Annotated in this window: 35 protein-coding genes; 30 read left to right on the top strand and 5 right to left on the bottom strand. The window is 65.2% G+C overall.

Going from position 1 to position 40,609, the window contains the following annotated elements:
* Positions 1-237 precede the first annotated feature (237 nt).
* The 8 genes from pyrR to AS26_RS06030 all read left to right on the top strand — a co-directional run bounded on the left by pyrR (position 238) and on the right by AS26_RS06030 (position 10,127).
* Positions 238-771, top strand: a complete 534-nt coding sequence (gene pyrR / locus AS26_RS06065) for a bifunctional pyr operon transcriptional regulator/uracil phosphoribosyltransferase PyrR (protein ID WP_062307227.1) — start codon at positions 238-240, stop codon at positions 769-771.
* A 16-nt stretch (positions 772-787) separates the two neighbouring features.
* Positions 788-1,720, top strand: a complete 933-nt coding sequence (gene pyrB / locus AS26_RS06060; protein WP_062307234.1) for an aspartate carbamoyltransferase — start codon at positions 788-790, stop codon at positions 1,718-1,720.
* Positions 1,717-3,012, top strand: coding sequence for a dihydroorotase (locus AS26_RS06055; RefSeq protein ID WP_062307224.1), 1,296 nt, complete (start codon positions 1,717-1,719; stop codon positions 3,010-3,012). Before pyrB ends, AS26_RS06055 begins: the two co-directional genes overlap by 4 nt.
* On the top strand, positions 3,009-4,115 hold the full coding sequence (carA, locus tag AS26_RS06050) for a glutamine-hydrolyzing carbamoyl-phosphate synthase small subunit (protein ID WP_062307223.1): 1,107 nt from the start codon (positions 3,009-3,011) through the stop codon (positions 4,113-4,115). Before AS26_RS06055 ends, carA begins: the two co-directional genes overlap by 4 nt.
* Positions 4,108-7,356, top strand: a complete 3,249-nt coding sequence (gene carB / locus AS26_RS06045; protein ID WP_062307220.1) for a carbamoyl-phosphate synthase large subunit — start codon at positions 4,108-4,110, stop codon at positions 7,354-7,356. The genes carA and carB overlap by 8 nt, the downstream gene beginning before the upstream one ends.
* Positions 7,340-8,104, top strand: coding sequence for an orotidine-5'-phosphate decarboxylase (gene pyrF, locus AS26_RS06040; RefSeq protein WP_245629642.1), 765 nt, complete (start codon positions 7,340-7,342; stop codon positions 8,102-8,104). Before carB ends, pyrF begins: the two co-directional genes overlap by 17 nt.
* Positions 8,097-8,756, top strand: a complete 660-nt coding sequence (gene pyrE / locus AS26_RS06035; protein ID WP_062307218.1) for an orotate phosphoribosyltransferase — start codon at positions 8,097-8,099, stop codon at positions 8,754-8,756. Before pyrF ends, pyrE begins: the two co-directional genes overlap by 8 nt.
* 108 nt (positions 8,757-8,864) lie before the next feature.
* Entirely contained in the window at positions 8,865-10,127 is a 1,263-nt protein-coding gene (locus AS26_RS06030; protein WP_062307215.1) for an NAD(P)/FAD-dependent oxidoreductase, read from the top strand.
* A gap of 1 nt (position 10,128) precedes the next feature.
* Here AS26_RS06030 and AS26_RS06025 read toward each other — a convergent pair whose 3' ends face one another.
* The 3 genes from AS26_RS06025 to AS26_RS06015 form a co-directional block, all read right to left on the bottom strand.
* Entirely contained in the window at positions 10,129-11,385 is a 1,257-nt protein-coding gene (locus AS26_RS06025; RefSeq protein ID WP_062307213.1) for an MFS transporter, read from the bottom strand.
* An 89-nt stretch (positions 11,386-11,474) separates the two neighbouring features.
* A complete protein-coding gene (locus AS26_RS06020; protein WP_062307210.1) occupies positions 11,475-12,767 on the bottom strand; it encodes a Glu/Leu/Phe/Val family dehydrogenase in 1,293 nt (430 codons plus the stop codon).
* Positions 12,768-12,780: 13 nt separating this feature from the next.
* Positions 12,781-14,568 carry an Rqc2 family fibronectin-binding protein gene (locus AS26_RS06015; protein ID WP_062307208.1) on the bottom strand — a complete coding sequence of 596 codons (1,788 nt, stop codon included), beginning with the start codon at positions 14,566-14,568 and terminating at the stop codon, positions 12,781-12,783.
* A 163-nt stretch (positions 14,569-14,731) separates the two neighbouring features.
* Here AS26_RS06015 and AS26_RS06010 point away from each other — a divergent pair, with 163 nt between their 5' ends.
* From AS26_RS06010 to spoVM, 14 genes are all read left to right on the top strand, one after another.
* The gene (locus AS26_RS06010; RefSeq protein ID WP_062307205.1) at positions 14,732-17,452 is read left to right on the top strand and encodes a calcium-translocating P-type ATPase, SERCA-type; all 2,721 of its coding nucleotides are present in this window, start codon (positions 14,732-14,734) and stop codon (positions 17,450-17,452) included.
* A gap of 64 nt (positions 17,453-17,516) precedes the next feature.
* Positions 17,517-18,395: a YicC/YloC family endoribonuclease gene (locus AS26_RS06005; RefSeq protein WP_062307203.1), complete on the top strand. Its 879-nt coding sequence runs from the start codon at positions 17,517-17,519 to the stop codon at positions 18,393-18,395.
* 124 nt (positions 18,396-18,519) lie between these two features.
* Positions 18,520-18,720, top strand: a complete 201-nt coding sequence (gene rpoZ / locus AS26_RS06000) for a DNA-directed RNA polymerase subunit omega (protein WP_062307201.1) — start codon at positions 18,520-18,522, stop codon at positions 18,718-18,720.
* An 89-nt stretch (positions 18,721-18,809) separates the two neighbouring features.
* Complete coding sequence (gene coaBC, locus AS26_RS05995) at positions 18,810-20,027, top strand: bifunctional phosphopantothenoylcysteine decarboxylase/phosphopantothenate--cysteine ligase CoaBC (RefSeq protein ID WP_062307198.1); 1,218 nt, start codon at positions 18,810-18,812, stop codon at positions 20,025-20,027.
* Positions 20,024-22,441, top strand: a complete 2,418-nt coding sequence (gene priA / locus AS26_RS05990) for a replication restart helicase PriA (protein WP_062307196.1) — start codon at positions 20,024-20,026, stop codon at positions 22,439-22,441. Before coaBC ends, priA begins: the two co-directional genes overlap by 4 nt.
* A gap of 20 nt (positions 22,442-22,461) precedes the next feature.
* Positions 22,462-22,965: a peptide deformylase gene (def, locus tag AS26_RS05985; protein ID WP_062307192.1), complete on the top strand. Its 504-nt coding sequence runs from the start codon at positions 22,462-22,464 to the stop codon at positions 22,963-22,965.
* The gene (fmt, locus tag AS26_RS05980; RefSeq protein WP_062307191.1) at positions 22,962-23,906 is read left to right on the top strand and encodes a methionyl-tRNA formyltransferase; all 945 of its coding nucleotides are present in this window, start codon (positions 22,962-22,964) and stop codon (positions 23,904-23,906) included. The genes def and fmt overlap by 4 nt, the downstream gene beginning before the upstream one ends.
* A complete protein-coding gene (gene rsmB / locus AS26_RS05975) occupies positions 23,896-25,251 on the top strand; it encodes a 16S rRNA (cytosine(967)-C(5))-methyltransferase RsmB (RefSeq protein WP_062307188.1) in 1,356 nt (451 codons plus the stop codon). The genes fmt and rsmB overlap by 11 nt, the downstream gene beginning before the upstream one ends.
* A gap of 33 nt (positions 25,252-25,284) precedes the next feature.
* The gene (rlmN, locus tag AS26_RS05970) at positions 25,285-26,331 is read left to right on the top strand and encodes a dual-specificity RNA methyltransferase RlmN (protein ID WP_062307186.1); all 1,047 of its coding nucleotides are present in this window, start codon (positions 25,285-25,287) and stop codon (positions 26,329-26,331) included.
* 49 nt (positions 26,332-26,380) lie between these two features.
* Positions 26,381-27,142 (top strand): Stp1/IreP family PP2C-type Ser/Thr phosphatase, encoded by a 762-nt coding sequence (locus tag AS26_RS05965; protein WP_062307185.1) that lies wholly within the window; start codon positions 26,381-26,383, stop codon positions 27,140-27,142.
* The gene (pknB, locus tag AS26_RS05960; RefSeq protein ID WP_062307182.1) at positions 27,139-29,091 is read left to right on the top strand and encodes a Stk1 family PASTA domain-containing Ser/Thr kinase; all 1,953 of its coding nucleotides are present in this window, start codon (positions 27,139-27,141) and stop codon (positions 29,089-29,091) included. The genes AS26_RS05965 and pknB overlap by 4 nt, the downstream gene beginning before the upstream one ends.
* 11 nt (positions 29,092-29,102) lie before the next feature.
* Positions 29,103-29,978: a ribosome small subunit-dependent GTPase A gene (gene rsgA / locus AS26_RS05955; RefSeq protein ID WP_062307178.1), complete on the top strand. Its 876-nt coding sequence runs from the start codon at positions 29,103-29,105 to the stop codon at positions 29,976-29,978.
* Positions 29,978-30,643 carry a ribulose-phosphate 3-epimerase gene (rpe, locus tag AS26_RS05950; RefSeq protein WP_062307176.1) on the top strand — a complete coding sequence of 222 codons (666 nt, stop codon included), beginning with the start codon at positions 29,978-29,980 and terminating at the stop codon, positions 30,641-30,643. Before rsgA ends, rpe begins: the two co-directional genes overlap by 1 nt.
* Positions 30,644-30,796: 153 nt before the next feature.
* The gene (gene spoVM, locus AS26_RS14195; protein ID WP_035469379.1) at positions 30,797-30,880 is read left to right on the top strand and encodes a stage V sporulation protein SpoVM; all 84 of its coding nucleotides are present in this window, start codon (positions 30,797-30,799) and stop codon (positions 30,878-30,880) included.
* An 83-nt stretch (positions 30,881-30,963) separates the two neighbouring features.
* Here spoVM and rpmB read toward each other — a convergent pair whose 3' ends face one another.
* Entirely contained in the window at positions 30,964-31,155 is a 192-nt protein-coding gene (gene rpmB, locus AS26_RS05940; RefSeq protein ID WP_008340512.1) for a 50S ribosomal protein L28, read from the bottom strand.
* Between the two features lie 188 nt (positions 31,156-31,343).
* Between rpmB and recG the strand changes: the two genes are divergently transcribed.
* The 5 genes from recG (at position 31,344) to AS26_RS05915 (ending at position 36,983) form a co-directional block, all read left to right on the top strand.
* Complete coding sequence (recG, locus tag AS26_RS05935; RefSeq protein WP_062307229.1) at positions 31,344-33,377, top strand: ATP-dependent DNA helicase RecG; 2,034 nt, start codon at positions 31,344-31,346, stop codon at positions 33,375-33,377.
* A gap of 85 nt (positions 33,378-33,462) precedes the next feature.
* Positions 33,463-33,660 carry an alpha/beta-type small acid-soluble spore protein gene (locus AS26_RS05930; protein WP_062307173.1) on the top strand — a complete coding sequence of 66 codons (198 nt, stop codon included), beginning with the start codon at positions 33,463-33,465 and terminating at the stop codon, positions 33,658-33,660.
* Positions 33,661-33,794: 134 nt separating this feature from the next.
* Positions 33,795-34,583: an archaetidylserine decarboxylase gene (gene asd, locus AS26_RS05925; protein ID WP_062307171.1), complete on the top strand. Its 789-nt coding sequence runs from the start codon at positions 33,795-33,797 to the stop codon at positions 34,581-34,583.
* 91 nt (positions 34,584-34,674) lie between these two features.
* On the top strand, positions 34,675-35,823 hold the full coding sequence (locus AS26_RS05920; protein ID WP_062307170.1) for an NAD-dependent epimerase/dehydratase family protein: 1,149 nt from the start codon (positions 34,675-34,677) through the stop codon (positions 35,821-35,823).
* 8 nt (positions 35,824-35,831) lie between these two features.
* Positions 35,832-36,983: a glycosyltransferase family 4 protein gene (locus AS26_RS05915; RefSeq protein WP_174519921.1), complete on the top strand. Its 1,152-nt coding sequence runs from the start codon at positions 35,832-35,834 to the stop codon at positions 36,981-36,983.
* 16 nt (positions 36,984-36,999) lie between these two features.
* On the opposite strand, the gene AS26_RS05910 is transcribed toward AS26_RS05915, so the two are convergent.
* A complete protein-coding gene (locus AS26_RS05910; RefSeq protein ID WP_062307165.1) occupies positions 37,000-38,364 on the bottom strand; it encodes an amidase in 1,365 nt (454 codons plus the stop codon).
* Between the two features lie 349 nt (positions 38,365-38,713).
* Here AS26_RS05910 and rsmD point away from each other — a divergent pair, with 349 nt between their 5' ends.
* Genes rsmD through AS26_RS05895 form a run of 3 tightly spaced genes read left to right on the top strand, consistent with a single transcriptional unit; the run spans position 38,714 to position 40,579 of the window.
* Positions 38,714-39,268: a 16S rRNA (guanine(966)-N(2))-methyltransferase RsmD gene (gene rsmD, locus AS26_RS05905; RefSeq protein WP_062307161.1), complete on the top strand. Its 555-nt coding sequence runs from the start codon at positions 38,714-38,716 to the stop codon at positions 39,266-39,268.
* Between the two features lie 11 nt (positions 39,269-39,279).
* Positions 39,280-39,777, top strand: a complete 498-nt coding sequence (coaD, locus tag AS26_RS05900) for a pantetheine-phosphate adenylyltransferase (RefSeq protein ID WP_062307160.1) — start codon at positions 39,280-39,282, stop codon at positions 39,775-39,777.
* Positions 39,770-40,579 (top strand): patatin-like phospholipase family protein, encoded by an 810-nt coding sequence (locus AS26_RS05895; protein ID WP_062307157.1) that lies wholly within the window; start codon positions 39,770-39,772, stop codon positions 40,577-40,579. The genes coaD and AS26_RS05895 overlap by 8 nt, the downstream gene beginning before the upstream one ends.
* The last annotated feature ends 30 nt before the right edge of the window (positions 40,580-40,609 follow it).

Here is a 40,609-nt window from a genome sequence, read left to right as displayed (position 1 = left end):
GACACGGACCAGGGGCGGATGGGAACTTGACACTTGTCGTCCGAACTGATAGTCTACTTTCGATTGAAGCAAATTGAAGATGGACACTGCCTTTAAACCAATCCCGTGAGGTTGGTAAGGAGTCGGACGTTTTGGGGGCGCTGTGCATGCGTGGCGCGCCTTCCGGGCTAAGGCCACCTCTCGCGGAGAGGCGGCCTTTTTTCGTGCCGACGAGAGCGGTGCCGAGGAGGGAAGGCTGTGGCTCAAAAGACGCAGATTATGGACGAAGCGGCGATGCGCAGATCGCTCACTCGCATGGCGCACGAGATCCTGGAGCGCAACAAGGGGCTCGAGGACCTCGTGCTCGTCGGGATCGTCACGCGCGGCGCCGTGCTCGCCGAGCGGCTCGGCCGGAAGCTGTTCGAGATTGAGGGACAAAGGGTGCCGTGTCATCGCCTGGATCCCCGGCCGTACCGAGACGATCGCGACCGGACCGTCTTACCCGAGGCGCCCGCGCCCGACATCGACGTGGCGGATCGCAAGGTCATTCTCGTCGACGACGTCCTGTACACGGGGCGGACGGTGCGGGCGGCGCTCGATGCCATGATGCGCGCGGGCCGCGCGCGGTGTGTGCAGCTCGCGGCGCTCGTGGATCGCGGCCATCGGGAGCTCCCCATACGGCCGGACTTCGTGGGGAAAAACGTGCCGACGGCGCGAGACGAGCAGGTCATCGTCCGCCTCGCGGAAGTGGACGGGGTGGACGGCGTCTGGATTGCGGAAGGAAGGGCGTGAGGGCGTGGCGGTGAACATGCGAAGTGCGGTGTTTCACGCGTTGACCGTGAATCAGTTCGACGTGCCCTTGGTGTGGGAATTGATGGAGCGCGCCGATTGGCTCCGCGGTTTGGACCGGGACGAGGCTCGCGCGCGGCTCCAGGGCAAGATTGTCGCGACGCTGTTCTACGAGCCGTCGACGCGCACGAGGCTGTCGTTCGAATCCGCGGTTCTGCGCCTCGGCGGCAGCGTGGTGGGGGCCGAGAACGCGCGCGAGTCGTCCTCGTCCAAGAAGGGCGAGACGCTTGAGGACGTGTTTCGCGTCGTGGGTTGCTACGCCGACGCCATCGTCATCCGCCATCACGATCAGCACGAGCTCGATCGGGCCGCGCGCTTCTCGCCCGTGCCCATCGTGAACGCCGGTGCCGGATCGGGCGAACATCCGACGCAGGCGCTGCTCGACGCGTACACCATCTGGCGCGAACTCGGCCGGATCGAACAGCTCACCGTCGCGGTGATGGGCGATCTCAAGTACGGCCGCACCGTTCACTCCCTGCTTCGGCTGCTGGCCAAGTTCCCCGGCGTGCGGGTGCGCCTGTTCCATCCCGCGCCGCTCGGCTTGCCGGACGATCTCGTCGGCGAACTCGCCAGCTCGGGCCTCGCGATGGAGGAGGCGCCGGATCTGGCGTCGGCCATCCGCGGCGCGGACGTGGTCTACCAGACGCGCATTCAGTTCGAGCGGCTCGCGGGCGAGGTGGATCCCAACGCCGCCAGCCTGTACGCCCTCACCAAGGAGCATCTGGCGCTCCTGCCCGATCACGCCCGGATCCTGCATCCGCTCCCTCGCGTCGGGGAAATTGCGCCCGAGGTGGACGACGACGCCCGCGCGGCGTACTTCCGACAGGTGGAAAACGGGCTCTACATGCGCATGGCGCTTCTCGACGCCATGCTGGGAGGAGAATGGCGATGAGGGTGCGATTGGACGGAGGACGCGTGTGGGATACGGGCCTCGGCGATTTTGTCGAGGCGAGCGTGGCGTTCGACACCGAGACGGGTGAGATTGTGGCCATCGGGCATCCGTCCGCCATCCGCGCGGAGGAGGTGCGCTCCATCCGCGGACTGTCGGTGTTGCCCGGTTTCGTCGACGTGCACGTCCATCTGCGCGATCCCGGCCTCACGCACAAGGAGACGCTGGCGAGCGGCCTGCAGGCCGCCGCAGCCGGCGGGTTCACGCAGGTGGCCTGCATGCCTAACACCAAGCCTCCCATTTCGCGGGCCGAGATCGCAGAGGACATCATCCGCCGCGGAGCGGCCATCGGGAAGGCGCAGGTGCATCCCATCGCCTGTCTGACGATGGATCAGGAAGGCGAGGCGCTCGTGGACTTCGAGGCGCTCGCCAAAGCGGGGGCTTTGGGGTTTTCCGACGACGGCCGCGGCGTGCAGGACGGGGGGCTCATGCGGGACGCGTTGACCAGGCTCGCCCAGCTTGGCAAACCCGCCATGATCCACGCGGAGGACGAGTCCATCTCGCGCGGGGGTGCGCTACACGAGCGGGCGGCCGCGCGACTTAGCACGACGGCCCAGCCGGGGAGCGCGGAGGCGGCGATGATCGCGCGCGACATCCTGCTCGCGGAAGAGACGGGCGCGCACCTGCACGTCTGCCACGTGAGCCGAGAATCTTCGGCGGCCTTGGTTCGGTTTGGAAAGTCCCGAGGCATCCGCGTCACGGCAGAAGTGACGCCGCACCATCTGCTGCTGTCGGAGCGGGACATTCCTCGCGCGGACGCCAACTGGAAGGTGAATCCGCCCCTGGCGGCCGAAGAAGACCGGCTGGCGTGTGTCGCCGCGTTCGCCGATGGCACGCTGGACGTGATAGCGACCGATCACGCGCCGCACCACCCGGACGAAAAGGCGAGGGGCATGGACGAAGCGCCGTTTGGCATGGTGGGCCTGGAGACGGCGTTTGCCCTCTTGTACACGAGGCTGGTGCGCGAGGGGCTCGTGCCGATGCGCCGGCTCATCGAGGCCATGAGCGAGCGGCCCTGCCGACTGTTTGGGCTTGAAGGCGGTCAGATTCGCCCCGGCGCGCGCGCGGATTTGGTGCTGGTCGATCTCGACAGGCGCTTGACTATCGATCCGAGCGCCTTTTACAGCAAGGGCCGGAACACGCCGTTTGCCGGGCAGTCGGTTGTCGGCAAGGTGGTAGAGACGATTCGCGCAGGGCGCGTGATTTTTCGCGAGGGAGAGGAGCGGTTGGCATGATGGTGAACGGGCGGAGAAAGGCTCGGCTGGTGCTCCAAAACGGCCTCGTGTTTGAAGGTGTGCACTTCGGCGCCGCCGGCACCCGGTTCGGCGAGGTCGTGTTCAACACGGGCATGACGGGCTATCAGGAGATTTTGACGGATCCGTCGTATTACGGGCAGATCGTCACGATGACGTACCCGCTCATCGGCAATTACGGCGTGAACGTGGACGACGTCGAGAGCCGGCATCCCCACGTGCGGGGATTTGCGGTGCGGACGTTCTGCGAATGGCCGTCTCACCACAAGCTGGTGGATCAACTCGAATCGTACTTGGTCCAGCACGACATCGTCGGGATCGCCGGGATCGACACGCGCGAACTGACGAAGGCCATCCGGACGGTCGGAGCGATGCCGGGCGTCATCACCACGGAGGACTTGCCGGTCGAATCGCTTCTCGCGCGCATGGATGAGGCGCTGGTGCCGGATGCGGTCAAACGCGTGACCACGCAGACCGTGTACCGCGCGCCGGGCGCGGGGCACCGCGTGGTGCTCATCGATTACGGCATGAAGGCTGGGATCCTGCGCGCTTTGCTCGAGCGCGGGTGCGACGTGATTGTGGTGCCAGCCACGTCGACGGCAGAGGACGTGCTCCGCTGGAAACCACACGGCGTCATGCTGTCGAACGGCCCAGGCAACCCGGAGGACGCGCCCTACGCCGTGGAGGCGCTTCGCGGCCTCATCGGCAAGGTGCCCATCTTCGGCATCTGCCTGGGGCATCAGCTCATTGCGCTCGCTTGCGGCGCGAAGACGCGCAAGTTGAAGTTCGGCCACCGCGGCGCGAATCACCCGGTCAAAGACCTGCGGACGGGCCGCGTGGACATCACGTCGCAGAATCACGGCTACGTCGTCGACGCGGATTCGCTGCAGGGAACGCCGCTCGAACTCACCCACATCAATTTGAATGACGGCACGGTCGAGGGACTCGTGCACCGGCACGAACCGGTCTTTTGCGTGCAGTACCATCCGGAGTCGAGGCCGGGGCCGAGCGACGCCCGCTACTTGTTCGACGAGTTCATCGACCTCATGACGCGCGTGAGAGAGGGGCGGTTTGCGCATGCCTAAGCGGACGGATATTCGCAAGATCATGGTCATCGGCTCGGGGCCGATTGTCATTGGCCAGGCGGCCGAGTTCGACTACGCGGGCACGCAGGCTTGCCAAGCGCTCAAGGAAGAGGGCTACGAAGTCGTGCTCGTCAATTCGAACCCGGCTACCATCATGACCGACGAGCACATGGCGGATCGCGTATACATCGAGCCCATCACGCTGGATTTCGTGACGCAGATCATCCGGAAAGAGCGGCCGGACGGCCTTCTCGCCACGCTCGGCGGCCAGACGGGCTTGAATATGGCGGTGCAGCTCGCGGAGGCCGGCGTCCTCGAGGCGGAGGGCGTCGAGCTCCTCGGCACGCCGCTCGAGGCCATCGAAAAGGCGGAAGACCGCGAGAAATTTCGCCAGCTGATGCAGGAGATTGGCCAGCCCGTGCCGCGAAGCGCCATCGTGAGAAACCAGGCGGAGGCGGACGCGTTTGCGGAGGAGGTGGGCTTCCCCATCATCATCCGCCCGGCGTACACGCTCGGCGGAACGGGCGGCGGCATCGCGTCGAACTGGCGCGAGTACCACGAGATTGTCGAGCGCGGCCTGACGCTCTCGCCGATTCACCAGGTGCTCGTGGAGCAGAGCATCGCGGGTTTCAAGGAGATCGAGTACGAGGTCATGCGCGACGCGGACGGCACCGCCATCGTGGTGTGCAACATGGAAAACATGGACCCCGTGGGCGTGCACACGGGCGACTCCATCGTCGTGGCGCCGAGCCAGACACTTTCCGACGAGGAGTACCAGATGCTTCGCGACGCGAGCCTGCAGATCATTCACGCGCTCGGCATTCAGGGTGGCTGCAACGTCCAGCTGGCGCTCGATCCCCACTCTTCGCGCTACTATGTGATTGAGGTCAATCCCCGCGTCAGCCGGTCGAGCGCGCTCGCGTCCAAGGCCACGGGCTATCCCATCGCGCGGATTGCGACGAAGATTGCGGTGGGGTATCGCCTCGCGGAGCTGAAGAACCCGGTCACGCAGGACTCGTACGCCGCGTTTGAGCCGGCCTTGGACTACATCGTCACGAAAATTCCGCGCTGGCCGTTCGACAAGTTTCGCAGCGCCAACCGCTCGCTCGGCACACAGATGAAGGCGACGGGAGAGGTCATGGCCATCGGCCGCACGTTCGGCGAGTCGCTGCTCAAGGCGGTGCGCAGCCTGGAAATCGGCGCGTATAGCCTGTGGACGAAGCAATCGGACAAGTGGTCGAATGTCGAGCTTGAGAAGAAAATCCGCGTGGCCGACGACGACCGCCTGTTTGCCATCGCCGAGGCGCTGCGGCGCGGTGTGACCGTCGAGCAAATCCACGACTGGTCGAAGATCGACCGCTGGTTCCTGTGGCATTTGGAGGCCCTGGTGGATCTGGAGCAGCGCATTGCCGCGGTGGCGAACCCGCGCCTGCCGATTGAACAGGTGTTGGACGAGCACCGCGAACTCATCCACGAGGCCAAGCGGAACGGCTTCCCGGACCGGGAACTCGCGCGCTTGCTCAAGGCGGATGCGATGGCCATCCGAGCGTGGCGCAAGCGCCGGGGCATCGTGCCCGTCTACAAGATGGTCGATACGTGCGCCGGCGAGTTTGCGGCATCGACCCCGTATTATTACAGCACCTACGAGCGGGAGGACGAGGTAGAGACGAGCGCGCGCAAGAAGATGGTGGTGCTCGGCTCCGGCCCCATCCGCATCGGCCAGGGCATCGAATTTGACTACTGCACGGTGCACGCCGTCTGGGCGCTGCAGCGCGAAGGATATGAGGCGGTCGTCATCAACAACAACCCCGAGACCGTCTCGACGGACTTCAGCACGTCCGACCGCCTGTACTTTGAACCGCTCGACGTGGAAGATGTGCTGAACGTGATCGACCGAGAACAGCCGGAGGGCGTCATTGTCCAGTTCGGCGGGCAGACGGCCATCAACCTGGCGGGGCCCTTGGCGGATGCGGGCGTGCGGATCTTCGGCACGTCGCGCGAGAGCATCGATGCGGCGGAGGATCGCGAGAAGTTTGACGCGCTGCTCACGGAGCTCGGCATCCAGCGCCCGGAGGGGCGGACCGTCACGACCGTGGAGGGGGCGGTGGAGGCGGCGGAGTCGCTCGGCTATCCGGTGCTCGTGCGGCCTTCGTACGTCCTCGGCGGCCGCGCTATGCAGATCATCACCAACACCAATGAGCTTCTTCAGTACATGGAGGAAGCGGTCGAGGTGTCGCAACAGCATCCGGTGCTCGTGGATCGGTACGTGAACGGCATTGAGGCGGAGGTCGACGCCATCTCGGACGGCGAGACGGTCATCATACCGGGCATCATGGAGCACATCGAGCGCGCGGGCGTGCACTCGGGCGATTCCATTGCCGTGTACCCGCCGCAAAACCTGAGCGAGGACGTGAAGCGGATCATCGAGGACCACACGATTCGCATTGCGCAAAGCCTCCAGGTGAAAGGGCTCATGAACGTCCAGTTCATCGTGCACGACGGCGAGGTGGAGGTCATCGAGGTGAACCCGAGATCGTCGCGCACCGTGCCCTTCCTCTCGAAGGTGACCGGCGTGCCCATGGTGCAACTCGCCATGCACGCGGTCTGCGGCGGCAAGTTAGCGGATCTCGGTTACCAAAGCGGGCGCGTGCCGGAGTCGCCGGCAGTGGCCGTCAAGGTGCCCGTGTTCTCGTTCGCGAAGCTGCACCAGGTCGACATCAGCCTCGGGCCGGAGATGAAGTCGACGGGCGAGGTCATGGGGCGCGATCTCGTCTACGAAAAGGCGCTCTACAAGGGGCTTCTCGCCTCTGGGATAGCCATCCCGGCGCACGGGACCGTGCTCGCCACCATCGCGGACAAGGACAAGCCGGAGGCGTATCCCTTGTTGCGCGAGTTCGCGCGCCTCGGCTATCGTCTCGCGGCGACGGAGGGGACGGCGAAATACCTGCGCGAGCGCGGCCTTGAAGTGCGCGTCGTGAACAAGCTGGCGCAGGGCACGCCGAATCTCGCCGACGACATCCGCCAAGGCAAGATTCAACTCGTCATCAATACGCTGACGAAGGGCCTGAAGCCCGAGCGGGACGGCTTCCGCATTCGCCGCACGGCCGTCGAGCACGGTGTGCCGTGCCTGACCTCGCTCGACACCGTTCGGTCCGTCTTGGACATCATGAAGCTCATCCACTTCCAGACCATGGCGCTCGGCGATCCCGTCCCGGGAGAGGCAGGTGGCGAAGGTGAATGAGCAACTCATGCAGGAGCTCGCTTCACCCGCCTACGACGAGGCGCGCAGGCGCATCTACGTGGCGCTCGACGTCGATTCCGAAAGCCGCGCCTTGGCGCTCGTGGATCGCCTGGCGCCCGTGGTGGACGGGTACAAGGTCGGTTTGGAGCTGTTTCACCAGGCGGGCATGCGCCTCGTCGAGTCTCTGTTGAAGCTCAACTTGCGGGTGTTCTTGGACGTCAAGCTGCACGACATCCCCAACACCGTCGCCGGCGCACTTCGCGCCATCGCGCAGTATCCCGTCGAGATGGTGAACGTCCATGCCTCGGGCGGCCTCAAGATGCTCGCCGCGGCGCGCGAGGCCGTGGACGGATCGCCCCACCGCCCGCTCCTCGTGGGCGTCACCGTCCTCACGAGCCTGACGGACGCCGATCTCGAGTCGATGGGCGTCGGGACGACCGCGTCCGCTTGGGTGCGCCGCCTGGCCCAGATGGCCCAGCAGACGGGGCTCGACGGCGTGGTCTGCTCGGCGCACGAGCTGGACATCGTGCGCGAGGTCACAACCCCCGCCTTCGAGCGCGTGGTGCCGGGCATCCGGCTCGCGGGCGATGCGGTTCACGACCAGGCCCGCGTGATGCAGCCCGACGAGGCCATCCGCCGCGGCGCGACGCGCCTCGTGCTGGGCAGAGCGGTGACAAAAGCGGACGATCCCGTCGGCAGCTTGGCGCGCTACCTTCGTTCCGTGAGGGAGGGCTTGTCCCATGAGTGAACCGACGTTTACGGTCGAATACGACGACCTGTCCTATACCATTGCCAAGGGGCTTTTGCAGATTGGCGCGGTGGAACTGAGGCCGCATCAGCCGTTCACCTGGTCGAGCGGCTGGCGCTCTCCCATCTACTGCGACAACCGGCTGATCCTGGGTTACCCACTACTTCGCAGCCAGGTGGTCTCTGGTTTCGAGTCGATCATCGACTACGAGTTGCCCGCCGTCGAACTCATCGCGGGCGCGGCGACGGGCGGCATTCCGCACGCCGCCATGCTGGCGGATCGGCTGGGCCTGCCGTGCGCGTATGTGCGCGCGGAGGCCAAGGCCCACGGCCGGGGAAAGCAGATCGAAGGCTACGCGCGCCCGGGCATGAAGGCTGTGGTCATCGAAGACACCCTGTCGACGGGGCGATCCGCCTATCAGGCGGCGCAGGCCCTCCGCGACGCGGGGGTGGACGTGATGGCCATCCTCACCATCCTCTCGTACGACTTCGACGTCGCGACGAAGCGCGCCGAAGACACCGGCATTCCTGCGTATCGGCTGGTGCCGTACGAGGTATTGATTCAAGTGGCGCTTGAGCGCGGCGACATTCAGGAATCGGATGTGGCGCTTCTGATGCGCTGGCGCAAATCTCCTGACACGTACGGACTCTGAGGCTGGATCAGACAGACGGGCGGTCCTTGGGTTTGGTATCCAAGGTCCGCCCGACTCTTTCTTCGCCAAACCGGACATCCTACCCGTCAGGCGAGAAGGAGGGTTCACGTGGATCTTCACATGGGCTGCACGCTCTGGTCGGAGTCCGGAGCCAGTGGGTCGCGGTATACTCGGCTCGACGGAGACGTGGAAAGCGATGTCGCCGTGGTGGGCGGAGGAATTGGCGGTGCCATCGCGGCGTGGGAGATCGCGGAGCGGGGGTTCGAAGTCGTCGTGTTGGAGCGCCACCGGGTGGGCATGGGATCCACGCGAGGGAACACGGGCCTTTTGCAGTACGCGAACGACATGCCGCTCGCCGAGATGATTCGCGTGCATGGCCGGCGACGGGCGGTGGACTTCTACCGCAGGTGCTGGGAGGGCGTGAGCAGGCTGCGGAACATCGCGAAGGCACTGCCGGAGGACGTCGAGTTCGCCGAGCGCATGAGCCTCTGTTACGCGTCGGTGCCGGCCGATATCCCGCGGCTGAAAGAAGAAGCGCGCGTCCTGATTGAACATGGGTTCGCCGCCGAAATCGTCCTCGGCCGGCGAGAGGTGCGGGACGCGTTCGGACTCGACCGCGACGCTGTGCTGGTGACGTACGGAGACGCGGAGGTGAATCCGCTGAAGCTCACGCGCGACCTGCTGGCGGAACTCGTCCGCCGCGGCGCAGCCCGCGTCTTCGAGGACACGGCGGTGGTGCGGATGGACGAGGGGGAGAGAGGCGTCGTGCTGGAGACGGACGGCGGACGTCGCGTGAAGGCGCGTGCAGCCATCGTCGCGACGGGATACGGGTTTCAACGCGCGACGCCGCTTGCAGGCGTCAGACTGGGATGCACCTACGCCATCGCGACGGAGCCCGTCTCAGACCTGTCGCATTGGCCGGAAGGTGCAGTCGTCTGGGAGACCGCGCGCCCGTACCTGTACATGCGCACGACGCCCGACAGGCGGCTCGTGATCGGCGGCCTTGACCTGCCCGTTCCGGACGGACCCCGGCGAGATCGGGAGCTGAACATCCGAGCGGATAAGCTCGCGGAGTTGGCCAGGGAGGTTTTGCCCGGCCTAGGGACCATCTCCATTGCGTACCGCTGGGCCTCGACGTTTGGCTCCACCGTCGACGGCTGGCCCATCGTCGGCCTGTATCCAGGCTTTCGCCGGGTCTTCTGCTCGCTCGGTTACGGTGGAAACGGCACGGTCTGTTACGCCGTGGCGGCGGACATCCTCGCGAGGCGGATCGCCGGAGAAGATCGGCCCGAGGACCTCATGCTCGGGCCGGAACGACTGTCGCTGTGGCGGCGCGCTGCGAGAAGGCTCTCGGTCGCGGTGCGGCCGTGACTCACGGCGCGCCGGGCTGAGGCGCTTCGACCGTGGGCGAGGGCGCGCGCGGCGTGGGCCACACGGCGAAAATGGCGATGCCTAGCGCGCAGATGCCGATGGCGACGAGGAAAATGTCCGTGAGCGACATCGCGTGCGTCATCGCCGTGCTGACCAGCGGCGCAATGGCGCCGCGGATCCCAAACAGCAGGAAGTGAAGCCCAAACGCCTCGGCCTCTCGCCCGGGGACCGCGCGGAAAATGTAGGACATGCAGCCGATGTCCCACACGGCATCGCCGACGCCAAGCAGGGCGCAGGAGACGATCACGGCAGGAAACGATCCCCACAGCACGTACAGCACCGGGGCGAGGGCGTAGGCGGTCATGCCGATGAACATGGCGTGGCGCGGGGACCACGTGTCGATGATCCACCCCACGACGAAATACGCCACCAGCAGCGCGACGTAGTACGACACGCGCGTCAAGCCAATTTGGGCGTTGGACAGGTTTAAGGCATGAACCTGATAGATCTGGTAAATGGGTCCCGCCAACAGGTTGCCAAAGCCCGTGGCCATGGTGGCCATGAGGAAGATGCGGAGCGGTCGGCTGGCGCGGGCGATGTGCCAATGCCCGAGGATCTGCGATATGCGCCGCGCGGGCTGCGCAGGCGCCGTTTCGGGATCGGGAGTTTCGACTTCGCGCACGCGGGAGAAGAGAACGACCGACAGTGTTCCCATGATGGCGGCGCCGATAAGCGGCCATCGGTCTCCCTGATGCTGGCTCCATTCGCCGACGACGTAGGCAAGGGGGATGAGGAGCATTCCCTGCGCGACGCGCACGTAGCCCATCAGCCGCCCGCGGAGCGCAGGCGGGTACATGCGCGCGAGCAGCGCGGGATAGGCGGGCGCCTGAATCCCGTTCATGAAGTTGACGATGAACGCCGTCGCCAGGAAGGCCGCGGGCGTGAGCAGCGCGCCTGCCCACAGGACGGATAAACGGCCGACGACGAGCGGCCACAGGACAAAAGGTTTTGTGGAACGGCCGCGCATCAGGTGGGCCCACATCGGGGACCACAACATGCCGATGGCAGGCGCCGCTGTGAGCAGCCCCACCTCGAGGTTGGATGCGCCATGCCGGATGGCCATGGGAACGTAAAACTGGTTGACCACGACATTGAACAAGGCAAACAGGACCGAACCGCCAAAATCGATTCGGAAATTCCACCACGTCTTCCACTTCATCTGCATCCCGAGGCGGGTGACCACGTCGTCGGGGCTCATGTTCGCGCTCCTCATACACATCCCCAGCGGAAGGGCGCGGCCGCGCCGCGCCCGAGAATTGGTTTGTGTTCACGCGCTGTCGAGAGGCGTCACACCCATCCGCGCCAGCGCATCGCTTCCGCGAACGGCCGAATGCCTACCATATAGGCCGCCATCCGCGGAAGCACGTCGTACCGCTCCGCCGTGTCGAGGATGTTGTGCACGCTCTGCACCATCATATTCTCAAGCCGTTGGTTGACCTCTTCTTCTGTCCAATAGAAGCCCTGATTGTTTTGCACCCACTCGAAGTACGAAACGGTGACGCCGCCCGCGTTGGCGAGCACGTCCGGCACCACGACGATACCCCGCTCGTGCAAAATGTGATCCGCCTCCGGCGTGGTCGGGCCGTTCGCCGCCTCGACAATCAGGCTCGCCTGGATCTTGCCCGCGTTGCCTTCGTGGATTTGATTCTCCAGGGCTGCGGGGACGAGCACGTCACACGGCTTGGTCAAGAATTCCTCCGTCGGAATGACGCCGGACAATCTTGGCGTGACCATGCCGAACGAGTCCTTTTCTTCGATGAGTTCCGGGATCGGCAGTCCGTTCTCGTTGTATACGCCGCCGCCTGCGTCGCTGATGCCCACCACGGTCGCGCCGAGCTCGTGAAGGATGCGGGCGACGTTCGAACCCACGTTGCCAAATCCCTGGACGAGCACGCGCAGCTCCGACAGCTTTTTGCCCATGCGCTCCGCGGTCTCTCGCAACGCCACCACGACGCCGAGTGCCGTCGCCGACTCGCGCCCGCGGGATCCGCCGAGGACCAGCGGTTTGCCCGTGATGAAGCCCGGAGAGTCGAACTCCCGGATGCGGCTATATTCATCGTACATCCACGCCATGATCTGGCTGTTGGTGTACACGTCCGGCGCCGGGATGTCCTTGGCCGGGCCGACGATCTGGCTGATAGCCCGAACGTAGCCGCGCGCGAGTCGCTCCTGCTCGGACAGGCTCATGCTGCGCGGGTCACAGACAACCCCGCCCTTGGCTCCGCCGTACGGAAGGTTGAAGATCCCGCACTTCAACGACATCCAGATGGAGAGCGCCTTGACCTCGTCCAGCGTCACATCGGGATGGAAGCGAACGCCGCCTTTCGTCGGCCCGATGGCGTCGTTGTGCTGCGCCCGATACCCCGTAAACACCTCCACATGCCCGTCGTCCATGCGAACCGGGATGCGAACGGTCATGACCCGGATGGGCTCCTTGAGCAGCTCGTACACGGCCTCTTCATAACCAAGGCGATCCAGCGCCTCGCGGATAGTGGCCTGCGTGTTGGCGAGAATGTTGGTGTCGTGCGCGGGCTTGTTGGCGCCGACAATCAGGCGTTTGTTTCCTTGCTCCTGCGACATGGTCATCTCTCCTTTAGCGGGAATCGCTCGTTTCGCGCCCGGCAACCGTTCGGGACACGATGCTCTCCACAAGCGATCGCTCCGGCGTCACATACAGCGTCCTCTGGTGGTCGTACAGCGCGAACCCGGGCCGGGCTCCATTCGGCTTCCACACGTGGCGGATTTCCGTCACGTCGACGGGCACGTTGGCCGAATCGCGCATCCTGCTGAAGTATGCGGCGAGCACAGCCGCCTCCTCGATGGTGCGTTCCGGGATCTCGTCCGCTTGGCCCCTTTCGATCACGACGTGCGATCCCGGCGCGTCCTTGACGTGGAGCCAAAGATCGCGCTTGTCCGCCTTTCGGAACGTCAGCCGATCGTTCTGGATATTGTTGCGGCCGACGCGGATCACCAATCCGTCGCTCGACCGAAAGGCGTGCGGCTCTGACTCCGCGGGGCGCCTTTTGCCCCCTCCGGTTCCTCTCCGACCGGTGGGCGCCAAGAAACCCTGCGCCTCGAGTTCTCGGCGCACCTCTTCGAGGTTTTCGAGGGACGTATCTCCGAGCGCCTGCAGGACGTCCTCCAGGTAGCGCAGATCGCGCAGCGTGTGTTCCCGCTCCGCTTCAATCCACTGCCGCGCCCGTTTTCGCTTCGCCGCCATGCGAAAGAGGCGTTGCGCATTGGCGATGGCGTCGAGCGCGGGATCCAGTTCGATCCGCAGGGGCCGGTTGTCGTCGTAGTAGTTCGGCAGCTCGACCTCCGATGCGCCGCGCGGCACCTGGTGCGCGTACGCGGTGAGAAGTTCCGCTTGAACCCGCAGTGCCTCCTCCGCCGCCGCGTCCTCCCACTCCTGTTCGAGCCGGACGAGCTTGCCCCGGAGGCGGTCCATGTGTTCTCGCACGGCCCGAACGAGCTCGCGGGCCAAGCGCGACTGACGAAGGGACTCGCCGGTATCCGCGAAGAGCCGGCGGATGGCATCACTCATCGTCTCGCACTCGGCGAACCGGTCGCGCGACGTCAGCCGAAACGGCGCGCACTCCACAGCTCGGCCGACGCCGTCGAGGCCGACGGAAGGGGGCTCCTGACCTTCCTCCACGGCGGCTCTGAGCTCGAGGGCAGCCCGATGAATGGACGTCGGCTCGGCGGAGCCCGTTCGCGCGATGGCGCGATGGAGGATTTCGCGGGCCGTCACAGGTCCGGTCCCGGCCAGCTTCTCCACAATCGCCATCTGGTTGGCGCGGGAGGCGCCGGCGGATGGATCGACACCGAGGAAGTCCTCCGGTTCGCACGCTTCCACGGGCTTTTTGGACTGTGGAGGCGGCGGGACATAGGGGATGCCCGGCAGCACGGATCGGTAGCGGGACATGTCCTCCGACACGCGTACGGCGCTGTCGATGATCCATCGGCTCTGGTCGTCTCGCGTTTCGACGAGCACGATGTTGCTGTGACGCCCCATGATCTCGCACACGAGCGCGTACGTGCGCCGGTCGCCGAGATCGTCCAGCGCCTCAATTTCGATTTCGAGTATCCGATCCCATCCCGGCTGCGTGACGCGGACGATGCGCCCTCCCTCGATGTGCTTGCGCAGGAGGACACAGAACATCGGCGGCGTGGCTGGGTTGTCTGGGCGCTCGTCCGCGAGAAAGTGGACGCGCGCAAATTGTTGGTGGGCGGACACGTACAAGCGCCGCGCTCCCAAATGGGCCGAGCGGACGGCGAGGACGAGATCGCGCTCGCCAGGTTGATAAATTCTGTCGATCCGTGCGCCTCGCAACGCGTCGTTCAGCTCGCGCGCGAGGCGGCGCAAGGTCCAACCGTCCACGCTCGATGCTCCTCTCTCACGTAGCCAGTATACCGCAGTTTCCCTGTTTCGGCGCGGTGATTTCTTGACAAAGGTCGTCCGCTGCGGCCGGGTCTCGGACATGTTCGCCAAGCGCGGCGCATAGATGATCACGAGACAAGTTGTTGATGAAGGGGTGTGCTCGGTGGAACAACACACGTGGCATGCAGAGAGCGAGGTCGAATGCCTCGCGCAGCTTCAGACGTCGCTCGACGGGCTCTCCCAAGCGGAAGTGGAACGGCGGCGCCAAGTGCACGGGTTGAACCTCTTGCACGGCGGGAATCAGGTGTCGCTCTTGACCGTCTTCTTCAATCAGTTTCGCGACTTCATGACGCTTGTACTCATCGCGGCCACGCTCATCTCCGGCCTCCTCGGCGAATACACCGACGCCATCACCATCATCGCCATCGTGTTTCTGAACGGCATCCTGGGGTTCATCCAGGAGGTGCGCGCCGAGCGCTCGCTGCAGGCGCTCAAGGAGCTGACGGCGCCGGTGGCGAAGGTGCGGCGAGCGGGGGTTGTCGTGGAGGTCCCGGCGAAGGAGTTGGTGCCTGGGGACATCGTCCTCTTGGAGGACGGCGATCGCGTCCCCGCGGACGGCCGCCTCGTTCGGGCGCGATGGCTCGAAGTCGAGGAGTCGGCGCTCACCGGGGAATCGGTGCCGGTGGCGAAGGACCCGCGCGTGCGGGTGCCGGCGGCGAGCCCGCTTGCGGAGCGGCGGAACATGGTGTACATGGGGACCATGGTGACTCGCGGCCGGGCGGAATACGTCGTGACGGCCACCGGCATGCAGACCGAGATGGGGAAGATCGCGGATCTCATGGATCAGTCGGAGGACCAGGAGACGCCGCTGCAGAAGCGGTTGGATCAACTGGGAAAGACGCTCGTCTGGATCTCGCTCGGCATCACGGTGCTTGTGGTGGTGGCGGGCGTCATGCACGGCCACGCGCTCTACGAGATGTTTTTGGCAGGTGTGTCGCTTGCCGTCGCGGCTATTCCGGAGGGCCTGCCGGCCATCGTCACCATCGCCCTCGCGCTTGGCGTGCAGCGGATGATCAAGCGGAACGCCATCGTCCGCCGATTGCCCTCGGTCGAAACGCTGGGATGCGCGACGGTCATCTGCTCAGACAAAACGGGAACGTTGACACAGAACAAGATGACGGTCACGCAGATTTACGCGGACGGACAGTACGTGGACGTCACCGGTTCGGGCCACCAGCTGCAAGGCGAGTTCACCGCCAACGGGCGCCGGATCGAACCCGGGCGGCGGGCCGCGCTCAAGAGTCTGGTCGAGATCGCCGCCGTGTGCAACCAGGCTCACCTCGAGCCGGGGGAAGACGGCTCCACCGCGCGGGCGGTCAAGGGCGATCCGACCGAAATCGCGCTGCTCGTGCTCGCGCACAAGGCGGGCTTCAAACGCCCTGACGGAGCCTACGAGCGCGTCGACGAACGCCCCTTTGACGCCGATCGGAAGATGATGAGCGTGCTCGTGCGTTCAGGCGACGAATGGTTCGCGTTTGTCAAGGGGGCGCCCGACGTGCTTTTGGCGCGCTGCACCCATGTCCTTCTCGGCAACCGCGAAGAGCCGATGGGGCAGTCGTTGCGGAAGCAGATCCTCGCGGCCAACGAGGACATGGCCGCTCGCGCGCTGCGGAACCTCGGGTTTGCGTACCGGCGCTTCCGCTCCGCCGAGGAGGCGCGCGCGGCGGACTGGGAATCGGAGCTCGTGTTCGTCGGCATCTGCGGCATGATGGATCCGCCGCGCGACGAGGCGAAGGCCGCCATCGCCAAGGCCAAGTCGGCGGGCATCCGCACGGTGATGATCACCGGGGATCACCAGGCGACGGCAACCGCCATCGCGAGGCAACTCGACATCCTGCCGCCCGGCGGGCGCGTGCTCACGGGAGCCGACCTTGACCAGTTGGACGACAAGCGGTTGTCCAATCTCGTGCGCGACACGTATGTCTATGCGCGCGTGACGCCCGAACACAAACTTCGAATCGTTCGTGCACTCCAGGCGAATCACGAGGTCGTCGCCATGACGGGCGATGGCGTGAACGACGCGCCGGCCATCAAACAGGCGGACATCGGCATCGCCATGGGGCAAAGCGGGACGGACGTGGCCAAGGAAGCGTCGAGCCTCATCCTCGCGGACGACAACTACGCGACCATCGTCGCCGCGGTCGAGGAGGGCCGCGCTATCTACGACAACATCAAGAAGTTCATCCGATACCTTCTCGCGTCGAACGTGGGCGAAATCCTGACCATGTTTTTGGCCATGCTTGCAGGCTGGCCGCTGCCGCTCTCGCCCATCCAGATCCTCTGGGTGAACCTCGTCACCGATGGCCTGCCGGCCATCGCGCTCGGTGTCGACGCGCCCGAAGACGACATCATGAGCCGCCCGCCGCGGAACGTGCACGAAGGCATTTTCGCGCGCGGCATGGCCGTGAAGATTCTGTCTCGCGGCGTCCTCATCGGACTTGCGACGCTCGCAGTGTTCGCATGGTCGCTGCAACAGGGCGCGGAGCTCGCGCGCGCGCAGACGATGGCGTACGCGACGCTCACGATGGCCCAACTCATTCTCGTCTTCGATTCGCGCAGCCTCGAGGGCGGCATCCTGCGCCGTAACCCGTTGGAGAACGTCTGGCTTCTTTTGGCGGTGCTGTCTTCTGTGGCCTTGTTTGCCTGCACGATGTACGTCCCCCGCATGGCCGAGGTGTTTCACACGACGCCGCTCGGCCTTGGCGACTGGGTCATCGTCCTCGTGGCGGCGGCGGTGCCCACGTTCGCGCTTTCCGTGCGCCGCATGGGCCGCAACCATCTGCACAAGCTGCAACATCGGTCCGGCTCAGACGCGGCCGCTTGATTGCCAAGCCGCCGTGCCATCGCTACAATCCTGACCAGATGAGACGTGGTCAGGAGGCGTAGGTGTGGGCATTCGCAGCATGACAGGGTTTGGCCGGGCCGAAGGGCGCGTCGGGCCGTATGACGTGGTGATTGAGGCGAAGTCCGTGAATCACCGCTTCCTCGAGGTCTCGGTGCGCCTGCCGAGGGACTGGTCGTTTGCCGAGATGATGGTGCGCGATCGCGTCAAGGCTCGCCTGCACCGCGGCAGGCTCGATGTCGCCGTCTCGCTCGCGGGCACGGGGGCGGAGGCCGGAGAGGTTCACGTCGATTGGGCGCTCGTCGACGCGCTCGTCGAGGCGGATCGAACGCTGTGCGAGAAACTTGGGATTCCGTTTGATCCGCGTGCGGCGCGCCAGTGGCTGACATTCCCCGGCGCTGTCCTGGTGCGCCCGGCGGCTTTGTCCGAGGAGGAGGCAACCTCCTCGCTCGCCGGTCTTGTGGACGTCGCGCTCGACAGGCTCGTGGCCATGCGCGAGCGCGAGGGGGGTCATCTCGCCCGCGCGTGTGAGGGGTACCTCGACGAAGTTGAAGCGCACCTCCGCGCCATCCGCGAGCAGGCGCCCGCGTCCGTCGCGGCGTACCGCGCCGCCCTGATGGCCCGGGTGTCGGAACTTGGCCTCTCGGTCGACGACGCCCGCTTGGCGCAGGAGGTCGCGCTGTTTGCGGATCGCGTCGCGATCGACGAAGAATTGGTCCGCCTCGAGGCGCACGTGCGCGCGATGCGCGGCGATCTCGGCCGCACGGAGCCCGTGGGGCGGCGGCTCGACTTCCTTGTCCAGGAGATGCACCGCGAGGTGAACACCATCGCCGCGAAGTCTCAGGACGGCGAAATCAGTAAGCACGTGGTCGAGATGAAGGCTTTGGTCGAGAAACTGCGGGAGCAGGCGCAGAACGTCGAGTAAACGTCGCACGGGTGTAGCACTTTCCTTTGCGCCGAAATCCATGTAGAATGTAAAGAAGCGTCATCTGAGTTCGAGGATTCGCGTCCGCCCGCGGGGCGGAGATTTTGATATGGGGTGACCGTGGTTGATCTATCCGTCCATCGACCGACTTTTGGAGCGGTGCAACAGCAAATACGCGCTCGTCGTGCTCGCGGCGAAGCGCGCGCGCAAGCTGCAGAACGAGACCCTGAATCAGCCCGGCGCGTCCACAACGCGGAACGTGAGCCGCGCGCTCTGGGAAATTCACGACGGCGTCGTTCGCCCCAAGCATTTCGACGGCGAGTGACCTAGACCCGTGGTCAGGCGATGAGGCAGGACAACCGCGCGTTGTTCTGCCTCTTGTCATGAACGGCAGGAGCCAAGGGAGGGTGCGGAATGGAGAAGAAGACCATCCTCGTCGGGGTGGGAGGAGGCATTGCGGCGTACAAGTCCGCGAATTTGTGTTCACTCCTGGTCAAGCGCGGCTACGAGGTGCAGGTGCTGATGACCGAACACGCGACCCGGTTCATTCAGCCGCTCACCCTGCAGGCCCTGACCAAGCACCCGGTCATTTTCGACACGTTTGCGGAGCCCAATCCGTCGGAGATCGCTCACATCGCGGTGGCGGATCGCGCGGATCTGTATGTCATTGCGCCGGCCACGGCGAATCTCATCGCGAAGCTTGCGCACGGCCTCGCGGACGACATGGTCACGACGACCGCGCTCGCCGCGACCTGTCCCACCATCGTCGCGCCGGCCATGAATGTGCACATGTTTGAGCACCCGGCGGTCCAGGAGAACCTGGACATTCTCCGGCGCCGCGGTACGCTCGTCCTGGATCCGGGCGAAGGTCCGCTCGCCTGCGGATACACCGGGCGCGGCCGCATGCCCGAACCCGAGGACATCGCGGACGTGATTGAGGCAGTGCTCCACCAGGAGCGCGATTTGGAAGGGTTTTCAATTCTCATCACGGCCGGCCCGACCATCGAGGACATCGATCCCGTCCGGTATCTGACCAATCGATCGAGCGGTAAAATGGGGTACGCGCTCGCCGAGCAGGCGGCGCGCCGCGGGGCTCGGGTCACGCTGATTTCGGGACCAACGCATCTCAAACCGGTCCCGGGGGCCCGAATGGTTTACGTCCGCTCGACCGAGCAGATGTTGCACGCGGTGAGCGAGTTCTTCCCTGAAGCAGATGCGTTCATTTCCGCCGCGGCGCCGGCCGACTTCCGTCCGGCTCGCGCGCTGGATCATAAGTGGAAGAAATCTCAAGGCCCGTTGAAGCTCGATCTCGTCGAGACGCCCGACATCCTGCTCGCCGCGAGCCACGCGAAGCGGCCAGGCCAGGTGGTGGTGGGCTTTGCGGCGGAGACGGACATGCCGGTCGAGCACGCCCGGAGAAAGCTCGTCGACAAAGGCCTGGATCTCATCGTGGTGAACGACGTGACGAAGCCGGGCGCCGGGTTCGAGGTGGACACCAACCAGGTGACGCTCATCGGCAAGGACGGATCGGCGGAGGCCCTCCCGGTCATGGAGAAGCACCGGGTGGCGGATCACATCCTGACCCGCGTGCGCCAGGTCCTTCGCGTGTCGGACGGTGAACGGCCTCTATGACCGCTGGGATCACCCGGGTCGCGGAGGTTGTGGTGGAGGGGACGGCGCTCTTTTTGGACAAGCGGTTCGACTACGCCGTTCCGCCGGACGTGGACATCGCACCCGGGGTGCGCGTGGTGGTGCCGATGCGCGACTCGGTGCGATCTGGCATTGTCTGGGCTGTGCGCGAGGTCGCTGACGCTGGCAGGCTTCGTGCCGTCGCGCGCGTGCTGGATCGCGTTCCGGTGCTGACGCCCCACCAGATGCGCATGGCGGAGTGGCTGTGCGACCGATATGGAGCGACGCTGCCGGAGGCCGTGTCCGCCATCCTGCCCGGGGCTTTTCGGGTGCGCGTGCGCAAAGTCCTGGTTCCAAACGACGGCGCGCAGGTCCCGGACGACGTGCAAGCTTCGCCGCTCTTTCGCTGGATCGCGGAGTCGGGGCCCGAATGGAGCGAGGTTCGGGCGCGATCGAAGGCGGACGAGCGCACCGCCAGGGCCTGGGTGGGCGCCGGGTTCGTCCGGGAAGAGATTCAGGTGGACGAAGCGGTGGGCGAAAAGCGCCGGGCGTATCTCGTGGCCCGCGCGCCGGACGAGGTGCTCAGGCGCGAGGCCGAATCGCGGCGGCGGCGCGCTCGGCGCCAGAGCGATCTCTTACAGCAGCTCGCGGAAGCGGGCGAGATGATGTGGGACAGGCGGGCGTTTCCGCCTGCGTCCGTGGCGCCGCTCGTGGAGGCGGAACTAGTGTCGATCGCGGAGCGGCGGGTGACAAGGGCTCATCCGCCGCGGAACGAGGATGCGGCGTGGCCTGAGCTGACGCCGTATCAGGCGTCGGCGGTGCGAGCGCTGACCGAGATGGCGCGACAGGGACATGGCGTGGCCCTGCTGCACGGCGTGACCGGCAGCGGCAAGACCGAGGTGTACATGCATTTGATTCGCGGGGCCATCGAAGGCGGGGGGCAGGCGCTCGTCCTGGTCCCCGAGATTGCGCTCACGCCACAGCTTGTGCAGCGTTTCGAACGGCGGTTCGGCGGCCGGGTGGCCGTTTTACATTCGGGGCTGTCGCTCGGCGAACGGCGTGAGGAGTGGACGCGGGTTCTCGACGGCGACGCAAACGTGGTGATCGGCGCGAGATCGGCGGTCTTTGCGCCGATGCGCGATCTTCGGCTCGTCGTGATCGACGAAGAGCACGAGCCTTCCTACAAGCAGGAGGATGCGCCGCACTACGACGCGCGCGAAGTGGCGATGTGGCGCGCCCGCGAGGCGGGGGCACTTGTGGTCCTCGGCTCGGCGACCCCCTCGGTGGCTTCGATGTTTCGGGTCGAGCGGGGCGACGCGCGGCTCGTCTCCCTGCCCGTCCGCGCGAACCAGCGGCCGCTGCCACCGGTCGACGTGATCGACATGCGCGAGGAACTGCGCGCGGGCAACCGGTCCATCTTCAGCCGCAGGCTGGCGGAGGAACTGGAGCGGACGGTGTCCGAGGGCATGCAGGCCATCCTGTTTTTGAACCGCCGGGGTTATGCGCACGCGGCGCTGTGCCGAGCGTGCGGGCACAGCATGGAGTGCCCCCGCTGCGACATTCATCTCACGGTGCACCGCAAAGCGGAGGGGCACGCACTGGTGTGCCACTACTGCGGGCACGAGGAGCCGCTCGTGCGGCGCTGCCCCGCCTGCGGCGAGGAGGCGCTCGTCCCGTATGGACTCGGAACGGAGCAGGTGGAGCAGCACCTGCTGCGGACCTGGCCCGCGATGCGCGTCCTCCGGATGGACTGGGACACCACGCGGCGCAAAGGCGCGCTCGAGTCCATCATCGAGCGGTTCCAGCGGGGCGAAGCGGACGTGCTCGTGGGCACGCAGATGATCGCGAAAGGGCTGGACTTCCCGCGGGTACGGCTGGTGGGCGTGGTGGCCGCGGACGCGATGCTCACGCTGCCCGACTACCGGGCGAACGAGCGCGCATTCCAGCTTCTCACACAGGTGGCCGGGCGGGCCGGGCGCGCGGACACGGACGGGATCACGCTCATCCAGACGTATCAGCCGGGGCATCGGGCCATCCAAGCGGCTCGGTCGCACGACTACCGCGCCTTCTACGAGCGAGAGCGAGAGAGCCGCGAATTTTTTCGCTACCCGCCGTTTTGCGAGCTGGCGGTTTTTCTCGCGTCCCACGCTGAGGAGCGGCTGGCGCGCGGCGCGGCGGCGAGGTTCGAGCGGGAGCTCGCACGCTCAGCCTCCGCAGCTTCGCTGACCGTGTTGCCGGCGGGGCCGAGTGGAATTCGGCGGATCGACAACGTGTACCGGTATCAGGTTGTGATGAAGTACGCGTCGTGGCAGGATGTGAAAGAGGACGTGGTGCGCGCGTACCGATTGGTGAAGGAAAAGATGAATCGGCTGGGTGGATCCGCGGTGCTCGACGTGAATGCCCAGCGCATTGGTTGATGTCCAGGGAGGGATGAACGATGGCCATTCGCATCATTCGCAAAGGCGAGGATCCGGTGCTGCGCCAGAAGGCCCAGGAGGTGAAGCAGTTCACCCCGGCCATTCACCGGCTGCTCGATGACATGGCCGAGACGATGTATGACGCCGACGGCATCGGCCTCGCTGCCAATCAGATTGGGATCCTGAAGCGACTCGTCGTGATCGACGTGCAGCCGAAGGAAGACAGCTTCCAGAAACGCGCCTGGATCGAGCTCGTGAACCCGGAGATCGTGGAGAGAAGCGGCGTTCAGCGCGAGCGGGAGGCGTGCCTTTCCCTCCCGGGGATCTCGGGCGTGGTGGAGCGCGCCGCGTACGTGCGCGTGCGGGCGCAGAACCGGTACGGGGAATGGTTTGAATTGGAGGGCCGAGACCTCCTGGCGCGGTGCCTGCAGCACGAGATCGATCACCTCGATGGCATCCTGTTCACGGACTACTTGCGGCCGGAGGAGATTGAACGCCAGCCCGTCGGAGAGTCGTCGCGATGACCGTGCGCGCCCTGTTCTGCGGGACACCGGATTTTGCGGTACCGAGCCTCGATGCGCTGTGCCGCCTGGGCTACGAGGTGCTGGTGGTCACGCAGCCGGATCGGCCTCGGGGGCGATCGCGTAAGCTCGCGCCGCCGCCCGTGAAGGTGCGCGCGCTCGACCTCGGCCTGCCGGTGTTGCAACCCGAGCGGCTGCGCGACGTGATGGACGACCTTCGTCGTTTCGCGCCGGATATCATCGTCACGGCGGCGTACGGCAAGATCTTGAGTGAGGCGGTCTTGAACCTTCCGCGCGTCGGATCCGTCAACGTGCACGCGTCACTTCTCCCACGTTGGCGGGGCGCCGCACCCATCCAGCGCGCCCTGTGGGCCGGCGATGAGCAGACCGGCATCACGCTGATGGAAATGGTGCGCGATCTCGACGCGGGGCCCATTTTGGCGCAGGAGCGCGTGATCATCGAGCCGACGGACACGGCGGGATCGCTGCATGACAAATTGGCCCGGCTCGGCGGCGAGATGTGCGAGCGGTACCTGCCGCGCTACGTCGCGGGCGAGCTTGCGCCCACTCCACAGCCGGAGGAGGGGGTCACGTACGCCGAGAAGCTGACGCGCGAGGACGAGTGGATCGGCTGGGCGAGGAGCGCGGCCGAGATCGACCGGCAGGTGAGGGCGCTCGCGCCGGCACCTGGGGCGAGTACCGCGCTCACCACGGGCGAGGAGCTGAAGGTCCTCGCGGGGCGGCCCATCGACATGGAGCCTTTCGGCGAGCCCGGCGAGGTGAGGCCGCGCGGCGAAGGGGTCCTGGTGTGTTGCGGCGCGGGCGTCTATGAAATTGCGGAAGTCAAGCCGAGTGGCCGCCGGGCGATGCCAGCGGGCGCGTTTTGGCGAGGCCTGCGGGAGCCGAGCGTGCGCATGAAGGGAGGCGCAGCGGGTGATCGCTGAGGGGAGGCGGCGCGCGTATCAGGCGCTCATCCGTGTGGAACGAGACGGGGCGTATCTCAGCGTCGCCCTCCAGGAGGCCCTCGCGGGCGCAGTTGTGGATGAGCGCGACCGGGCTTTGGCCACCGAGATCGCCTATGGGACGCTGCGCCGCCAGATCACGCTCGACCGGTTGCTGTCGCCGCTTTTGCGCCGGCCCCTGTCCAAACTCGATCCCGAGGTGCGCGTGATTCTGCGCATGAGCGCCTACCAAATGAGCTGGCTCCACCGCGTGCCGGCGTACGCCGCGGCGAACGACGCGGTTGAACTCGCCAAGCGGCACCTCCCTCAGGCGGCGCCCTTGGTGAATGCGGTGCTTCGCAGGTACGCGGAGCGCGCGCGGGAGTGGCAGGATGTGCTGAACCGGGATCTCGCGCGGGCGAGCGACGTCGAGCGGTGGTCGGTGATGCACAGCGTGCCGACCTGGATCGTGGAGCGGCTCGTCGCGGATCACGGGGCGGAGCGCGCGCTCGAAGCGCTTCGTTCCATGAATGAGCCGGCGGCCATGTCACTGCGCGTGAACCACCTGCGCGCATCCCGCGAGGAGGCCATCGCCATCCTATCCGCGGAGGGCGTCCAGGCCTCACCTGCGGCGCTCGCGCAGGAGGGCCTGCGCGTTCAGGGCCAGGTCGACGTGACGCGCCTCCAGGCGTACCGGGATGGCGTCGTGACCATTCAGGACGAGGGCGCGATGCTGGTCGCGCCGCTTCTTCGCCCGGAACCCGGCATGCGCGTGGTGGATTTGTGCGCCGCGCCGGGCGGCAAGACGACGCATCTCGCCGAGCTGATGGGCGATCGCGGCGAGATTGACGCCTACGACGTCACCGTGGCCAAGGTCCGGGTCGTGCGCCAACAGGCGGAGCGGCTTCGGCTGCAAAGCATCCACCCGCGGCTCGGCGACGGCCGGCAGGTCACGCCGGAGGGGCCGTATGACGCGGCGCTCGTGGACGCTCCCTGCACGGGCCTTGGCGTCATGCGCCGTCGGCCGGATCTGCGGTATCGTCGGCGTCCCGAGGATGTCCTGCAGCTGGCGCAGCTTCAGCGGGACTTGCTGCGCCACGCGTGTGCCATCGTCCGATCCGGCGGCGTCATCGTGTATGCGACGTGCACCCTCTTGAAGGAGGAGAACGAATCCGTCGTGCGCGCCGTGGCCTCCGATCCGTCGGCCGGCGTGCGGGTGGAAGACGTGGCCAGTGACTTGCCGGCCGCGTTAGGCGCGAAGGTGGGCGAGCGCGCGGGCGGTTTCTTGCTGTGGCCGGACTGGCATGAGACGGACGGGTTTTTTATGGCGCGCCTGCGCCGCCTATAAGATGAGACAGGCGTTCTCCAGGGAGGTGACACGATGGTCCATCTGTACGATTTCACGCTCGAGGAGTTGCGCGACTGGGTGGTCCGTGAACTCGGCGAGCGCCCGTTTCGCGCCGTTCAGCTGTACGAGTGGATGTACCAAAAGCGCGCAACGTCGTTTGACGAAATGACCAATTTGCCGAAGGGGCTCCGTCAGCGCCTGAACGAAATAGCGTACTTGCGATCCGCCGAGCAGGTGGTGCGCCAAGACTCCAAGGTGGATCCCACGACGAAGTTTCTGCTCGCCTGGCCGGACGGCGTCACGGTCGAGTCGGTCCTGATGCGCCACGGTTACGGCAACAGCGTGTGCGTGTCGTCGCAGGTGGGGTGCAAGATGGGGTGCACGTTCTGCGCGTCCACGCTCGGGGGCATGATCCGCCACATGACCGCCGGGGAGATGGTGGAGCAGGTCATGCACAGCCAGGCGCTGTTGGACGAGGTGGGGCAGCGCGTGTCCTCGGTGGTGGTGATGGGCTCCGGAGAGCCGATGGACAACTACGATCAGGTCATGCGCTTCATCGACATCATCACGAACGAGCACGGTCTGAACATCGGACAACGCCACATCACGGTGTCCACGGTCGGGCTCGTCCCGGGCATCCGCCGCCTCGCCGAAGAAGGCCGCCAGATTACGCTGGCCGTGTCGCTGCATGCGCCGAACGACGCGATTCGCGGGCGCATGATGCCCGTCAACAAGGCGTACCCGATTGCCAAGTTGATGGAGGCATGTCATGATTACTATCGAAAAACCGGACGTCGGATCTCGTTCGAATACGCGCTGGTGGCGGGCGAAAACGATAGCCTCGAGTGCGCCAAGGAACTGGCGGAACTCGTCAAGGGCTTGCCCTGCCACGTGAACCTGATTCCGGTCAACTATGTGCCGGAGCGCGGTTATCGCCGAACGGACAGGAAGCAGATCTTCGCCTTTTGGCGCGCGCTGTTGGACGCGGGCGTGAACGCCACGATTCGCCGCGAGATGGGGCACGACATTGCGGCGGCGTGTGGACAGCTTCGCGCTCAGTATGCGAACCGGCAAGCCTGAGGCGGCCCATGCGCTCGATGAAGCTCGGTTCGGGAGTCGAGGTGTTGAGATGATTTACGCGGCGAAGTCTCATATCGGGCTGGTGCGCACCATGAATCAGGACGGCTATGCAGTCGTGGACGACTTGCCGGTTGGGGTCCTCTTCGTGGTAGCCGATGGCATGGGAGGACCTCAGGCCGGGGATGTAGCCAGCCGGATCGCCGTGGAACGGGTGAGCGAGTACGTCGCGCGCCATCTCTCGGCCGAGACGGACCCGAGGGAAGTCGTTTCTTCGGCCATCGCGTACGCGAATGAAGAGATCTACAGGCGAGCTTCGGCAGTCCCCGAATACGCAGGCATGGGAACCACCATCGTGTGCGCGCTCGCGCTCGCGGACAGGATGGTGGTGGCTCACGTGGGAGACAGCCGGGCGTACGCGTTAACCGGAGGCGAGTTCCGCCAGGTCACGGAAGATCACAGCCTCGTGGCGGAGTTGGTGCGGCGAGGCCACCTGTCTGCCTCGGAAGCCAGGAATCATCCGCAGCGCAACATCGTGACGAGATCGCTCGGCACGGAGCCCGTGAGCCTCCCGGATCTGACGGAGCTGCCGTGGGGAGAAGGCGATGTCCTGTTGCTCTGTTCGGATGGGCTTTCGAATCTGGTGGAGGACGATGAACTCCAGGGGTTCCTGGAGCAGGCGCGCGGTGCGCGGGCGCAGCAGGACGTGTCCGCGGCCGTGGACGCGATGATTGAACTTGCGCTCGACCGGGGCGGGACGGACAACGTCACCGCACTCGTCGCGGTGCATCGAGAGGAGGACACCATCGGATGACGGCGCGCGTGCTCGGGGGTCGTTACCGTCTCGAACAGAAAATCGGCGAAGGCGGCATGGCGGAAGTGTACCGCGCCATCGACACGCTCCTCGATCGCATGGTGGCTGTGAAGATGTTGCGCAGCCAGTACGCGGAGGATGAGGAGTTCGTTCGCCGCTTTCGTCAGGAGGCGCAAGCTGCTGCGCGCCTGTCCCATCCGAACATCGTCAACGTGTACGATGTGGGCGTCGAGGACGGCCAGCAGTACATCGTGATGGAGTACGTGGACGGTCCCACGCTGAAGGACGTGATCGTCGAGCGCGCGCCGCTCCCGGTCGAGGACGTGATCCGCATCAGCAAGCAGATCTGCTCGGCCTTGCAGCACGCGCACGAGTTAAACGTCGTTCACCGCGACATCAAGCCACACAACATTCTCCTGACGAAGAGCGGACAGGTGAAAGTCGCCGACTTTGGCATTGCCCGGGCCGCGACCGGTCAGACCATCGCTCGTCGGCAGGCGACGACGGTGCTCGGCTCGGTTCACTATTTCTCGCCTGAGCAGGCGAGAGGGGCTCCGACCGACGCGAAAAGCGACATCTATTCCCTCGGCGTCGTGATGTACGAGATGTTGACGGGCAAACTCCCGTTTGAGGGGGACTCGCCCGTGAGCGTCGCGCTCAAGCACCTGAGGGACCCATTCGTGGAGCCGCGCCAGCTGAACAAGGACATTCCGCAGAGCGTGGAGAACATCGTTCTGCGTTGCCTCGTCAAGGAGCCGGAAGGCCGCTACCCGAACATGGCCGCGGTGATGGCCGATCTCGACACCGCGCTTGCGCGCCCGAACGTCCCCAAGTTCGTCCCGTCGAACGGCATGGACGACAACACCATCGTGGTGCCCGCGATGGGGGATCGCCTGAGCGAGGCCCTGAAATCGGCGGAAGCTCAGGGCGGCCGTGAAGACGCGGGCGAAGCGCGCGCTTCCAAACCTCCGATGGCGCCGTGGAAGCGGGCGAGTCTGATTGCGGGCATTGTGGTGTTGTCCTTGGCGGCGCTCGGCCTCGGAGGCTATGCCGCCATCGTGATTGTGACGAGGCTCCTCACCGTGCCAAACGTCGAGTTGCCTTCCGTCGTCGGCAAGCCCGTCGCCTCGGCCGTGGCCACGCTGGAAGCGGCAGGCTTCTCCAGGCAGCAGATTCAAGAGAAGTTTGAGCCGAATCTCAAGGCCGCGTCCGGTATCGTGTATCAACAATCGCCTGCGGGCAACACGCAGGTCAAAAAGACACGAGACATTACGCTGTACGTGAGCCAGGGCGCGCCGAAGGTCGCGGTTCCCGATGTGACCAACGAGCCCGTTGATCAGGCGAAACAGGCGCTCGTGAGCGCGGGCTTCTCGGCCAACAACATCGTCGTACAGACGGAGACGAGCACGTCGGTTCCGTCCGGTGACGTGATCTCGAGCGATCCGGCGCCAGGGGTCCAGGTCCCCATCACCTCCAAGATCACGCTCACCGTGAGCCAGCAGCAATACGTGACGGTGCCCAAGCTCGTGGGCCTCACGCTTCAACAGGCGGAGGCGGCGATTCAGGCGGCTGGGCTGACCCTGGGAACGGTGACGCCGAGCGATCTCGTCAACCAGAATCCGCTGGTCTCCTACGCGTATCCTTACATTCAAGGGGATCAGGTGCCGGTGGGATCGACCATCAACCTGTACGTCGTGCCGAACCCCGCCTCCGTCCCACCGTCGAGTGGCACGGGCAACGCGACCGGAAATTCGGCAAACGGCGGGGCGCAAAATGAGACCGGCAATGCGTCGTCGACGTCGAACGGCAGCGGGGCCGACAATGGGGTGGCGGAGAACGGTGCCAGCGGTGCCCCAGCCAACGCGACGCTGACCACCACGCAGCCCTCGCCCAAGCCCCAGCCGCCTGGGCATGCGCCGTCCGGTCCAGGGAAGCACAAAGGGCTTTGAGGAGGAGCGCGGTGAGAGAAGGGCGTATCATTCGCGCCATCAGCGGCTTTTTTGACGTGTACGACGATGGCGAGGTCCGCCGTTGCCGAGCGCGCGGCGTGTTCAAGGTCAAGGGGACCACGGTCCTGGTGGGGGATTTTGTCCGCTATGAGCCCGTGGGGGCACAGGAAGGCATCATCCGCGAGGTGCTCCCTCGGCGCACGGAATTGATCCGCCCGCCTATCGCGAACGTCGATCACGTCGTTGTGGCGTGTTCCTTTGTGACGCCAGACCTCAATTTCTATATGCTGGACAAGACGCTGGTTCAGGCCAGCGTGTCGGGCGTGGAACCGACGATTGCGTTCACCAAGGCCGATTTGGTGCCGGCGGATCGCGCGGCGGCGACGGTCGACCTCTATCGCCGCCTCGGCTACGAGGCCATCGCCGTGGCGGCGAAACAGGGCGAAGGCGTGAACCTCCTTCGGGCGCGGCTGCAGGGGCGCGTGACGGTTCTCGCCGGACCGTCCGGCGCGGGCAAGTCGACGCTCGCCAACGCGCTTGCGCCGGGCATTTCGTTCAAAACCGGCGAGGTGAGCGAGAGGATTGGACGAGGTCGGCAGACCACGCGGCACGTGGAACTGGTGCGGCTGGACGACGTCACCTGGATGGCCGACGCCCCCGGATTCAGCCAGCTTCAGCTGCCCGTGGCGTCGCGCGAGGTGAGGCTCCACTTTCCGGAGTTCCGTCGTTTCGCGCAGGAATGTGCCTATCGGGATTGCCTCCATGTGGATGAAGACAACTGTGCGGTGAAACGGGCGGTCGAGGATGGCCGCCTTCCCGCCACTCGCTACACCTCCTACAGGCAGCTGTATGAGGAAGCGCGCGAACAGGAGTTGAACGCGTACTGATGAAAACGCCGGTCATTGCTCCTTCCATTCTGTCGTCGGACTTCGCCAGGCTGCGCGAAGAGGTCGACGAAGTCATCCGGGCTGGTTGCGACTGGATTCACATCGATGTGATGGACGGCCATTTTGTACCCAATCTCACCATCGGTCCTCCCGTGGTGAAGGCGCTGAGGCAACACTTCCAAGCGACGTTCGATGTGCACCTGATGGTGGAGTCGCCCGAGCGATGGATCCAAGCCTTTGTGGACGCGGGCGCCGACATGCTGACCGTGCACTATGAAGCGACCCCGCACGTCCATCGCGCGCTGCAGATGATTCGCGAGTGCGGCAGACGAGCGGGCCTCGCGCTCAATCCGGGGACGTCTCCGGATGGGTTGTCGTACCTTCTCGCCGACGTCGATCTCGTCCTCGTCATGACGGTAAATCCGGGCTTTGGCGGACAGTCGCTCGTGCCGAGCACGCTGGCCAAGGTCGCGGAAGTTCGGCGGATGTTGGACGACGCCGGCCGACACGACGTGCACGTGCAGGTGGACGGCGGCATTCACCCAGGCACCATCCGTCAGGCCCGAGACGCGGGCGCCGATGTGTTTGTCGCCGGATCGGCCGTGTTTGGCGAACCCAATCGCGCCCTCGCCATCGAGGCGCTGCGCGCGGCGCTTCGCGAGTAACGTGAATCGGTGAGCTCGTCCTGGCACATTTCGACAGAAGGCGCATATACATAGCTAGCGACAGACGCCTATGCCCTCGAGGCAGAGCGGGACTTGCGGCGGGTCAGACTCCGCTCCGACAATGGCGCAGGTTGTTCGAGGGGGGTAGAGGTCGTGAAGGTCTACACCATCAAATTGCCGCGCTTTCTGGGCGGAATTGTGAAGGCTGTGCTGAGCACGTTTACGAAGGACGAGTGAGGCGACATCAGAAGAGCACTCGCGTGAAACGTCCATACAAGGGCACAAAGAAAAAAGCACCAGAGAGGTGCTTTTTTCTTGTTTCAGATAGCGCGCTTCACCTTGCCTGCCTTGAGGCAGCGGGTGCAGACGCGGATGCGCTTCACCGAGCCGTCCACTTCGGCACGCACCGTCTGCAGGTTCGGATACCAGCGCCGCTTCGTCAGAATGTGGGAGTGGCTGATCTTGTTGCCGACTTGCGGCCCCCGGCCACACACTTCACAACGGCGAGCCATTTGCGCACCTCCATTCCTCGAATTGTATGGAAAGGAAGCCTCACGCATGGGCCAAAGCGTGACGAACCTCGCCTAGCTTAGCACATTCCCCGAGAATCCCGCAACCGTCCTTCCAGGCGTCTTTCCGGGTATAGTACAATGAGGAAGAGTTGTGCCGCCGCGGCGGCGTTCACGGGGAGGGCGGCGCGTTGTCGCTCAGATCGCTGTCCGTACGCGTCCTTCCGGGCGTGGGCCCGCAGAAGGAGCGAGCACTTGAAGCGCTGGGCATTCGAACCATCGACGACCTGTTGCACACGTATCCGTTTCGGTATGACGAGCGAGCAGACAAGCCTTTTCCTGAGTGGAGCGACGGGGATCGCGTCACGGCGCGCGCGGTCGTCGAGGGGCCTGTGCAGGTGAGGTGGCGCGGTTCCAAGTCCATCATGACCGCGCGCGTGCGCGTGGACGGCCAGTACCCGGTCGTCTGCCTTTGGTTTTCGCAGCATTACCTGCGCTCGAAGTTAACCGACGGGCGGCTCATCGTGGTCACCGGCAAGTGGAACGAAGCGATGCGCCGCCTCGTCGTGAGTGAGACATCCTTCGGCGGGGCCCAAGCGCCCGCTTGGGTACCCGTGTACCGCGCGAGCAAAGATCTGTCGTCGAAGGCCATCCACCAGCTGATCCTGAAGGCGCTGGAGCAGTACGCGGACGACATCCCGGAGTCGCTGCCGTATGCGCTCGTGCGCAAGTACCGGCTTTGGACGCACCGCGATGCGCTCTTCGGCATCCATCGGCCCACATCGCCCGAGGACGTGCGTCAGGCCCGGCGCCGGCTCGTGTTCGAGGAATTCCTTTTGTTCCAAATTCAGCTGCAGTGGCTTCGTTCGAAGCGCGAGGAGCCCGCAGGACGCGCGCAGCCCGTGCCGCGCGATGCGCTGGCGAGGTTCGAGGCCCTTCTCCCCAGCCCGATGACCAATGCGCAGCGGCAGGCGTGCGAGGACATCCTGCGAGACCTCGAGCGGCCTGTGCCCATGGCGCGGCTGATTCAGGGAGACGTCGGGTCGGGCAAGACGTGGGTGGCGCTTTTCGCCTGCTTCGCGGTTCACCTCGCCCGCGGTCAGTCGGCGCTCATGGCGCCCACCGAAATTCTCGCGGAACAGCACGCGAAGCTCGCGCGGCAGTTGCTCGAGCAAGCCGGTGTGCGCGTCGAGCTTCTGACGGGCTCGGTGACGGGGCGCGAGCGGGATCGCGTCTTGCAAGGTCTCGCCTCCGGGGACGTGTCGCTTGCCGTCGGCACGCACGCCCTTCTGTCGGAGGGCGTGGAGTTTCGCGATCTCGCCCTCCTCGTCACCGATGAGCAGCATCGGTTCGGTGTCGCACAGCGCGCGCGGTTGCGCGAGAAGGGCCGGGCGCCCGACGTTCTCATGCTGTCGGCGACCCCCATTCCGCGGACGCTGGCGCTCGCCATTTACGGCGACATGGATGTGTCCGTCCTGAACGAGTTACCGAAGGGCCGAAAGCCCATCCAGACCCTCGCGGTGCGGTCGAGCGAAGACGAGGCCGTCTTTCGCCTTATCCGCAGGGAGTTGGCACGCGGGCGCCAGGCCTACGTCGTCGCGCCGGCCATCGAGGCGGGCGATCGCGACGACGTTGCGTCCGTGACCGAGTTGTACGAGCGCGTGCGCGAACACCTGGCGGGATTTCGCGTGGAACTTTTGCACGGGCGCATGCCAAGCGCGGAGAAGGAGCGCATCATGCGCGCCTTTCGCGACGGAGACATCCACGCGCTCGTCGCGACCACCGTGATTGAGGTCGGCATCGACGTGCCGAATGCCACCGTGATGGCCATCTACGGCGCGGAGCGGTTCGGCTTGGCGCAACTGCATCAGCTCCGTGGGCGCGTCGGGCGCGGGCCGCATTCAAGCTACTGCCTGCTGATTCACGACGCATCGTCCGAGGCGGCCCGCGCGCGCATCGAGACCATGCTGCACACGAACGACGGGTTTGAGATCGCCGAGCGAGACCTGGAACTGCGCGGGCCCGGGGAGCTGTTCGGCCTGAAGCAGAGCGGCCTTCCCGAGTTCGCGTTGGGCGATCTCGCCCGCGATTATCGGATCATGGAGGTCGCGAGAGAGGAGGCGCTCGCGTTGATTCGGCGCGACGATTTTTGGTATGCCCCGTGGGCTATGGGCCTGCGGAACGCGCTCAAGGAGGCCATGGACAAGGTTTCGTATCGAGACTGATGGCCACCACGAGTGGATCGAAGTGACATCTATAATTCCACTTCCCCCGAACATACTACGGTACACCAGGGGGAGGTGAAGGGTGATGGCAAACCAAAGCGGCAGCAACAAGGTGCTCGTGCAAGGCGCCAACCGCGCGCTGGATCAGATGAAGTACGAGATCGCGACGGAGTTCGGCGTTCAGCTCGGCCCCGACACGACTGCCCGTCAAAATGGCTCGGTCGGGGGCGAGATCACCAAGCGCTTGGTGGCCTATGCCGAGCAACAGCTTGCGGGTCACTGACGGGTGTGACGACGAGGGTTGGCGTGAGCCAACCCTCGTCGCGTGATGAAGCGCCATCCCACGCACTATAATGGGACTTGACCGTGCAATGCATGTGAGAGGCGGGATGGCATATTCGTATAACGAGAGCGGCCTTGTACGCCTTTCCGAAACGCGCGTACACGTTTTGCCTCCGGCATTTTGTGGACTCTGAGATCAGTCGCAGGGCCATACCGTGGTTCATTCGTCACTACAACGTCGAGCTTCGCGAGATTGCGAAAGACCTGTCTGACTACCGAACCCTCGGCGAGTTCTTTACTCGCCAGCTGCGACTCGGCGCGCGGCCTATTGAAGACGGCATCACGTCGCCGACGGACGGACTCGTGCAGGAAGTGGGAGGCCTCGAGGGAGGCCGCCGCCTCTTTGTGAAAGGGTCGCTGTTCAACCTCAGGCAGTTGGTTCAGGATAATGGTCTTGCGGAGGAGTTGTCGGGCGGGCAGAGCGTGACGGTGTACCTGAGCCCGCGCGACTACCATCGCATCCACGCGCCGGTGGAGTGCGCGCCAGAGCAGGTGTGGAGGATTCCGGGATCGCTCTATCCGGTCAATCCGGCAGCCACGCGCGTCATGCCCGGCCTGCTGGCGAGAAATGAGCGAGTCGTGACGCGGTTTTCCTCGCCCTGGGGCCCGTTTGTCATGGTGATGGTGGGCGCCTGCGGAGTCGGCACCATTCGCCTTCGGTACGCCGTGAACCGAGGGCGGCAGTTGAACCTGATCCCTGGCCAAGCGTATCGAAGAGGTGAAGAAATCGGCCATTTCGCGCTCGGTTCGACCGTTTTGGTTCTTTTCCCGTCGTCTTGGGCCCTGGAGTGGTCGGTGGCCGTTGGCGATCATGTGCGCATGGGACAGAATCTAGCAAAGATAGCCATGGGTCAAAAGGGTTAGGAAGAACCTCGTACTTGCTGCACCGATCGAAAACTTGTACATTGGTAGGGAAGTCAGTAGTGCTAGCGGAATGTTGGGGTGAAGGCATAACGTGAAGATTATCATTGCTGGCGGTGACGGGTTTTGCGGATGGCCAACGGCGCTCCACTTCTCCGAGCGCGGACATGAGGTAGCCATCGTGGACAACTGCATCCGCCGCGAGTGGGACAAGGAACTCGGGACCCGCTCGCTGACGCCCATCGCCACGATTCAGGAGCGTCTGGCGGCTTGGAAAGAAATCACGGGCAAAGACATCAAGCTGTATTATGGCGATCTGCAGGATTACGCGTTTGTTCGCCACGTCTTCGAGGATTTCCAGCCGGAGGCGTTTGTCCACTTCGCGGAGCAGCGCTCGGCCCCGTACTCCATGATCGATCGCGATCACGCCGTGTTCACGCAGGTGAACAACGTGGTGGGGACGCTGAACGTCCTATTCGCCATCAAAGAGACGGTGCCGGACTGCCACCTCATCAAATTGGGAACAATGGGCGAATACGGAACCCCCAACATTGACATTGAAGAGGGGTACATTCGGATTCAGCACAAGGGCCGCGAGGACGTGCTGCCGTACCCGAAGCAGCCCTTCTCGTTCTACCACCTTTCGAAGGTGCACGACAGCCACAACATCATGTTCGCGTGCAAGGCGTGGGGCATCCGCGCGACGGATCTGAACCAAGGCGTGGTATATGGGCTGTGGACGGACGAGACGCGCCGAGACGAGCGCCTGTACAATCGCGTCGACTATGACGGCGTGTTCGGCACCGCGCTCAACCGGTTCTGCGTGCAGGCGGCGGTCGGCCACCCGCTCACGGTCTACGGAAAGGGCGGACAGACCCGCGCGTTCCTGGACATTCGAGACACGCTGCAGTGCATTGAACTTGCGGCGCTCCATCCGGCGGATCGCGGCGAATTTCGCGTCTTCAATCAGTTCACGGAGCAGTTCTCCGTGCTGCAACTCGCCGAGCGCGTGCAGAAGGTGGCCCGAGAGATGGGGCTCGAGGCGAACATCGAGCACCTGCCCAACCCGCGCGTCGAGAAAGAGGAGCATTATTACAACGCCGTCCACACGAAGCTTCTGGATCTCGGCCTGAAGCCGCACTATCTGTCGGACGAGCTCATCCGCGAGCTCATCGAGACGGCGACGCGGTATCGCGATCGCGTCGATTTCGACGTGATTCGCCCGAAAGTGACCTGGAGGTAACGGTGAGCATGAGGATCGCGATGTTTACGGAGACGTTTCTGCCGTCGACCGACGGAATTGTCACCAGGCTCTGTGCGACGCTCAAGTACTTGGAGCGCGAGGGCCACGAGGTGCTGCTGTTTGCCCCGTCGGGATCGCCGGAGACCTACGCTTCCGCAACCATCGTCGGGATCCCTGCGATGCCGTTCATCCTGTATCCGGAAAAACGGTACTCGTTGCCGCTGCCGCGAATCGGCAAACATCTGCGAGCATTTCGGCCGGATCTCATCCACGTGGTGAATCCGGCGTTTCTCGGCATCGGGGGCATCTACTACGCTTGGAAGTCCCATCTGCCGCTTGTCGCCTCGTATCACACCAACGTGCCGGCCTACGCTCGCCATTACAAGCTCGAGTTTCTCGAGCCTCTCCTGTGGTGGTACTTCCGGACGCTCCACAACCGGGCTCACCTCAACCTCGCCACGTCCCGCGCGACGCTGCGAGAGCTGGAGCGCCAGGGGTTTCAGAATCTGGAGCTCTGGGAGCGCGGCGTGGATGTGGCGCTGTTCCGAAACGCGCCGTACAGCGAGGAGATGCGCCGCCGCCTCGCGCCCGACGCCCAACCGGGCGATCGCGTCCTGTTGTACGTGGGGCGCTTGGCGTCCGAAAAGAATATCGAGCGCATGCGCCCGGTGTTGGACGCCATTCCGAACCTCTACCTGGCCATCGTGGGTGACGGCCCGCACCGCCCTGAACTCGAGCGCGTGTTTGCCGGGACGCGGACCCACTTTACCGGGTATCTCCACGGGGAAGCGTTGGCGCAAGCGTATCGCGCCGCAGACGCCTTCTTGTTTCCGTCGACGACCGAGACCCTCGGGCTGGTCTTGTTCGAGGCGATGGCCGCTGGGCTTCCCATCGTGGCCGCGGACAGCCCTCCCACGCGCGAGGTCCTCGAAGACGGGCGGGCGGGGTTCATCTTCGATCCGAATTCCACAGAGTCCCTGATTGCGATCGTCGATCTCGTGATGCGCGACGAGGCGAAGCGAGAGGCGGTTCGGCGGCGGGGACTGGCCATTGCGGAGGAGTTGGACTGGGAGGGACCGAGCAAACAATTGCTCGGTCACTACGAGCGCGTCCTGCAGTCGTTTGGCGTCGTCGCGGGCGCCGTCACCGGCACCCGCTGACGGCGCCTCACGCTTATTACGGGAGATGAGAGGCGATGTCCGCCTCGATGCGGCGGGCGATGCGGAGGAGTCGGCCGTCGGCATTGGGTTTCCCCACAATTTGAAGCCCCATCGGCAAGCCCGAAACTTGGCCGGCCGGGATGGAGATGGCCGGTGCCCCCGATAGGTTCCACGGGTTGGTGAATCGCGTAAGGAGCGGCCGCACGGCGCGCGCCTCTCCATGAATCCACACGGTCGTCTCCCCAATGCGCGGCGCCGGAATGGGCGTCGTCGGCAGCAGAATGCAATCGTACTGAGAGAACCAGCTGCGGACGGCATGCTGGAACCGGGCGCGGAAGCGCAAACTCTCCGCGTACGCCCACGTTTCCACGCGCGCACCGTCCTCCAGACGCTCCCGCACATCCGCGCCGTACGCGTCTTTGTGCTCCGCGAGCCACGTTCGATGCGTCGCGTACGCCTCGGCCCCCAAAATGTTGCTCTGGTGTCGGGCGATCTCGTCGGCGTCGAGCTCGATGGATCCTGCGAGTTCGATCATGCCGCGGCTCTGCAGGACGTGGACGAGGCTGTCAAACCACGCGGACACTTCGGGCGCGGCAAACCGGCTGACCAAGCCGGGAACAAGAGCGACCCGAAGGCGCAAAGCGGGAGGCGGCGGCGACAGCCATCGGTCCGGGTCGATGCCCGCCATCACCGCGGTGACGATGGCCGCATCCTCGACGCAGTTCGCCAGCGTCCCGACGTGATCGAGCGTCGGGGCGAGCGGAAGCACGCCGTCCGTGGGGACGAGGCCGTACGATGGCTTGAACCCGACGCAGCCGGTGAGCGCAGCTGGGATGCGAACGCTGCCTCCGGTGTCGGTGCCCACGCTGGCCTGCGCCATCCCGCCCACGACGGAGGCGGCGCTGCCGCCGCTGGAGCCGCCGGTGATCCGACTCGGATCGCGCGGGTTGCGCGCGGGGCCGAAGTGCGGGTTCTCGTTGGTCACGCCAAAGGCAAATTCGTGTAGGTGGGCTTTTCCGACGATGATCGCGTGGGCGCGCTGGAGCCTCGTCACGCACAGTGCGGTGCTATCCGGCACGTGCTCCCGAAAGCGGCCGTGCCCATAGGTGGTCGGCAGAAACGAGGTGTCGATGAGGTCCTTCACGCTGATGGGGATGCCCGCGAGCGGTCCGAGGCCTTCGGGAAACCGCTCGGCGAGTTGGTCAAGGGCATGCGCCTGCTGGCGGCTCATCTCGGTGGCCACGCACAGGAGCGCGTTCAATTTCCCGTTTTCGCGCTGGATGGCGCCAAGCCACTGCGCGAGCAGGGCCGAGGCGGAGAGGCCGCGGCCGAGACTTGCTACTTGCTGGCGAATGGTGGGGCTTATGATTGACAACGCCATCGCCTCCGTCCTCCAAAGCTCAACGTGCAAGAAACGTGCCTAGGACGATTATAGCGGACGCGCGCTGGGGTATGCGGGAAGGTGACCGGGTGAAGACGAAATGGGCCCCGCGCCGGGTTTGCGCGAGGCCCTGCGTCAGCATCGCCTGACGCGTTCTGGGAGAGGAGAAACCGGAGGAAGAGTGGATGGGGATCGCCTCTTCGCACTCGGTTGCCACAACAGCTGTCGCCGTTGTCGTTCACAGAATGTCCAAAACCAGGAACGGATATACGTCGCGTTGGCGCTCGCTTCGCGATGTGATACGTTGGTGCAGAGAACAGTGGCATGGTTTCCTGAGAGGAGAAGAGGCATGCGGATCATTGCGGGCAGATGGCGCGGCATCCCGCTCGAGTCGCCGAGGGGGAGCGCGGTTCGGCCCACGACGGACCGCGTGAAGGAGTCGATGTTCAATCTGATCCCGCATCAATTGGAGGGACTCGTCATCGACCTGTTCGCGGGGACGGGTGCGCTCGGCATCGAGGCGCTGAGCCGTGGCGCATCGAGGGCCATCTTTGTGGACAAGGATTCGCGTTCGGCGCGGCTCGTGCGGCGCAACCTGGACCGCGTCGGCGCCCTCTCGCAGGCGGAGGTTTGGGTAGTGGATTGGGCGCGCGCCCTTCGGCGCTTCGAGGCGTCGGAGGAGTCCGCCACCTACGTCTTCGTGGACCCGCCGTATGATGCGTGTCTGTGGGTGCCGGTGCTTCGCGCGCTGCCAGCCGCCCGCATTTTGGGGGGTGTCGTGTGCGAGCTGCCCGCCTCGCTTGACCTGCCCGACGAGGTGGGCGACTTTGTCCTCGACAAGGCGCGGCGGTACGGCGACATTGCGGTTCGGATTTACCGGAGCCGATTTGGCGTAGAGATATAGGAGGGGTCTTCATGCGCAAAGCTGTGTACCCTGGCACATTTGATCCCATCACGCTCGGGCACGTGGACGTGATCGCGCAGGTCGCGCCGCTCTTTGATGAACTCGTGGTCGCGGTGCTGCACAATCCGTCGAAGCGCCCATGGTTCGATCTCGACGAGCGGCTCGACATGATCCGGGAGGCCGTCCTTCCCTATCCCCACGTACGCGTGGACGCGTTCAGCGGCCTCTTGGTGGACTACTGCCGCTCGTCCGGCATTCTGTGCGTCGTGCGCGGCGTGCGCAATCACATCGACCTCCAGAACGAGATGGCCATGGCGCAAATGAACCGGGCGCTGTGCGAGGATCTCGTCACGCTCTTCGTCCCGACTTCGCCCGAGTGGTCCTTCGTGAGCTCGTCGCTCGTGAAGGACGTGGCGATGCACGGTGGCGATGTGTCGCGGTTCGTGACGCCGCGGGTGGCCGATGCCCTTGCCGAGCGCGCGGGGAGACTGGCGAATCGCCATGTCTGACGCGCGGCGCATGCGGGACAACGTCAAGGTGGGCGTCGCCCTCGGCTCTGGCGGCGCCAAGGGATTTGCCCATATCGGCGTGTTGCTCGCGCTCGCCGAGCACGGCGTCCCGGTGCACGCCATCGCCGGATCGAGCATGGGGGCGCTCGTGGCGGGCGTGTACGCGATGGGGGTGCCACCGCGGGTCATGCGCGCCCTCGCGGTTCACCTGAGGCGGCGGCATTGGCTCGATTTCACCGTCCCCAAGATGGGTTTCATCCAGGGCGAAAAGGTGCGCGCCGTGGTGGCCACCATGACCCGCCAGGGGACGTTCGCCGACACAGTCATTCCGCTCGCCATCGTGGCGACGGACCTCATCCAGCGCCGGTTGGTGGTGTTCCGATCGGGCCTCATCGCCGACGCCGTTCGGGCGAGCATTTCGATTCCCGGCGTGTTTGTTCCCGTCGTGCGCGATGGCGCCGTGTACGTCGACGGCGGGGTACTGGAGCGCGTCCCTGTGCAGGCGTGCTGGGATCTCGGCGTCGATCTCGTCATCGCCGTGGACGTCGGCGTGACCCCCAGAGGCACCCCGCCCACCTCGGCGATGGACGTGATCATGCAGAGCCTCGAGCTGATGCAGGAAGAAGCGCTGCGCACGCGCAACCGTGGAGCAAGCCTGACGCTCGTGCCGAAGGTGTCTCACATCGGGACGGCGCAGTTTCAGCGCGCAGCCGAGGCCATCGATCTCGGCTACCAGGCGGCGGTGGCGAATTTGGATCAGATCTGGGATGCCATTGACCGCGCGGGCGCCTTTGTGTCATAACAGCAGTGTCGGCGTCGGCTGGCGCGGCAG

This window comes from Alicyclobacillus sendaiensis NBRC 100866 (genome assembly GCF_001552675.1).
GTDB lineage: Bacteria > Bacillota > Bacilli > Alicyclobacillales > Alicyclobacillaceae > Alicyclobacillus > Alicyclobacillus sendaiensis.
Note: the sequence above shows the minus strand (reverse complement) of the source record. Positions and strands in the feature narration are given on the sequence as shown.

Excerpts from the sequence above, each read along its gene's own strand:
- pyrB (WP_062307234.1), top strand. The coding sequence starts at position 788 with ATGCGAAGTGCGGTGTTTCACGCGTTGACCGTGAATCAGTTCGACGTG.
- AS26_RS06055 (WP_062307224.1), top strand. The coding sequence starts at position 1,717 with ATGAGGGTGCGATTGGACGGAGGACGCGTGTGGGATACGGGCCTCGGC.
- carA (WP_062307223.1), top strand. The coding sequence starts at position 3,009 with ATGATGGTGAACGGGCGGAGAAAGGCTCGGCTGGTGCTCCAAAACGGC.
- carB (WP_062307220.1), top strand. The coding sequence starts at position 4,108 with ATGCCTAAGCGGACGGATATTCGCAAGATCATGGTCATCGGCTCGGGG.
- pyrE (WP_062307218.1), top strand. The coding sequence starts at position 8,097 with ATGAGTGAACCGACGTTTACGGTCGAATACGACGACCTGTCCTATACC.
- AS26_RS06025 (WP_062307213.1), bottom strand. The coding sequence starts at position 11,385 with ATGAGCCCCGACGACGTGGTCACCCGCCTCGGGATGCAGATGAAGTGG.
- AS26_RS06020 (WP_062307210.1), bottom strand. The coding sequence starts at position 12,767 with ATGTCGCAGGAGCAAGGAAACAAACGCCTGATTGTCGGCGCCAACAAG.
- coaBC (WP_062307198.1), top strand. The coding sequence starts at position 18,810 with ATGGAGAAGAAGACCATCCTCGTCGGGGTGGGAGGAGGCATTGCGGCG.
- priA (WP_062307196.1), top strand. The coding sequence starts at position 20,024 with ATGACCGCTGGGATCACCCGGGTCGCGGAGGTTGTGGTGGAGGGGACG.
- def (WP_062307192.1), top strand. The coding sequence starts at position 22,462 with ATGGCCATTCGCATCATTCGCAAAGGCGAGGATCCGGTGCTGCGCCAG.
- fmt (WP_062307191.1), top strand. The coding sequence starts at position 22,962 with ATGACCGTGCGCGCCCTGTTCTGCGGGACACCGGATTTTGCGGTACCG.
- rlmN (WP_062307186.1), top strand. The coding sequence starts at position 25,285 with ATGGTCCATCTGTACGATTTCACGCTCGAGGAGTTGCGCGACTGGGTG.
- AS26_RS05965 (WP_062307185.1), top strand. The coding sequence starts at position 26,381 with ATGATTTACGCGGCGAAGTCTCATATCGGGCTGGTGCGCACCATGAAT.
- pknB (WP_062307182.1), top strand. The coding sequence starts at position 27,139 with ATGACGGCGCGCGTGCTCGGGGGTCGTTACCGTCTCGAACAGAAAATC.
- rpe (WP_062307176.1), top strand. The coding sequence starts at position 29,978 with ATGAAAACGCCGGTCATTGCTCCTTCCATTCTGTCGTCGGACTTCGCC.
- rpmB (WP_008340512.1), bottom strand. The coding sequence starts at position 31,155 with ATGGCTCGCCGTTGTGAAGTGTGTGGCCGGGGGCCGCAAGTCGGCAAC.
- AS26_RS05930 (WP_062307173.1), top strand. The coding sequence starts at position 33,463 with ATGGCAAACCAAAGCGGCAGCAACAAGGTGCTCGTGCAAGGCGCCAAC.
- AS26_RS05915 (WP_174519921.1), top strand. The coding sequence starts at position 35,832 with ATGAGGATCGCGATGTTTACGGAGACGTTTCTGCCGTCGACCGACGGA.
- AS26_RS05910 (WP_062307165.1), bottom strand. The coding sequence starts at position 38,364 with ATGGCGTTGTCAATCATAAGCCCCACCATTCGCCAGCAAGTAGCAAGT.
- rsmD (WP_062307161.1), top strand. The coding sequence starts at position 38,714 with ATGCGGATCATTGCGGGCAGATGGCGCGGCATCCCGCTCGAGTCGCCG.
- coaD (WP_062307160.1), top strand. The coding sequence starts at position 39,280 with ATGCGCAAAGCTGTGTACCCTGGCACATTTGATCCCATCACGCTCGGG.
- AS26_RS05895 (WP_062307157.1), top strand. The coding sequence starts at position 39,770 with ATGTCTGACGCGCGGCGCATGCGGGACAACGTCAAGGTGGGCGTCGCC.